The sequence below is a fragment of the Tenacibaculum caenipelagi genome, from assembly GCF_004363005.1.
Lineage (GTDB): Bacteria > Bacteroidota > Bacteroidia > Flavobacteriales > Flavobacteriaceae > Polaribacter > Polaribacter caenipelagi.
Map to the genome: position 1 here is coordinate 692,057 of NZ_SNYH01000001.1, position 41,719 is coordinate 733,775.

Consider the following 41,719-nt stretch of genomic DNA (forward strand, 5'->3'; position numbering starts at 1 on the left):
TCGTGATGACAGAAAACCTAGAGAAGATAAAAAAGAGGCTTAATATTCTTTTTATTATACAACAAAAAAGCAACCAAATTGGTTGCTTTTTTGTTTCATATAAGTAAGCTTCAAAAATATTTTAAAAAAGTAAGGCTGCTAAAAATAGCAGCCTTATACTTAGAGTTGTTGTTTCAGATCATTCCCCAATAATCATATAAAAAATCTTACTCTATAAAGAAATCCAATACTATAACAGCTTAAAAATAAAATACCCTACCTTTTTTTTAGAAATTATTTAAATAAAAATATCTTTTTTTAGCTTTTCTTTTTTTAGTTTTAGTTTTCTTTGCATCCCATTCATGAAAATACAACGAATCACATATATTTCAATAGGAACCAATCAAGGTGATAAGCTTGCCAATATTCAACAAGCAATCAACTTAATTGCCGATAAAGTAGGAGCTGTATTAAAGGTAGCATCCGTTTATGAAACTGCCTCATGGGGATTCGATAGCAACAATTTTTACAATACTTGTATTAAGGTTTCAACATATCTACCTCCTGAACAATTAATAGTTAGGCTTCTTTCTATTGAAAAAGAATTAGGAAGAACTCGAAAAAGTACTGATGGATATTCAGACAGATTAATTGATTTAGATATTTTATTATTTGATGATGAAATTATCTTCTCAAAAACGTTAATTATTCCACACCCTAGAATGCTTGAACGCAAATTTGCGTTAGTTCCCTTAGTTGAAATTGCTCGTAATGTTATTCATCCTATAGAGAAAAAGCATTTATATATCTGTTTAGAGAACTGTTCTGATACTTCAGATATTACTAAACTTAATGTTACATTAAAAAGACCTATTCCTATTACTGAGAAGTATAATTATATTGCTATTGAGGGAAATATTGGTGCTGGAAAAACATCATTAGCCAACATGATGTCTGATGAGTTTAATGCTAAGATTGTATTAGAACGTTTTGCTGATAATCCTTTTTTACCAAAGTTTTATAACGACAACGAACGTTATGCTTTCCCTTTAGAAATGAGCTTTTTGGCAGATCGTTACCAACAATTGTCTGATGATTTAGCTCAATTTGATTTGTTTAAAAACTTCATTGTTTCTGATTACTATATTTTTAAATCACTAATTTTTGCCCAAGTAACCTTACATAGTGATGAATATAAACTATACAGAAAAATGTTTGATTTGATGTACAAAGAAATTACGAAACCCGATTTGTATGTGTATTTATATCAAAATACTGACCGCTTATTAGAAAACATTAAAAAACGCGGACGTGATTACGAACAAAATATAGAAGCAAGTTACTTACAAAAAATTCATGATGGTTACAGCAATTTTATTAAAACACAACCTGATTTAAATATTTTAATTATTGATGTTTCTGAATTAGATTTTGTAAACAACTCTAATGACTACGAAACAATTATTAATAAAATAAAAAACTACAACGCATAAAAAAAGCAGCTTTAAAGCTGCTTTTTTTATTTTTGAATTAACTCTAGTTTCTCTGCAAAGTAGTCACAAAAATCGCGCATGGTAGCACTCATTTTTTCATCATTTGTGGCTCTTTCAAACGAATTTGCCATAGACACCAAGGTTTGATGAAAAAATTGCTTCATTTCATCTACAGGCATGTCTTTGGTCCATAAATCCATACGTAATGTATCTTTTTGTTTATGATCCCAAACAGATAGCATAATTGCTTTTGATGCTTCATCTTTTATACCTCCATCTTCTGCATTCCAAGAAATTTCTTCTGGAATCTTGTTTTCGTCTAATCCTACTTTAAATGTGATTTTCGATGTATGTTTAACCGCCATTATCTCTTTGGTTTGTATCCTGAATTTTTGAAGATTTCCTCTTCACTTGTTTGTAATAATTGATGCAAAGATACGTCATTCTTTTGCATATATGAACGTACAATTTGCCAGCCTATCCACTCTCCTATTCTTCCAGGAGATTGATTATCTTCTTCCAAATAAAACTTAGAAAAAGGTGCCAAATCTAAAAAACGTTTATCTACATCTTTACTTGTGCTATACAACAAATCTTTTTCTATAAAATACTTCCAAATTTGCTCTTCATTATTTTTAGCCCAATCTAGTTTTGTTTGTGAATACCCTATCTTAATAGCATCAGGAATAGCTGGTAGATAAGCATCTAATAAGTACATCTTTTTTCCACGATAAATCATTTTGTCAATAAAACTTCTCGCCCTACTAGGTAACATTTGTTTACCTACAATAGATTTTGCAACATCTACCACAATATGCTTTTTTGTATTGTTCTGCTTTACATACTCTGGGTAGTCATTATAAAACTCATGCTGGTTTCCTAAATATGCATCTAAAGAAATTAACAACAAACTATCGGTATACACAATTCTGTTATTATAATCAATATTAGTTAACATCGTAACTACCTTCGGACTCACAAACCTCGGATTGTAGTATTTTACATGTTTGAATAATGATGTTAACTGCTCTTTTTCTTCTGTGATATCAGAAAAAACTTTTTGTGTTTCTGCAAACAACTCTTGTTCATCTTTGCTATTTATTTTATTTATCCAAACACTGTCGGGTTGTGGAGGAAACAACATTGGATACTTTTCTTTTATCTTAAAAAGATTATTGGGTTTAGTGTTGTAAAAATCAATATCAAAACGTTCTAAATCTATAGTAACTTTAATAGTTGATACATCAACATCTAATTTATTGCTTTCTTCTTTTTTACATGAAAAGCAGACAATAACTAAGGCAAACAACGCTAAAAATTTTCTCATGAACTTTAGTATATTTACATTCTAAATTACAACGTCGAAATTACTAAATTAGTTTTTATCACTTTATGATAAACTCTTAAAATATCTCAAATAATGAATACACCTAAAGTTGCTGAACATATTGTAAATTGGTTGAAAGAATATGCTACTAATGCCAAAGTTAATGGTTTTGTTGTAGGTATTTCAGGCGGAATAGATAGCGCAGTTACCTCAACTTTATGTGCAAAAACAGGATTACCAACTTTATGTGTTGAGTTACCTATTCATCAAGCTAAAAACCAAGTAAGTAGAGCTAATGAACATATTAAGCAATTAAAAAATCGCTTTGACAATGTAAGCGAAGCTGAAGTTAATTTAACCTCTACTTTTGAAAATTTCAAAACTGTAGTTCCTAGCTTTGAATCTACTGCAAAGCTCGATTTAGCTTTGGCTAATACTCGTGCTCGATTGCGTATGACAACTTTATACTATTTTGCTGGCTTACATGGTTTATTAGTTGCTGGCACTGGGAATAAAGTGGAAGATTTTGGAGTAGGTTTTTTCACTAAATATGGAGATGGTGGTGTAGATTTAAGTCCGATTGCCGATTTAGTAAAGTCAGAAGTATATGAATTAGCTACTTATTTAGAAGTACCTACTTCTATACAAAAAGCACAACCAACCGATGGTTTGTTTGGAGACAGCAGAACAGACGAAGATCAAATTGGAGCATCATATGATGAGTTGGAATGGGCAATGCAAATGAAAGATGCCGGAAAAACAGTAGAAGACTTCTCTGGTAGAGATTTAGAAGTATATAAAATATACACTCGTCTCAACCGAATTAATCAGCATAAGATGGTTCCAATTCCTATTTGTAAAATTCCTAATAATTTAAAGTAAGTTAACTGACATCATTTGACGCTTAATTCTTTGGTAAGCACGTTTTTTATGTCCGTTAGATATATTAAAAGGTAGTAATACAAGCAGCCTTAGCAGCTCTAAAATCTGTAGCAACTTTCTCATTTTTCTTTGATTTCTAATTCTTTTCGCGAGTAAAGTTACAAAAAAAACGTTAATAACCTTAAATTATTAAGATTTTGTCAATTTATTAATCTTAAATAACACGGTTTAACTTTTCAAAAAGACGCTTTTTTAACCCCGTATAGTTGGCTATTTCTTCCAAATTAGGTACTGTACTTTGTTCTTGGCTTTCTTGTAGCATTTCTTTAATCTTTTCTTCAATTAAAACTCTACGCAAATTTAAAACCGCGTCTGAAACCAACTTCGGAAGTATTTTTATTGTTTCTGTTACAAAAACTTCTTTACGTTCCCAATCACTTAAATTGTACTTTTCTTCATCCATCAAAATATTAGTTACCAAACTAGATATTTGTGGATTTTCGTGCATTACCAATTGATCTATAGATATTTTTTCATCTTGATTTAACTGGTGAATCAATTCGTAATACGTTAATTTAAATATTTCATTGGTAAACTCAATTTCATCTTCTTGCAAATTTAAATACAACTCATTAGAAACACTATTTTGATATTCTTCTTTTTCCAAAAACGAACGTCCTCTTTCATCAACAGCTTCCACCCAGTTTACAAAATCAACTATCTCATTACCGTACAACAATAATATTCTTATGATTTCCTTTTCAAGAATATTTAATTGATTGATACTTTGTTGCAATTTTCCTTTCCCTCCTTTTACAAGTCCCATTACGGCTTGTTCTTGCTCGTGGAAGTACTCAGGTGGTGGTTGATTAGAATCTTGTCCTACGTTACTTCTCTTGGTAGCTACTGCTCCTTTTTTTAATAACTGAGCAAGTTCACTAAACAAAACTCGTTCAGAAATATCCATAATACGTGCACACTCTTGCACGTATACCTCTCGTTGAATTCCATCGGGGATTTTAGAAATACTGGTAACTATATCACGAATTAAACCTGCTTTTTTCACAGGATCATTCGCTGCTTCTTTCATTAATAATGAAACTTTAAACTCAATAAAGTCTTGCGATTTCTCTTGTAAATATTGCTTTAATTCAGTAGTAGAATGTGCTTTGGCAAAACTATCAGGATCTTCTCCTTCAGGAAAAGTAACCACCTTCACATTCATTCCTTGTTCAAGAATTAAATCAATTCCGCGTAACGATGCTCTAATTCCTGCTGCATCACCATCAAAAAGTACTGTAATATTTTGTGTTAACCTGTTTATTAATCGTATTTGATCAGGTGTTAATGCTGTACCAGAAGAGGCAACCACATTTTCAATTCCTGATTGGTGAAATGAGATGACATCGGTATATCCTTCTACTAAAAAACAATTATCTTCTTTCGCTATTTCTTTTTTAGCTTGGTATAATCCATATAAGATTTTGCTTTTATGATAGATATCACTCTCAGGTGAGTTTAAATATTTTGCTGCTTTTTTATCATTAGTAAGTATCCTTCCTCCAAATCCCAAAATACGCCCTGACATACTATGAATAGGAAACATCACACGACCTTTAAAACGATCAAACTTCTTATCTTCTGCTCCTCCTTCTTTTACAATAGTAAGCCCTGTAGATTTTAAGTATTTTAAATCAAACCCTTTGGCTAAAGCTGCCTTGGTAAAGTTATCCCATTCGTCTTTACAGTATCCTAAATCGAATTTTTCAATCGTATCTTCTCTAAATCCACGCTCTTTAAAATAAGACAACCCAATAGCTCTTCCGTTTTGCGTGTTCATCAACACATCGTGAAAGTAATCTTTGGCAAATTTTGAAACCAAAAACATACTTTCTCGTTCATTCATCTGCTGTTTTTGCTCATCAGACTGTTCGGTTTCTTCAATTTCAATATTGTACTTTTCTGCCAACCAACGTATTGCTTCCGGATACGTATAATGCTCGTGTTCCATTAAAAAAGAAATTGCATTTCCTCCTTTTCCTGTACTAAAATCTTTCCAGATTTGTTTTACAGGTGACACCATAAATGAAGGAGTACGTTCATCAGTAAAAGGACTTAACCCTTTAAAGTTACTTCCAGATTTTTTTAACTGTACAAACTCTCCTATCACCTCCTCTACACGGACGCTCTCAAAAACTTTATCAATGGTTTGTTGGGTAATCATATACTATGCAAATACAGCAAACAAATATACTAGTTTTAAAAGTTCTCTTGTAAATAAAGAAAACTCTTAGCGAAATTAATTTGCTAAAAACATTAAAATATATAATTTTGGCAAAAATTCCCCTTTTTATGAAAGCAATTACCCCTTTTTATTTCGCATTGTTATTTTCATTCAATGCTTTTTCTCAAGAAACCATTAGAATTCCTGACATTGGTTTGGAAGAATGTTTGGTAAATTTAAAAATTGATTCAAACGGTTTAAACGGAAATATCACTATTAGTGATGCCGAATATGTTACTAATTTGAACGTTGACGATCCTGTTACCAATAAGAATTTACCTAATGTTTATTCAAAAATTAAGGATTTAACTGGTTTAGAAAGCTTCCCTAACTTAAAACGTTTGGATTGCTACGATAATGAAATTACAAAAATGGATTTGTCTCAAAGCTCATCAATAAGCTTTTTAAATTGTAGTAAGAACAAAATTGGACGTTTAGACGTTAGCAAAAATCCCAACTTAACTTATATTAGTTGTGACAGTAACAAAATGAGTTCATTAATTCTTGGAGAAAACACAAACCTAGAAAGTTTATACGCTAGTTTTAACAAACTTACTACGTTAGATGTGTCGAACTGCCCAAACCTTGTAAGCATGGATGTTACTGGCAATAATATTAAAACGATTATTGTTAGTGAAGAACAACTAGCTAACATTCCTCAAGGATGGTATAAAGACGAAAAAACCACATATGCTACTAGTAGTGGTGCTGTAACTGACAAAAAGGTAGTAGTAGAAAAAACTACGGCAAAAGTTGAGGAAAAACCTGCTAAGGTTGAAAGTCCAGTAGAAAAGTATACTGAAAGTTTTAAACAATTGATTGTTTCTGAGTATGAAAAAAGTGTGTTAAACGAAACATATTTAAAACAGATTAAGGAAGAGCTTACCAATAAATACAAAATTGACAACACTGAACTTACTGATTGGATACAACGATACAGTAAACTCCCTAAAGCTGAGTAAAAATAATATTTAAAACAAAAAGCCATCAAATTTTATTTGATGGCTTTTTTAGTTTATTAAACATCTTAAATTAAGAAGCTGCTCTTAATTTTTTTAATGCTGATTTTGTCAATTTAGCCTCAGCGTACTCTTTTGTTACCCTGAATTTTTTTTCATCAGAACTTGGTATCTCAAACATTGCATCGGTTAATATCGCCTCACATAATGAACGTAATCCACGCGCTCCTAACTTATACTCTACAGCTTTACCTACGATAAATTCTAATGTTTCTTCAGTCATTGAAAATTCAACATCATCCATCGAAAACAATTTGGTATACTGTTTAATAATAGAATTTTTAGGCTCTGTTAAAATAGCACGTAATGTTTCTGCATCTAGCGGGTTCATATAACTCAAGACAGGTAAACGACCTATGATTTCAGGAATTAGTCCGAACGATTTTAAATCAGAAGGAATAATATACTGTAATAAGTTTTCTTGATCTATTTTGTCTTCTTCTACAGAGGCTCCATACCCAACAGCTTGCATATTTAAACGCTTGCTAATAATTCTATCAATTCCTGAAAAAGCACCTCCAGCAATGAATAAAATATCTTTAGTATTTACCTCAATAAATTTTTGCTCTGGGTGTTTTCTTCCTCCTTTAGGAGCTACATTTACTACTGCACCTTCTAATAACTTAAGTAAAGCTTGCTGTACTCCTTCACCAGATACATCACGAGTTATTGACGGATTATCACCTTTGCGAGCGATTTTATCTATTTCATCAATAAATACAATTCCTCTTTCTGCCTTTTCAACATCATAATCAGCAGCTTGAAGCAAACGACTTAAAATACTTTCAACATCTTCACCTACATAACCTGCTTGTGTTAAAACAGTAGCATCAACAATTGAAAACGGTACATTTAACATTTTTGCAATGGTACGTGCTACCAATGTTTTACCTGTACCTGTTTCTCCAACTAAAACAATATTCGACTTTTCTATTTCTACCTCGTCTGCATCGCCTCTGGTTTGCAACAATCTTTTATAGTGATTGTATACTGCTACCGACATTGCTTTTTTGGTTTCATCTTGACCAATAATATACTGATCTAAAAAAGCTTTAATTTCTTTTGGTTTTTTTAGGGTAAGATCTTTTGATAAATCACTTGTTCTAGCTTCTGCTATTTCCTCTTCTACAATTCCATGTGCCTGCTCAATACATTTATCACATATATGAGCATCTAAACCTGCGATTAACAAATCGGTTTCAGGTTTTTTACGACCACAAAAGGAACATTGTAAATTTTCTTCTTTCGACATCTTATCAGCTTATTGCTAATAGCTATAATAGCTATTAGCTGTTAATTTATTTTCTAGTTAAAATTTCATCTACCATTCCGTAAACTTTCGCTTCTTCTGCTTTCATCCAATAATCTCTATCAGAATCTTTGTTTACTTTTTCTACAGCTTGACCAGAATGCTTTGCAATGATTTGATATAACTCGTCTTTTAACTTTAAGATTTCACGAGCTGTAATTTCAATATCAGATGCTTGTCCTTGTGCTCCTCCTAATGGTTGATGAATCATGATACGAGAATGTGGTAGCGCTGAACGTTTTCCTTTCTCTCCAGCACACATTAACACTGCTCCCATAGAAGCTGCCATACCTGTACAAATAGTTGCTACATCTGGCTTAATGAACTGCATTGTATCATAAATACCTAAACCAGCATATACACCACCTCCTGGTGAATTGATATAAATTGAAATATCTTTTGAAGCATCTACACTTTCTAAAAACAATAATTGTGCTTGAATTATATTAGCTACTTGATCGTTAATACCTGTACCTAAAAAGATAATTCTATCCATCATTAAACGAGAAAAAACATCCATTTGTGTAATGTTCATTTGACGTTCTTCCATAATGTATGGCGTTAAGCTACTAGTAATTTTTCCGTAGTAGTTACTATTTATTCCGTGGTGCTTTGTTGCGTATTTCTCGAACTCTTTTCCGTAATCCATTTAAAAATGTTTTTGGTTTATTACAGATGTAAATATAAGAACTATTTCGTTAGTATTTTGTTACCGTTTATGGCTAAAAAAACCTGAATGTACATTCAGGTTTTTTTATTACATCAGTATTTAACTGTTACTTGTATACTTCTTTAATGAAGTCTTCGTAAGAAACTTCTTTTGTATCAAAGCTCATATTTTCTTTATAAAAAGCTAATAATTTTTGAGAAATTAATTGCTCTTGTAAACGACGAGCTTCGTCTTGGTTTTGTAAGATTCTTCCTGCGATATCTTCTAACTCTTTTTCTTCTGGATTCATGTTACCAAACTGTGCCATTTGGGCTCTTATGAAACCTTTAGCATAATCTACTAACTCTGCATAGTCTAATTTGATATCGTTATCTTTCATAATCTTTCCTTCGATTAATTGGTAACGTAATCCTTTTTCAGACTTACTGTATTCTTCTGCAGCTTGGTCAGCAGTTAATTCTTTTTCTCCAGCAGTTTGTAACCACTTTTGTAAAAACTCAGCTGGTAAATCAAACTTGGTGCTTTCAACTAAGTTCTCAGTAATTGCATTCAACAATTGTTGATCTGCTTGTTGTTGGAATTGCTTTTCTGCATCTTCTTTAATTTTATCTTTTAAATCTGTTACAGTTTTTACACTTCCGTCAGCAAATAACTTGTCGAATAATTCTTGGTCTAATTCTGCTAATTCTATTTCAGTAATTTCTTCGATAGTGAAAGTTACAGGAATGTCTAATCCGTGAACCTCTTCATGAGATACACCTAACGCTCCTTGTAACTTGTGCTCATCTTCAAATAAATTTTTAGTTTCTAACTCTAAAACATCACCTACTTTAGCACCTACAAACTTTTTTAAGTTTGTTTTTCCTTTAATATCTTTTACAGAAATGGTAGATTTTTTGTTGATTTCTTTCTCTTCGTTAACAAACGTACCAGTTACATTAGCTACCTCAGTAACTTCGTCTTTAGCTGACATTTTACCGTAACGAGATTGAATATTTTCAACTTCTTTCTCGATTAACTCATCAGTAGCTACAATGTTATATTGAGTAACTTTGTTTTTTGGTTGTAAGTTTACATCGAACTCAGGAGCTAACCCTAATTCGAATTCAAAAGAGAATTTATCAGCATCCCAATTGAAATCTTCTTGTACTCTAGGTAACGGGTTACCTAAAATATCTAATTTCTCTTCAACTAAGAATTTGTTTAACGATTCTTGCAAAAGCTTATTTACCTCATCAATCATTACTGATTTTCCGTATTGCTTCTTTACCATTCCCATTGGTACATGACCTTTTCTAAATCCAGGAATGTTCGCTGTTTTACGGTAATCGTTTAATACTTTTGTTACTTTATCTTGATAATCTTCTGCAACAATATCAACTTTTACAACTGCATTTAATGCATCTACGTTTTCTTTCGTTATATTCATCTTAAAAATCTGTTTCTTAAAAAATCGGGTGCAAAATTACTACTTTATTTATTGATAACCAAGACTTTTAAGTACAAGAATATCATCTTTTTTATCGACCTTATTTTCTAATTTTTAATATTTTATGTTAATTATTCTTTTCTTCTTTTAACAACGAAAACATTAGCGATCTAAAAATAGACAGCAATACACTGAATAAGAGCGCTGTAAAAAACCCATTCACTGCAAAACCTGACACCAATTTATCTGCCAACAATATAATAATCGCATTGATTACAAACAGAAATAGCCCTAAAGTAACTATCGTTGCTGGTAATGTAAAAAACACCAATAATGGTCGCACAAACAAGTTTAGCAAAGCAATAACTACAGCTACTATTATAGCAGTAGTATAGTTAGCCACTGCAACTCCAGGTAAAATGTTTGCCAATACTATTACCGCTAAAGCAGTTAACAAGATTTTTAAAAATGTTTTCATTTGTTATTGTGTTTAATAAGTTAAGATTTATAAAGTTACTTTTTTAATCAAGACTCTACAAATCATAACCTGAGCTTACAACTTACCACAACCATACCAAAAAATAAAACCTGCTGTTTTGGCAGTAAAAAATGAAATTTTATATTTGACATCATTAAAAATCAGTTATGAAATCTAGAATTAAAAGAATTGAAATTGGTTTAATTATCTTAGTAATATTAACAATAATTAATACAACCTATAACTTTTTAAACTACAAAAGCAAGACAACTACTGAAAAAGAAAAAGTAGCATTACCAAAACAATTAAACAGAGAGCTTTTAAACAAAACCACTTTTAAAATAAAAGACTACTACAACAATTCAAACTGGAGTAACTTATACAACATTTTTGGAGAGTTTGCCAAAGCTCAAATAAACACAGAAGATGTCATCAAAGAATTTAAAAAGCTATCTTCTTTAACTGGTTATATCGGTACTTATGCTTATTCTCACTACACTTACTTAGGTAATGAAAATGATGCTGATTGGTTTGACGTATATTACAAATGTAGCTTTAGCAACGGTAATGGAACCATTAAAATTAGGTATAGAGTTGTTGAACCAGAAGATTTTGAAATTGTAGGTCTTAACATCAATTTAGATGAGATTTAAGTACAACCTAGAAGCACTCAAAAAACACTTAGCTTCCTATAACATTCTTACCGAAGAAGAAATAAACAACTTTGTTAGTTTAGTCAGTTATAAAAAACTTAACAAAGGAGATTTTTTTATTCAAGAAGGTAACACTTGTAAAGAAGTAGCTTTTATTGCTTCGGGAATTTTTAGGTCGTTTTATCATTCTTCAGACGAGAAAGAAGCTACTTATTGTTTTTTATCAGAAAACTCATTTGTTACTGCATATTCATCTTTTATTTCTCAAACAAAAACCAACGAAAACATTCAAGCGTTAACAGATGTAGAACTATACAGTATTACCAAAGAACAATTTGTAGCGCTAGAAAACTCAAGCACCAACTGGCTGCGTCTTTTTAAACTATTAGCAGAACAAGAATACATAAATTTAGAAAACAGAATTTTTGTTCTGCAAAATGAAAGTGCTGAAAACCGCTACAAAAAATTATTAGAGACGCACCCTAGCTATTTACAAACCATCCCGCTACAATACATTGCTTCTTATTTAGGAATAACACAACGACATTTAAGTCGAATTAGAAAATCGGTTTTTTATTAGACAATTGTCCTTTTTAAGCTTGTAAAACCAACCGTATTTTGCTTCAAAATAACAAATACATTATGAAGCATATTTTATTAATAAACGGACATCCTGATAAAGAAAGTTTTAATCATGCACTAGCCAGTTCCTATAAAAAAGGTGCTTTGGAAACCGATGCTATAATTGAAGAAATTACCATTACTGATCTAAACTTTAATCCTAACCTAAAATTTGGTTACCGAAAAAGAACTGAGCTTGAACCAGATTTACAAGAATCTTTAGCTAAAATTAAAAAAGCGAATCATATTGTTTGGGTCTTTCCAATTTGGTGGGCGGGCTACCCTGCAGTGATGAAAGGTTTTATCGACAGAACTTTTTTACCAGGAATTACTTTTCAACCTATTGAAGGAAAACCATTTCCCGAAAAGCTTTTAAAAGACAAAACTGCTCGACTTATCATAACTTCTGACACCCCTAGTTGGTATGATTATTTATTTATGAAAAGACCTGCTATTAATCAATTTAAAAAAGGAACCTTAGAATTTTGTGGTATCAAGCCTGTTAAAACTACTTTTTTATCAGTAATAAAAGACTCTACCCCACAACAAAGAAACTTATGGTTACAAAAAGCGTATACTTTAGGCAAAAACCTACAGTAACACTCTATACTACAGGCTAAACTTTTTAGCCTGTAGACTTTTTAACCTCAATACTTTTTTAAATATTTTTGCTTAAACTCATTACAACATGAATCCCAGCAAAATTGTCACATCTATAAAAGTTACCGACTTTGAGAATAATGAAGTAGATTTATTAGAAAAATACGCTAACAAACCCCTTCTTCTTTTGTTTTACAATAATACTTGTTTAGGGTGCACTGGTAGAGCTATTCCACTTGCTTATCAATTTAAACAAACCTATAAAGAGATTAAGGTTATAGGTATTCATAGTAATTTCACAAACAATAATGTTTCCAAGAAAGATATCCTAAGTATTTTTACTATAAATGAGCTTCCGTTCCCTATTTACATAGATAAAAACCATAAAATATACGATTTCTTTAACTCGGAAGGAACTCCACAGTGGATACTATTAACCCCAAAAGACGAAGTGTATCGTTCTATTTTTGGCTCACAAGACAACGCACAAAACAGATTATATTATGCTTTAGAAAACCTAAGTAAACAATAATTATTTAGCAAGAAACTGAATCGCTTCTTTATAAAAACCTATTGGATTTTCAGCATGCAACCAATGCCCTGCATTTGCTACAGTTTTAATTTCTGAATTTGGAAAATGTGCTTGAATTAACGGTTCATCTTCTTTTGAAACATATCCTGAATTTTCACCTCGTAAAAACAGCGTTTCTCCTTCAAAAACAGTAAACGAAGGTAACGCTACTCCCACTTCATCATTATTTTCTGTCAACGATTTCAAATTAAAACGAAACGCTAACTCATCTTTTGTTTTTCTATATACGTTCTTTAACAAAAACTGACGAATACCTTCTTCTGAAATTAACTCTGCTAACTTTTCATCTACCAACTTACGAGAAGTTTGCACCGAAAAATCTACAGAATTTAATGCAGCAATAATATCGTGATGATGTGGTGGATACATTCTTGGAGAAATATCTACCACTACTAACTTATCAACCAACTCAGGATATTCAGTAGCAAACAACATGACGGTTTTTCCTCCCATTGAATGCCCTAACATATTTACTTTCTCTAAATTATGCTGTTGGATATAGTTATACAAATCACCCACCATCAACTCATAATCAAACATATCGGAATGAAAACTACGTCCGTGATTACGTTGATCTATCAAATGCACTTCAAAGCCATCTTCGGCAAACTTATTAGCATGAGATTTCCAATTATCTCCCATACCAAAATACCCGTGCAAAATCAGTAGAGGTTTTCCTGCTCCAATTATTCTAGAATGTAAAACTTCCATACTTATTGTAAACGATGTAAATACATATTCACTACATTCTCTAACCCTAAATATAAACTTTCAGAAATTAGTGCATGTCCAATAGATACTTCCGCTAAATGTGGAATATTTTGTTTAAAAAACTGAATATTGTCCAAACTTAAATCATGTCCTGCATTGATTCCTAAACCTAACTCATGAGCTAAAATTGCCGCTTGTGTATATGGTTTTACAGCTTCTTTATTTCCTTTTTCATATTGAGTAGCAAACTCTTCTGTATATAATTCGACCCTATCAGCACCTGTTGTTGCTGCGGCTTCTATTAATTTTAAATCTGTATCAATAAAAATAGAGGTTCTAATACCTGCATTTTTAAACTCAGCGATTACTTCTTGTAAATATGATTGATGTTTTACCGTATCCCAACCTGCATTTGATGTTAATTGATCTACACTATCAGGAACCAAAGTTACTTGTGTAGGTTTAATTTCTAACACCATTTGCATAAAGTTATCAATAGGATTTCCTTCAATATTGTATTCTGTAATAACAATAGGCTTTAAATCGTATGCGTCTTGATAACGAATATGACGTTCATCAGGCCTTGGGTGAATAGTAATCCCTTCCGCTCCGAATTCTTGTATATCGGTTGCTACTTTTAATAAATTAGGTACATTTCCACCTCTAGAATTGCGAAGTGTGGCAATTTTATTAATATTTACACTTAATTTTGTCATGCTGTAAAATTAGACTGCAAAGGTAACGCATTCCAACATTTTAAACTATATTCGTAATAATGAAAATCAATGATTTTATACTTAAAGAGATAAAAGCACTGACGTTAAGTAGTACTGTAAAAAGCGCTCAAGATTTGTGCAAAGATTTACCTATAACTCATGTTCCTGTAGTTGAAAAAGGTAAGTTATTAGGATGTTTACCTGAAAGAGATATTCAAACTATTGAAAACAAAAACCGAATACTTAGTGAATACACTTATCTGCTAGATCATTTTTACACAGACGAACATGCTACCTTACTCGATTTAATTACTTTATTCGCCGACAATGACTCTAACTTGATTCCTGTTTTAAATAAAAACATGAATTATATTGGATATTATGAATTAAGCGATATTTTAGACGCCTTTGCTGACAGTCCTTTTTTACATCATGAAAGTGACACATTAATCATAGACAAAAACAAAAATGATTATTCTATGAGTCAAGTTGCCCAAATAGTTGAAACTAATAATGGTAAATTATTGGGAGTCTATATTTCATCAGAAACTATAGAAAGCATAGAACTTACTTTAAAAATTGTTTCAGAAGAAATAAATGAAATTATTCAAACATTTCGCAGGTACGATTATAACGTTATCACCCAGCATAAAAACGATTTTTATTTAGAAGAACTTAAAGATAGAGCTGCTTATTTAAGAAAGTATTTAAACATGTAATCTTAAAAAAAGCAGAATTAAACATTTGTACAAGTGAAAAAAGTAGCTATTTACGGACAAGCTTATACTGCATTAGCTGAAAAAGAAGTCAAAATTCTATTATCTGTATTAGAAAGACACAACATTGTTGTTTTTTTTGAGCAACAGTTTTACGATTTGTTTATTGAGAACAAATCACTAAGCAAAAAATACCCGACTTATTCCCATTTTGAAGATCTATCCAACTCTTTTGATGTGATGTTCACCATTGGTGGTGATGGTACTATTTTAAGAGCTGTCACTTATGTACGTGATTTAAACATACCCATCCTAGGAATTAATACAGGGCGTCTGGGGTTTTTAGCAACCATCCAAAAAGATCAAATTGAAGAAGCTATTGATTTAATTCTTAAAAAAGAATACACTTTACAAGAACGATCTTTATTACAAATAGAAACAACACCTGACACCAAAGAATTCTCTGAACTTAATTTTGCTTTAAATGAAGTAACCATTGCTAGAAGAAATACTACTTCTATGATTGGTATTAAAACTTTTTTAAACACAGAATACCTGACTAATTATTGGGCAGATGGTTTAATTATAGCAACCCCAACAGGCTCTACTGGGTATTCATTAAGTTGCGATGGGCCTGTAATTTTACCAGACTCTAAAAGTTTTGTAATCACACCTATTGCCCCACACAACTTAAATGCACGCCCTATGGTTATACCAGATGAGACTAATATTTTTTTAGAAGTTAGTGCTCGTGAAAAAGATTTTTTAATCTCATTAGACTCGCGTATCACAACTGTTCCGCAAGAAACTAAGATAAAAATACAAAAAGCATCTTTTACCATAAAAAGCATTCTGCCTAAAAATCAATCCCACTTAAAAACTTTACGTGGAAAACTTTTATGGGGTGAAGACACACGAAATGAAGCTTTATAACTAATGGCATTACAATAAAATCGTAAAAAAAAAGTTAATCAAAAAGACGGATTATTAACTTTTTAAAGCAAATTCATTTCCCTATATTTGCACGCTATTTTACAATGAGAGGACTTATTTTATTTATATTATTTGCTTGTGTAGTAACACCATTACAATCACAAATCCATGAAATCGGGCTATTTGCCGGAGGATCTAACTATGTGGGAGATATTGGTAGAACAAACTACATATACCCTAATGAATTTTCAGGAGGTCTTGTATATAAATACAACCTTAACCCTAGAATAGCCTTAAGAGGAAGTTATACTTATATTCCTATCTCGGGTAACGATATAGATGCCGACAATCCATTTCGCCAAAGTAGAGGTTACAGTTTCTCTAATACTATTCATGAATTTGCCGCTGGAGTCGAATTTAATTTTTTTGATTATAACATTAGTGATTATAGAACAACATTCACTCCATACATCTTAGCAGAAATAGCTGCCTTTAACTACAAAAGTCCAGAATCTGTTACCGCTAGCAACACCATTTTACTAAAAAATAAATTCTCTTATTCCTTACCTGTGGGAGTAGGTATTAAAGGACGATTAGCAGACAACTTTGCCATTGCTTTTGAAACAGGTGTACGATTTGCACTTGTAGATGATATCGATTTTACTACAAATAAAATAAACTCTTTAGATTTTGGAGGTGATGGAAACGACTGGTATGTATTTTCTGGTGTTTCTATTGTATATACCTTTGGAAGACCACCTTGTTTTGGTGGAATAGCTGAATAACTATGGAAAAAAAATTACAACGCATTAATTTACAAAACATACCAAATCATATTGCCATTATTATGGATGGTAATGGTAGATGGGCTAAAAGTAAAGGAATGCAACGTATTTTTGGTCATAGAAATGCCTTAACTGCTATTAGAGAAACTGCCGATACGGCTTCTGATTTAGGAGTTAAATTCTTAACTCTATATGCTTTTTCTACCGAAAACTGGAACAGACCTAAACTAGAAGTAGATGCTTTAATGAGCTTACTAGTTACCACTTTAAAAAAAGAACTCCCAGAATTTCAACGCAAAAATGTAAGAATTAATGCCATTGGTAATTTGAGCAGCCTACCTAAAAATGCTCAAAAAGTATTGGCTAACGTTATTGATGCAACTAAAAACAACACTAAAATTACGTTAAGCTTTGCTTTAAGTTATGGATCTAGAGAAGAAATTGTTAATGCAATCAAAAACATATCCAAAAAAGTTGTTAATAACGAGATAAAAATCGAAAATATTAACGATAAAATTATAAATAATCATTTATATACATTTAATTTGCCCGACGTTGATTTAATGATACGTACAAGTGGGGAACAAAGAATCAGTAATTTTTTACTTTGGCAAATAGCTTATGCTGAACTATATTTTACAGATGTACTATGGCCAGATTATAGAAAAAAACATCTTTACGACGCTATAATTGATTATCAAAACAGAGAAAGAAGATTTGGAAAAACCAGTGAACAGATTGAAACCAATGAATAAATATTCGTATTTACTAGTATTATTTATCGCTTTTTTAACAGCGAGTACACAAGCACAAAACACAACTCCTAGCGACAGCACAGCTGTCATTTCATATGAAAAAGGAAAACAATATATTCTAGGGGGAATATCAGTAACTGGTTTACAGAAATTTAGCGAACAAACAGTTAGAGTTTATACTGGTTTAGTTGAAGGACAACCAATAAAACTTCCTGGTGATAAACTTACTAGTGCAATTAAAAAATTGTATGAGAGTAAGCAATTTAGTGATGTAGACGTATATTTATCAAAACGTGATGGCGAAACAGTATACCTTCAATTTGATGTTACTGAATTACCACAACTTACAACTGTTTCGATCTCTGGAATTAGCAATTCTAAAGCTAAAGAGTTAAAGAAAGAAACAGAGCTTAAAAAAGGCACCATGGTTACAGATAACCTTATTGTAACCACTCGTAATTATATAAAAAAGAAGTTTACTGACAAAGGTTTCTTAAAAACAAAGGTTTCTTTAAATACTCAAAAAGACACAACAGATACAAATACTGTTAGCATGGCTGTTTTTATTGATAAAGGTAACCGTATAAAGATTAAAGACATCAACTTTATTGGCAATAAGGCTATGTCTGATGCTACTTTACGCGGAGCTATGAAAAACACTAAGCGTAAATTCTTTGGGCGTTTTTGGAAATCATCAAAATACATTCTAGACGATTATAAAGAAGATTTAGAAAGTATTCTTGATAAGTACAGCGAGAATGGATATAGAGATGCTAGAATTTTATCAGACAAAGTTATTTGGAATAATGATAATACAATTAATCTTGAAATTGAATTAGAAGAAGGTCGCCAATACCGATTTGATGAAATTCTTTTTGTAGGTAATCAAAAATATACTGACGAACAATTGAGTCGTTTATTACGAATCGACAAAGGAGATATATATAATGGAAAAGTTTTAAAAGAACGTATTTCTGGTGATGGCACTCCCACTTCACAAGATATTCAGACTTTATACCACAACAACGGATATTTATTCTCTCAGGTAAATGCTGTTGAAACTAAGGTAAAAAATGATTCAATAACTGTTGAAGTTCGTATTAGAGAAGATGACCCTGCAACGATTAAAAAAGTAACTGTAGTAGGTAACGACAAAACAAATGACCACGTTATTTATAGAGAGTTGCGTGTAAAACCAGGAGATTTATTTAGTCGTGAAAACATAATCCGTTCTATTCGAGAAATTGGACAATTAGGATTCTTTGACTCAAACGTTACTCCTGATGTTAAACCAGATTATCAAAACAAAACAGCTGATATTGAATTTTCTGTTGTTGAAAAAGGAGGTAGTCAAGTTGAACTACAAGGTGGTTATGGTGGAGGATCATTCATTGGGACTTTGGGACTTTCATTTAATAATTTCTCAGTAAGAAATCTTTTTAAGAAAGAAGCCTATAAACCATTACCTATGGGAGATGGACAAAGCCTATCGTTACGTTTACAAGCAAGTAGGACTTATAACACATATAGTTTTTCTTTTACCGAACCATGGTTAGGAGGAAAAACACCTCAATCGTTATCATTCTCAGTATATTTATCAAATCAATATCGATATGATTATACAACAAACAGCGTAGATAAAAACCAAAGTTTAAGTATCATAGGTGCTTCAATTGGTTTGGGTAAACGTTTAAAGTGGCCAGATGATTATTTTACACTTTCACAAAACATAAGCTATCAAAGAATTGAATTACAGAACTATGGTTACCGTGTTGGATCTTCAAATGATGTGCTTAGCCAAGGAGATTTAAACAACTTAGCTTATACCGTAGCATTAAGTCGAAATTCTGCTGGACCTAGTTTAATTTTCCCTACTTATGGTTCAGAGTTCACAATAAAAGCCAAAGCTACTTTCCCGTATTCACTTGTAAACGGAAAAGATTATACTGAGCCAGATAATCCTACTACAGATGAAAGACAAACTTATTTAGCAGACAAATACAAATGGTTAGAATACTATAAATTATCTGCTAAAGGTAAATGGTATACAGCATTAGCTGATAAGTTAGTTTTAATGTCTAACTTCGAAATGGGATATTTAGGTAAATACAATAACAAACTTGGTTTAACTCCTGTTGAACGATATTTTGTAGGAGGTGACGGTATTGCTCAAGGACAATTAGATGGACGTGAAACTATTGGGTTAAGAGGTTATGAAAATAACAGAATCTCTTCTATTGATGGAGGATCAATTTATAACAAATTTCAATTAGAATTACGTTATTCTATTACAGATAAGCCTTCGGCATCTATTTATACTTTAGGGTTTTTAGAAGCGGGTAATTCTTACGACAATTTTAGCGATTTTAATCCGTTTAAACTAAAACGTTCAGCTGGATTAGGAATCCGTATATTTATGCCTGCATTTGGGTTATTAGGTATCGATTTCGCACATGGTTTCGATCCTTTACCTGGATTAACCGAAAAATCAGGTTGGCAAACGCATTTTATAATTGGAAGACAGTTCTAAAACCTTAAATTTGTAATGTGTCTAGGTTTTGGCACGGTTTTTTCTAAACACATTATACATGATGAAGAAAAACATTTTATCAATCGTTCTTTTACTTATTACAAGTATAACTGTTGCACAAAAAAATCAACGTATTGCATATATTGACATGGAATACATACTTCAAAATATTCCTGAATATTTAGAAGCTCAAAACTCATTAGATGCTAAAGTTGAAAAGTGGAAAACAAGGCTAGACAAAGAAGCTCGTGCCATAGAGGTTTTAAAAACAGATTTAACCAATGAAAAAGCAATTCTAACAAAAGAGCTAATTGAAGAACGCGAAGAAGACATTAAAATAAAACAAGAGTCTTTACGCAGGTTAGAGTCATTATATTTTGGACCAAATGGTGACATGTACAATTTAAGAAAACGATTAGTTAAACCTGTACAAGATCAAGTATATAATGCTGTACAGACTATAGCATCACGAAAAAAATATGATTTTGTTTTCGACAAATCTAGCGATTTGGTTATGTTATATTCCAACAAAAAACACGATATTAGCGACCTTGTCGTACAAATGATTAACATTGATCAAAGAAGACAAGATAAGAAAGATAAAATTGAAGAAAAAAAAGCATTACTTAAAAATGACAATTTAAGTGATGAACAAAAAGAAAAAATAGCTAAAAGAGAAGAAATACAAAAAAAGAAGGAAGAAGATAGGCTTGCAAAAATTAAGCAAATAGAAGAAAAAAGGAAGCAACGCTTAAAGGAAAGAGCTGATAAAAGAAAGTTATTACAAGAAAAAAGAGATGCTTTAAGAAAAGCACAAGAAGAACAAAAAAAGAAAGAAGACGATAACGATAACAAATAAATCAAGAATAAAAGGACATTAATTAAATTTAAAACAAAGATGAAACATTTAAAGACGTTATTATTAGTTGCAATTTTTACGATTGGATTAGGTGGGGTGGCAAATGCACAAAAAACTGCACATATTAACACTGATAAATTATTAGCTGAAATGCCTGCAACAAAGACTATGAAAGCAGAGTTAGAAAAGCTAAACAAAACATACCGTGATGATATTGAAGCTATGTACAAAAAATTAGAAGCAAAAATTAAAAAGTACGAAGCTGAAGGTAAAAGTCAAACTCAAGAAGTAAATCAAAAAAGAGCAATTGAAGTTCAACAAGATAGACAAAAAATAGCTCAAGCTGAACAAGCTGCAGGTCAAGAAATGCAAAAAAAATACCAAGAAAAAACACTTCCTATTTTAAAGAGAGCTGAAGAAGCTATTAAAGCAGTAGCTGCTGAAAAAGGAATTATTTATGTATTTGATGCTGCTCCTGGTAAAGGTTTAATTGTTTATGACAAAGGAGAAGATATTTACGGTGCTGTGAAAGCTAAATTAGGTTTCTAAAAAACAACAAAATATTTTTATAAAAAATCCTGCTGTTTACAGCAGGATTTTTATTTTTGTTAATCTATGAATATGAAACAACAACCTATAGGAATTTTTGATTCTGGCATTGGCGGAACTTCAATTTGGAAAGAGATTCATCAACTTTTACCAAATGAAAACACTATTTACCTATCCGACAATAAAAATGCTCCTTACGGTCAAAAATCAACACAAGAAATAGTCGATTTATCAGTAAAAAATACGGAGTTTTTAATTGATAAAGGTGCTAAAATTATTGTTGTTGCTTGTAATACTGCCACAACTAATGCTATTCAATATTTAAGAAACAATTACAACATTCCTTTTATTGGAATTGAACCTGCTATAAGACCTGCATCTTTAAAAACAAAAACAGGTACTGTGGGTATATTAGCTACCAAAGGCACTCTTAATAGTGCTTTATTTGAAAAAACAACGTCTAGCTTAAGTGATGAAATTACTATTATTGAGCAAGTTGGAGAAGGCTTAGTTGAGCTCATTGAAAATGGCAAGATTTATTCTGATGAAATGACTTCATTATTGAAGAAATACATCGATCCGATGTTAGAAAAAAAATGCGACTATATTGTTTTAGGATGTACACACTATCCTTATTTATTACCACAAATTCAAGAAATAACAGGCCCCGATGTACAAATCATTGATTCTGGTGAGGCCGTGGCTAAACAAGTAAAAAATATATTGTCTCAACAAAATCTCATTAATGAAAGTACTGCTGCTCCTTCTAATGTGTTTTACATTAACAAAGAAAAAGCTGTTTTAGAAAACATGTTAAAAGACTATAATCAAAGTAAAATTGACTATTTAGACTTTTAATATGTAAAACTTCCATTGATATTAGGGCAAGCTGCTGCTCTTCTTTTTATGCAGAAAAGGTTAACTCCTAAAGACAATTGGTGAAATCCACCGTTAGAGAAAACAATATCTCCACTTTGTTGTGTATACGTATAAGAAAACATCCATTTTTTATAATTAACTCCTACAATTGGTGTTATGTATTGAGAATCACCAAAAACACTACTATCAAAACTTCTTCTGTAAGATAATGCTGCCCATAATTGAGCATTTTCAAGAGTTTTATACACTTTAAAGTTTATGTCTGCAATTTTTTCTTCTGTTTGCTCTTTATATTGAAACATAAATGATGGTTCAAATTGTAACTTTATTTTATCACCGAAAAAATACCCTCCTCCTAAAATGTAATTTCTAAGATTATACGATTCAAAATTTGAGTTCAAATTGTTCTTAGCAGATAAGAACATATTTTTTATTGTAAAATATGATGACAATCCATTTTTATGATATGCCATACCAAAATCGGCATTAAAGTAAAAATCACTTTCAATAACCTGACTAACAGCTGGGTCGTTAACAAAGGTTCGTTGATCTCTTTCATTTTGAACCATAGAAAAAGATAATCCAAACGACACTTGGTTAAACATATTCTCATTTCCTAAATTTATGTGATACGCATAAGTACCTTGAATCCCTTTTTGCGAATGATATCCATTCTTATCATTAAAAAGAATAACTCCTAAACCTGTATTAGAATACTCACCTAGTTTTGCGTGAAAACTTGCTGTTTGTAACGAAGGAGCATCATCAACTCCCAACCATTGTTGACGAGCTGTTAATCGTATTTTTCCACAATCACCAATACCTGCAGCCGCAGGATGTAGTAAATACACATTGTCAGATAAATAATCTGCATAAATCGGTAAAGTTTCTTGAGCTGAAACTTTAACCGTTACACATAATATTAAAAAGGCTAAATAAGCAATTCTTTTTCCCATGAACATATTAAACAATAAAGGAGCCAAATATAGCTAAGAGATTAAGTATTTTACGTTAATTTTTAAGAAATTATACCGCTTTTGATTTAAAAACGCTATTTTTTTCTAATTATGCTTTCTAAAAGTTGAAGGACTCATATTTTTTACTTCTTTAAATTTTCTATTAAAATTTGAAAGATTATTAAAACCACATTGATATGCAATATCGCTAATAGGCTTGCTTTTATCAGATCCTAATAGCTTGCACGCATTTTCAACTCGTAATTCATTTAGAAAAGTAAAATATGTTTTATTTGTACGCTGCTTAAAATACCTACAAAATGCATTTGGTGTCATATTTGCTTTTTCTGCAATTTTATATAAATCAATATCTTTATTAAAGTGATTAATAGTGAAATCCATTACATCTCTCATCCGTTTACCTTCATTATCAGTATATTTTTTAGGGTAAATAAAACTTGCCAATTCTTTAGTTTTTGAGTTGATAATTATTCTCATAATTTTAAGCAACCCAATAAAACGCTCAAGATTAGTAGCATTTTGCAAACTCAAAAATAAATCGGTTACTTCACTTCTATTTTCTAAAAGCTTAAAACCTGTTATTGATTTTTCAAAAAAAGGAACTAATTCTAAAAAATCATCCAACAGAAAAAAGTTACTCCCAAATGAATCTTTCGTAAAAAACAACGAAATCATAAAGGATTCCTTTATTAAAGATGCATCACTTTTGAAAACATGTGGCAAATTGCTACCTATTACTAAAACATCTCCTGATATATACTTATTAATTGTATCACCAACAATTAAAGTCCCTTCACCTTTAACAATAACACATAGTTGTATCTCTTCATGTTGATGCAATTTATCATAAAAATACTGCTCTCTATCTTCCTGATAAATTAATCCAATATTTTGAGTCTTAGGTATTTTAAACGGTAGAACTTTCATAGATAAATATTACTATTTTATCAAAAATATGCAAATACTATCAATTAATACAACAAATAAATTAACAAAGGATAATATAATATCACTATAAGGTAATTTGGAGTTAAAACACACTTCTTCTTCCTTATAACTTTGCAAAAAAAAACAGTATTACAATGAGTATAAATTGGAAAGGTGTAATGCCAGCAGTAACTACAAAGTTTACAGACAATGATACTTTAGACTTAAAAATGTTTGAAGTAAATATAAAAGCGCAATTAGAGGCTGGTGTACATGGAATTGTATTAGGAGGTACTTTAGGAGAAGCCAGTACATTATCTGATGACGAAAAAAGAGTCCTCACAAAAACTACGGTTCAGCTTGTTAATGACCAAGTTCCCGTATTAATGAATATTGCAGAACAAACCACTAAAGGAGCTATTGAAGCGGCACAAAAAGCAGAAGAAGATGGTGCTAGAGGTTTAATGATGTTGCCTCCTATGCGTTATAAATCAGGAGAGAGAGAAACCGTTGAATATTTTAAAGCTGTAGCCAATAACACATCGCTTCCAATTATGGTATACAACAATCCTGTAGATTACAAAATTGAAGTTACGTTGGATATGTTTGATGAACTATTAAAGTGTAATAATATTCAAGCAGTAAAAGAATCTACCAGAGATATTTCTAATGTAACCAGAATTAAAAATCGTTTTGGCGATCGCTTAAAAATAATGACTGGTGTAGATACACTAGCTTTAGAAAGTTTACTAATGGGGGCTGATGGATGGATAGCTGGTTTAGTTTGTGCATTTCCTAATGAAACAGTAGCTATTTACGAATTACAAAAAGCAGGTCGCATACAAGAAGCTTTAGAAATTTATCGCTGGTTTTTACCATTGTTAGAGTTAGATATAAATCCTAAATTAGTACAAAATATTAAGTTAGCAGAAGTAGCTACAGGTATTGGAACTGAAAACGTACGAGCTCCTCGATTACCTTTGATTGGTGAAGAACGCAAACACGTTTTAAATGTAATAGAAACTGGATTAAAAAACAGACCTGCATTACCTGATTATAAAGCTTTAGCTACTCACTAATTAACCCATTTTCTCATTACAATATGATTACAGGAAAAAACTATATAGGAAATCAATTATCTAACTCAGGAACTATAACTTACAAAACATTCAACCCTGAATTAAATCAGGAAAATGAAACTATTTTTACCGAAGCTACTTCGGATGAAATTAATAACGCTGTTAATTTAGCTTCTGAAGCATTTAAAACTTACAAAACTATTTCTGGAAAGAAAAAAGCTGAGTTTTTAAATGCTATTGCTGATGAGATTTTAGCTTTAGATGATGAGCTAATTAAAACCTATTGCTCTGAATCTGGTTTACCAGAAGGACGCGCTAAAGGAGAGCGAGGAAGAACTGTATTTCAACTACGTTCTTTTGCCGATTTAGTTTCAGAAGGTTCATGGGTAGATGCTACAATTGACACTGCTATTCCAGATAGAGAACCACTACCTAAATCAGATATTCGCAAACTAAATATTCCATTAGGTCCTGTAGTTGTATTTGGTGCGAGTAATTTCCCTTTAGCCTATTCAACTGCTGGTGGTGATACTGCTGCAGCTTTAGCAGCTGGTTGTCCTGTCATTGTAAAATCTCATCCTATGCATGCTGGTACAGGTGAACTTATTGCTTCTGCCATAATCAAAGCAGCTGAAAAAACTGGAATGCCAAATGGTGTTTTTTCTAATTTAAATTCAAGTGGTATAGAAGTTGGTCAACAATTAGTTTCTCATCCAAAAGTAAAAGCTGTTGGTTTTACTGGAAGTATTCGTGGTGGTAGAGCTTTATTAGATTTAGCTGCTAAACGTGAAGAACCTATTCCTGTCTTTGCTGAAATGGGAAGTATCAACCCTGTTATAATGTTACCTAAAGCTCTAAAAAACAGAGCTGATAATTTGACTACCATCTATGCTAATTCTATTACTTTAGGTACAGGGCAATTTTGCACGAACCCTGGCTTAATTTTAGGCCTAAAAGGAGAAAGCTTAACAAATTTCATCAATTCCTTGGGTCATAAAATTGTAGAAATAAACCCTTCTTGTATGCTACATCCTAATATTATAGGAGCTTACGAGAACAACAAAGCCAAAGCAGTTTCGCAACAAGGAATTACCATTGTTGCAAACTACGCTAAAGAAGTACAAGCTAATTATGCCTCTCAAATAGTAACTACTGTTGAAGGAAAAACATTTTTAGAAAATCCAACATTACATCAAGAGGTTTTTGGACCTTATTCCATAGTAGTACAATGTGAAAATAAGGAACAATTAGAAGAAATTATTTCTAGCTTGGAAGGGCAACTTACAGGGACAGTAATAGCTGACGAAAATGAAGCTGCTAATTATCCAACTGTAATTGCTGCTTTACAAAACAGAGTTGGAAGAATTATTTTTAATGGAGTTCCTACGGGTGTAGAAGTTTGCCCATCTATGGTACATGGAGGGCCTTATCCAGCATCAACAGACAGTCGATTTACTGCTGTTGGAGTTAACTCAATTAAACGTTGGGTACGTCCATTTAGTTATCAAGATTGGCCTAACAATTTATTACCCGATGAATTGAAAAATGAAAACCCTTTACAAATTTTACGCTCTGTTAACAATGCGTTTACAAAAGAACAAATAACACATTAAAAATTTAATAATTTCTTTAGAAAACTACTGTATCAAAAACCTTATTTTTGAAGTGGCTAAAGAAATTGAAAAAGCCAGCTTTGTTTTTACTTATAAAAGAAAAATTTGAAGGGGTTTTTCTATAAAGAAATTCAAGCTGGCACTTCAATTTAGCATGAGAAAAACTTTTTTTTGCGTTGATGCACATACATGTGGAAATCCTGTAAGAGTTGTTGCAGGTGGTGGTCCTAACTTAGTAGGAGCCAACATGAGCGAAAAACGTCAACATTTTTTAAAAGAATACGACTGGATTCGGAAAGGTTTAATGTTTGAACCTCGAGGGCATGATATGATGAGTGGTTCTATCTTGTTCCCACCACATAGTCCTGAAAACGATTTCGCAATCTTATTTATCGAAACTTCTGGTTGTTTACCTATGTGCGGTCATGGAACTATTGGAACTATTACCATAGCTATTGAAGAGGGCTTAATAATACCCAAAACCTCAGGAAAAATAAAAATGGAAGCCCCAGCTGGTTTGGTAGAAATAGAATATCAACAAACTGGTAAAAAAGTAGATTGGGTTCGTTTAACCAATGTTAAAAGTTATTTAGCAGCAGAAGGTTTAACAGTAGACTGTCCTGAATTAGGCGAAATAACTTTTGATGTTTCATATGGCGGAAACTATTATGCTATTGTAGATCCTCAAAAGAATTTTAGTGGGGTTCATAATTTTACCGCTTCCAAAATTGTGCAATATTCTCAGGTTGTTAGGGATAGAATCAATGAAAAATACCCAGATATGTTTATTCATCCAGAAAATGATACCATCAAAGATGTAACGCATATGTTATGGACAGGTAATCCTATTCACCCAACCTCATCAGGGAGAAATGCCGTATTTTACGGTGATAAGGCTATTGATAGAAGCCCATGTGGAACAGGAACCTCAGCTCGTTTAGCGCAATTATATGCTAAAGGAAAATTAAAACTTGGTGAAGAGTTTATTCATGAGAGTTTTATTGGAAGTAAATTTATTGGAAGGGTAGAAAAAGAAACCACATTAAATGGTGAACTAGCTATTATTCCGAGTATTCAAGGATGGGCAAAAGTGTATGGATATAACACCATTGTTATTGATGATGAAGATGATCCATACGCACATGGATTTCAAGTAATTTAATAATTTATAAGCTACGATATGTCATCTCGAGCGAAGTCGAGAGATCATTTATGAATAAAGAAGTTGTTATTATTGGCGGTGGAATTATCGGTTTATGTTCCGCATATTATTTATACAAAGAAGGACACAAAGTTACTGTTATTGATAAATCTGATTTTTCATCAGGCGCTTCGTATGTAAATGCTGGGATTATCACTCCTAGTCATATTATTTCATTGGCTGCTCCAGGAATGATTAATAAAGGTATTAAATGGATGTTGAGTTCTACCAGTCCATTATCTATCAAACCTCGATTGGATTATGATTTTTTACAGTGGACATGGTTATTTAAAAAATCTTCAACACAAAACAAAGTAGCAGCCTCAATTCCTGTTATTAAAAATATCAATCTGTTTAGTAGAGATTTGTATGAAGAACTAAAAGCTTCAAAAGATTTCGATTTTCATTACCAACACAAAGGTTTAATGATGTATTATAAAACTGATAAAATGGGAGAAGAAGAATGGAATGTTGGGAAACTTGCTATAAAAGAAGGATTAAAAGTTGAACACCTTACAAAAGAAGAAACTCAAAGACTAGAACCTAATGTAGATTTGAACATTAAAGGTTCTGTATATTATCATTCTGATGCACATATGACTCCGAATGAGTTTATGTTAAAAATGAAATCCTATTTAGAACGCAATAATGTGACTTTCATAGCAAACGAAGAAGTAATAGATTTTCAAATTTCTGATGGAAAAATAAAATCAATCAACACAAAAAACAATACTATTACTGCTGGTGAGTTCGTACTTACAACAGGGAGTTGGACACAAAAACTAGCAAAAAAAATAGGAATAACTATTCCCGTGCAGGCAGGAAAAGGCTATCGAATTAATGTAAAAAGAGAAACAGGCATTCACATTCCTGCTATTTTAACAGAAGCTAAAGTTGCTGTCACTCCTATGAATGGTTTTACTCGTTTTGGGGGAACTATGGAAATTGCTGGTATTAACAGTCAAATCAATACTAAAAGAGTCAATGCTATTGCAAATGCTGCCGAAAGTTATTATAGCGGGCTACAAATTAGTCAACAAGAAAGAAAAGATATTGAAAGTGGTTTACGCCCTTGTTCTCCTGATGGTTTACCATACATTGGTAAACTTTCAAAAATTAAAAATGTTACTGTAGCAGCTGGTCATGCAATGATGGGATGGAGTTTAGGACCTGCAACAGGTAAATTAGTTTCTGAAATTATAACTGATAAAAAAACAAGTGTCGACCTCACTCCTTTTCACGTTGAACGCTTTACATAAAAAAACTCAAGAGCTACAAACTCTTGAGTTTTTAAAACAACAAAATAGCAGACATTTACATGTCCTTCACATATACTTTATCTATAAATTTAGAACTTAACAATCTGGCAACTCCCATATAACTAGGTTTAAATTTAATTTTATCCCCTACTTTATATTTTACATTTCCCGATTTGTCTTTATTAGAACCTACATCAATCACTAACATATCAGAAGTTATTCCTACAAAAGAAATATCTTTATCATCTGTCTCAATATCATCTTTATCTACATCTAACAAACCAACATCTAAAATTGCTTTATAGGACGTTTCTTGTACATTATTCTCATCATAATCTGTTGTATGTCCAATATTTGCTTCATTTATAATACCATCTGGTACTAACTTTTTTTCTTTTAACTCTATGATATTAGCATAAAACTCAAAAGTTTCGGTATGTAAATTTTTAAACTGCTTATTTTCTAACGGACTTACTCCAAAAAATGCTGCTTCACCAATTCTAAAATGATTAATTTCTTTAGGTACCACTTTATTTTCTATTAAAGGTAAGGTGATAGACGTTCCTCCTGAAACATACTTTAGTTCTTTGTTGAATTTTGCTGAGATTAGTTCTTTATACAGTGACAACTGCATTAATTTATCATAGGTAGGTTCTACCCCATACATGCATCCTAAATTTGAACCAATTCCAATTACATCAATATTTGACAAATTGAATACTTTCTCATAAAAATCTAAAATATCATCTCTTCTTACACCTTCTCGCAATTCTCCTAATTCAATCATAATAATAATTTGATGAACTTTCTTTTTCTTTTTTGCAGCTTCATTTAGTGATTCTATAGTTGATAACGAACTATTCAAAGAAATATCAGCATATTCTACCACCTCATCTGCATATATTTCAGCCGGAGGTTTTATATAAATAGTTCTTAAATCTGGATTTACTGCTCGTAAGTTTCTCAAACTTGTTAATCTTGAATCACCTACAGAGTTAATATTTTTAATTACATCTTTAGTTAAAATTGTTTTCAAAAACATTTTATCTCCTGAAAATACTTTTGTCACTAAACTCCATTCTATATCATTCGATTTGAAAAAATCGCTTAACTCTTTTATATTCTGTTTTATTCTTTCAGAATGTATTATTAATTCTGCCATATTATTTTGTTATAACTCTTGGTAAGTTATCTGGTAATTTTGTTAGTAACTCGTAATTAATTATTTGTATATAGTCATTAAAAGATGACACTGTAATTTCTCGATCTCCTTGATCTCCTATTAACACAACCTCATCTCCTTTTTCAACATGTTCTGCATAAGTTACATCAACTGCCATCATATTCATATTCACTGTTCCAACAATACTATGTCTCTTTCCTCTAATTAAAACTTTACCTCTATTACTTAACGATCTGCTATATCCAGATGAGTATCCTACAGGTATAATTGCAATTTTTGTTTCATGATTTGTAAAAAAAGAAGTCCCATAACCAATAAACTGTCCTGCTTTTACAGTTTTTACATCCATTACCATAGTTTTCCATGAAATTACTCTTTGCAATGGTGATTCAAAAATTTTATGTTTATTTAAATAGTGAACCAAAATTTCTTTTGTTGGGAAAAAACCAAACTGTAAAATTCCTATTCTAACTAAATCAAATCTAGTTTTAGGATATCGAATACTTGCTGCTGAACTTGCTAAATGAAAATCAGGGTTTAAAAAATCATACTGATTAATTTTCTTTATTGCATTTCTAAACTTTTTTTGTTGATCAGTAATTCTCTTATAATTCGAAATACTTTCTGCTCCAGCTAAATGAGAGCAAACTCCTTTTACTACAAGATACTGTAAATTTTCTTGAATGTACTTAATTACATTAGGAATGTTTTTTACGACAAATCCTGTTCTATTCATCCCTGTCTCAATCTCTAAATGAACTTTTGCTGGAATTTGAAGTCTTTTTGCTGCCTGAACTGTTGCTTGTAGTCTATCTATCTCAAAAACATAAAACTCAATATTGTTTTCAACAGCCCATTCTAATTGACTATTATCAATCATTCCCATAATCATTATAGAAATGTCTTTTTGAGGTAAAGCCTTTTTTAATTCATAAGCTTCGTTAGCATCAGAAACACTAAAATGTCTAACCCCATGTTTATAAGCTAATGTACAATAGGTTCTAATTCCATGACCGTAAGCATTTCCTTTAACCACGGAAGAAAACAACACGTCTTCACCTAAATGATTTTTTATAAAACGGATATTATTCTCAATAGCCGATTCTGAAATTTCTATAAAAGATGTATGCATCATGATTTTAAAACCTCTTTTACTATACTGTGAAATAGTTGTACTCCTGTCATGATAATATCATTGGGAAAATCATAATCTGGATTGTGTAATGCTGGAATGCTTTCTCCGGCTCCTAATCCAAACATTGCTCCTTTATATTTTTGGGTAAACAGTCCGAAATCTTCTCCCCATTTAAATGGAGTTTTAATATTATTTACTGATAATTTATTCTGTTCTGCAGATTTTTTAATAATTGACACAGCCTCTTCATCATTTTTATTTGAATAAAACTCTTCAAACCAAGAAGTTTTGATAACTAAAGAATGCTTTTTCTCTAACTGATTAATTAACTCCTCTAGCTTCTCTCTTTTCTCTTCCATCAAATTAGTATCCCAACCTCTAAGAGTGAGGTGTACTTCACCATACCCTGCTGATATTCCGTAGGCTTTTTCTCCCATCGTTATATAAATTGGAGTTACTAATAAAAAATCTTGTGATTCTGGAAAGTTTTTACTCTCTAATTCTGCAAAAATTAAAATTTCTGCAATTGCATTGGAAGGATTGTACCCTTTTTCGGGTTCAGCAGCATGTGCTGTTTTTCCACTAAGCTGAATTACGACACTCTTTACATTACTTGTAAATGTTTTGTTTTTTACCACAATTTCATGCTTTGCAAAACCAGGTAAATTATGCAATGCAAAAACAAAATCTATTTTTATCTTTTTAAAAAAAGGATCTTTTAAAACAGCTGCAGCACCTTTTCCGTTTTCTTCTGAAGGTTGAAAAAGCAGCAATACTTTTCCTTCCTCAATAGGATGCTTGGTTAACATATTTGCCACTCCTATCATGATAGTTGTATGTCCATCATGACCACATTTATGAGAAATTTTTTTGTTTATAGATTGATGCTGAAACGTATTTTTTTCTTGAATTGGTAATGCATCAATATCTGCGCGTAGCATAACTGTTTTTCCTGCTTTTTTTCCTTCAAAAATTGCAATAACACCTGTGCTAGCCACCTCAACAACTTTACATGAAGTGTTTTTTGTTAAATATGCTTTTATTCTTTTTTGAGTTTCATACTCCTTTCCAGAAACTTCTGGATATTGATGTAACTCTTTTCTAAATTCTTCTAAACTGTTTTTTAATGTTTCCACTACCTTACTTTTTTGCATACTGTATTATAGAGAATACTAAGGCTGATAATGTAATACCAAAGAAATTAGCATCTAACCCTAATGGTAATTTCACCTCTAAAACAATTAATACTAACGTGGTGAGCCCACCAGAAATCATAGCATAAAATGCGGCTACAGATGATGGCTTTTTAAGAAATAATGTTCCTAAAACGGGTACTAACAATCCTGATACCATAAAAGCATATGAATACAGCATTAGCTCTAACACATTTTGCATCATGGTTGCTAAAATTATTGCCAATCCACCTATTAAAAATGTAATAATCTGTGAATTTTTTATACTGATGGTCTTTTTAAAATACCCAAAAATATCAGTAGTTAAATTTCCTGATGCAGCCATCAAACAACTATCAGCTGTTGACATAATTGCTGAAAAGTATGCAGACATCATTAAGCCCATTAATCCTACGGGTAGAATACTTCTTAATAATAACGGTAACCCTAACTCTGCATCCATTTCTGAACCAGGTGTATACCCTATTGAGCTAAACATTCCTTGTTCGTAAGCCACTCGCGAAAATAATCCTAAAGCAACTCCCATAAATGCCATTACTGGATACTCAAAAAGTCCTGCTATTGTCCATGCTTTTTTGGCTGTTTTCTCATCTTTACATGCATAAATTCTTTGGTATAATGTCATTCCTACAAACCAAATAGGTACTATTGTAATAATCCAGTTAAACATGGTAATAAATGAAATATTTGAAAGCGATAAAAAACTAGCTGGTAAAACTTCTTTAATTGCATTCCAACCTCCTATTTCAATATAACCAATAGGAATACCTATACCTATCAATCCTACCATAAGAATAATCCACTGTATGGTATCTGTATAAATTACAGCTTTAATTCCGCCAATAACGGTATAAACCACAGCGATAACTCCCATAATTAAGACTGCATCTGTTATCGATATAGAAGGGAATGTTGCTGAGGCTAATTTTGCTCCTGCTAAAATTTGTGAACTTGTAAAACCTATATACCCTATCAAAGATATGATTCCAGCAATCAAAGCTACTTTTGTATTATAGTGAAAAGCTAAAGATTGTGGAAAGGTTAAAAAATGATGCTTCTTCGCTATGGGATATATTTTCGGGATTAAAAAAACGGCACTTATCCAAGCACCTAATAACCCTGTGAAAAGCATCCAACTACCCGAGAGTCCCATTAGAAAACCTAAACCTCCTAATCCTATAGAAAATCCGCCCCCTACATCGGTTGCTACCACTGATAACCCTATATGTCCTGCTGACATATTTCTTCCTCCTACATAATAATCTTCTTGTGATTTATTTTTATTCATGAAGTAAACCCCTACTCCAAGCATAAAAACCAAATATGTTATAAAAATAACGAGATCGATAAAATGTATATCCATATTTTATTTTTCTTTTTCTAACAAAAATTGTTCTCTGTATTGCGCCTTTTTTAATTGCTCTCTTTTACTTGCTGATGGTTTTGTATATTCTTTTCTCTCTCTTATTTCTCGCAATACTTTTGTGTTTCTATATTTTCTTCTGTAGCGTTTAATCGCTCTATCTATATTTTCGTCTTTTTTTACTTTTATTATTAACATATACTTTAATTTACTTACCCTAAGTATGTTTGTAACACACTGGTTCTTGATTTTTGTTTGAGTCTTCGAATTCCTTTTTCTTTAATTTGACGCACACGTTCTCTTGTTAAATCAAACGTTTCTCCTATTTCTGTCAAACTCATTGGTCGATAATTTTCTAAACCGTAAAACAGCTTTATAATATCTGACTCTCTCGGAGAAAGAGTTTCTAAACTTCTGCTTATTTCTAATCGTAAAGATTCCTGTATTAGCTCTTTATCTGGTTTAGGAGCTTCAGATGCTTTCATAACATCATACAGATTAGATGTTTCTCCTTCTCTCAAAGGCGCATCCATAGAAATATGTCTTCCAGAATTTTTCATTGACTGTCTTACGTCAGAAACCGTCATATCTAAAACCTTCGCTATCTCTTCAGCTGTTGGCATACGTTCATTACTTTGCTCTAGCTTAGATACTGCTTTGTTAATTTTGCTGATACTTCCTATTTTGTTTAGTGGTAATCGAACTACACGAGATTGTTCTGCCAAGGCTTGTAAAATTGACTGACGTATCCACCAAACTGCATATGATATAAATTTAAATCCACGTGTTTCATCAAATCGTCTTGCTGCTTTTACCAAACCGATATTTCCTTCATTAATTAAATCTGAAAGTCGTAACCCTTGGTTTTGGTATTGCTTAGCTACCGAAACAACAAATCGTAAATTAGCGTTTACTAATGTTTCCAAAGCTCTTTGGTCTCCTGTTTTAATTTTTTGAGCCAATTCAACTTCTTCATCAGCAGTAATCAAATCAATTTTCCCAATTTCTTGTAGGTATTTTTCAATAGATTTTGATTCTCTATTGGTAACTTGTTTTACTATTTTTAACTGTCTCATGTTATCGTTTTAGTCTCATTTCTAAATATGGAGTAGTGAATCCCAGTTTTTCATACAAAAATTTAGCTGGATTGTCTTTCTCTACATGTAAAGCAATATCGCCTTGGCAATTTTCTATAGCATATTTCATAATTTTTTTACCAAGACCTTTTCCTCTGTACTCTTTATGGGTAGCGATGTATACTAAAATATTCTCAGGAATATACTCATCCATCCCTGTTTTATTAATTACTACAGCTCCTACAATTTCTTTATTATCTTCTATAGTAAAAATAGCACCTCCCAATCCTGTTCTTTCTTTAGCAGCATACTCAATTGCTTTGCGTATTGCTGATTTTTCATCCCCGTAATTTTCGAGATGTGTATATAAGAAATTTGCTACTCTTTCTATTTCAAGTGGTGTTATACGATTAAAAGCATCGTAAGTGTGTAATGTCATAATTTGATTTTTATAAATAAAGCTATGCTTAACAACAAACAACTTCAATTAAACATTTTGCTTTATTGAAGGTTTATAAGCATTAATACAAAGCCTATTTGGGGTTTAATTTCTGTTAGCGCAGAATATACTTTTGCGAAAAGTGTACAAATATTTTAATTCAATATTCGTAAGGTCCAAAAACAATTTATAATCCTATCAATTCAAATAGAATATAAAGTGATTCAAATACGTTTGAAATCTTTTCCTTTTAAGAAAAGCAATTATAATTTAGAATCCTGGTGGAATAAACTTGTCCGATTGATTTCGGAACACAAGGTAGTTGAATGTGAAAACTCGTTGATTTTTTTTCTCGTGTGTAGTATCTACCATATCGTGCAAAGGTACAAATTATATAAGTAATTTCAAAATACCCTCTATAAAAGAGCCTTTTACACCATCTTATAACAAATTAAGGAGCTATTTTCAATAAAAAAGCATCTTAGTAATCTAAGATGCTTTGCTGTAGTATTTATTTTTTAAAATTGGCTATTCCTTCTTGAAGCCAACTGTGATATTCATCAACATTGGGTGTATAAGCTACAGGATCAATTAAATTAGATTCGTCATGATTCATCAACACATAAAATGGTTGTGAATTAGCTTTATACTTAATCGTTTGTAATTCGCTCCATTTTTGCCCTATATACTTTAACTTCTTTCCTGGGGTTAGTTTTGATTCAACTACCTCATCATCTTTCAATGGTCGTTTATCATCTACATATAAAGAAATCAGAACTACTTTGTTCTTTAAAACATCTAAAACTTTTGGTTTAACCCACACATTTTGTTCCATCTTTCTACAGTTTACACAAGCATGTCCTGTAAAATCAATCATCACTGGTTTCCCTACTTTTTTGGCATAAGCCAACCCTTTGTCATAATCATGAAAAGCTACAATATCGTGTGGTGGCATTAAATGCGCTCCCTCAGGTAAAGCTTCATGGTTATTTTCTTGGGTACTTGTCGTTCCTTGTTTGGTAAACCCTACTCCGTAAGGTGATTCACTATAACCTTGTGGCGGTGGAAAAGCACTGATTAAGTTCAACGGTGCTCCCCATAATCCCGGAATCATATATATAGTAAATGATAATACTATCAATCCTAAACTCAACCTTCCTACCGAAATGTGAGTAACAGGACTATCGTGTGGTAATTGTATTTTTCCGAATAAATAAAAAGCTAAAGCTCCAAAAATTGCAATCCAGATAGCTATAAACACTTCTCTTTCTAACAAGTGTAATTGCAATACTAAATCGGCATTTGATAAAAATTTAAACGCTAATGCTAATTCTAAGAATCCTAAAACTACTTTTACTGTGTTTAACCATCCTCCAGATTTTGGTAACGAATTTAACCATCCTGGGAATGCCGCAAATAATGCAAATGGTAAAGCTATTGCTGAAGAGAATCCTAACATCCCTACAATAGGAGCTATTCCTCCTTTAGAAGCAGCTTCAACTAATAAAGTCCCAACAATAGGTCCAGTACATGAAAACGAAACTATTGCCAAGGCTAATGCCATAAAGAAAATTCCTATTAAACCTCCTTTATCTGCTTGTGAATCTACTTTGGTTGCCCAAGAACTTGGTAAAGTAATCTCAAAAGCTCCTAAGAAAGAAACTGCAAAAATTACTAAGATTAAAAAGAAAATTATATTAAACCATACGTTGGTTGATAGTGCATTTAAGGCATCAGCTCCGAATGCCGCAGTTACCACAGACCCTAACAACACATAAATTGCTATGATAGATATTCCATAAATAATCGCATTACGTATTCCTGCTGATTTACTTTTACTTTGTTTGGTAAAGAAGCTTACTGTCATCGGTATCATTGGAAACACACATGGAGTTAGCAAAGCAGCAAATCCTGATAAAAAGGCTATGAAGAAAATTCCCAATAAACCTCTTTTTCCTTCTTTTTTAGTTTCTTTTACTTTTTCTACTGACTTAACTTTAGTTTCTTTTTTATCACCTGCTGTAGTCTTAACAGCTATTGCTTTTGTTAAATCAAAACTTAAATCTATTTCTTTTGGAGGCAAACATTGTTCGTCTGTACAAGCAATAAACTCTACAAAAGCGTTAACCTGTGTTACCCCTACATCTGCTAATTCTATTGTTTGTTTAAAAACTGCTTTATTAGCAAATGATTTAATATTCATTCCTTCATCGCTAAAAAGCGTGGTAAACTTAATTTTCCCCTCAGGTTCCGAAGTGTTTCCTACAATCTTAATTTTACCTCCTTCATCATCATACGTAAACGTTGTAGGAATTGGCCCGCCTTTCGGCACTTCCTGTGCGTACAAATGCCAACCCTCTTTAATTGTTGCTGTACTTACTAAACTATAGGTGTTTTCTGAAACCTTCTCTACACTTGTTTTCCATGTTATGGGGTTGTAAATTTGACTTACAGCCGTAAAACTAATGGCTAAACAAAAGAGAAATGCTACTATTTTTTTCATTATATTAAGGGAAAAAGGGATTAATTTACGTTAAAACTTAAAATTACTTCTTTAGGTGGTAAACAATTTTCACCTGTGCAAACCATATATTCTACCGCTCCTTTAACCGTAAATTTATCTGCAGTTTTTAATCGAATTTTTTGTTTAAATACTGCTTTAGTATCGAAGTATTTAATTTTCATCTCAAAGATAGGGTCATCAACTACATGACCTTCTCCTTCACTTGTATTTCCTTTCTTTAGATATCTTGCATCTCCCTCAAACGTAAATAAGGTTGGAATTGGTCCCCCTTGTGGGATTTCTTGCGAGTATAAATGCCAGTCTTTTTGTATAGTAGCTACAGCTATTAATTCGGCCTCCTTATCAGATATCTTTTTTACTGAAGTAGTCCATTTTACTGGGTCGTGTACTTGTGCAAATGAAGCACTTCCAAAAGCCAACAGCAGGAAAAAAAGTATTTTTTTCATCGTTTTTATTAGTTGTATTAATGTTTAATCTGTAAATGTAATGTCTTTATTCACTAAAACACAAAAGATTAAAAAAAGTTTAACATTAACAAAACTACAACCCAAAAACATAGTTCTAAATTTCCAAGTAAAAAAACAACAAGTTCAATTTCGCTGAACCACACTACAAATCAATTAATTATTCCCATTTTTTTTTATCTTTGATAAAAAACTTCCTCTATACCTAGAAAACATATTATAAAATACAAACCACACTTTTATTTATTGGCTTATGAAAAAAATTTTACTCAACTTTTATTCTTCTTTTGGAAATTCTTACTCCAAAACTTTAAAGTCTAACAATTTCAATAGTAAACAAAACTTTATACGAAACTGTATTGTTGTTTTATCGTTACTACTATTCTCTGGCACCTTAAATGCCCAAACCACAGTAACCAAGTATTTTACTGGTCCAACTCAAGAAATTGATGGCTGTGGATCTGACTACTGTGCTACAGTAGGTAGCGTTAATTTTACTTCTGGCGATTTTCCAGCTGGAGCTGTAATAACAGATGTTAAGGTAACCATCACTTGGCAAAAAACAGGTGGAACCTGTTCTGCTCCGACCTCTGACCTCCCGAATAACGCAGAAATAAGCTTTCGAATTGATGCGCCGGATCTTAACATAGGTCTGCCTTTAGCTCCAGAGCTTACATGGTCCGGCGAAACCCAAGGCGGCGTGGTGACTACAGTATTTGATGATGCTGGTACAACTGCTCCTTCTGGCACTCCAACATCCGGGACTTTTAAACCTGCTGGGGTTGTTACTTTTGCTAACAACTTTAATGGGCTAGCTCCTTTTGGCATTTGGCAACTAATGGCTGGGGATACATTTTCAAATAATAATGCCCTTTGTGTCTATAACTTTTCCGTTACCATAACAGCCAATGTGCCACCCACTGCGGTATGTAAAACAAATCAGCTTACAGAAATATTTTTAGATGAAAACGGACAGGCTACCCTTACACCTCAGGATTTAGATGGAGGATCAAGCGATGCAGAAGGCCCAGTGACTTTATCTTTAAGTAAAGACACCTTTGATTGTAGTGAAGTGGGGCAGAATTTTCCAGTGACACTTACGGTAACAGATTTTGCCGGAGAAACCGATTCTTGTGTAACACCTATTTGGGTTAGAGATACTATGCAGCCTGTGGTAAGTTGTAAAGATGCTACAGTGATTTTAGATGCTAATGGTAGTTACCAATTAACTAAAAATGATTTAGATAATGGTAGTACAGATAATTGTTCAGCAGACAATAATTTAACTTATACTTTTTCGCCGGCGTGGTTTTATTGTAAAGATGTTGGGGTGCATACAGTAACTATGACTGTGGAAGACGAGCATGGTAATAGTGCTAGTTGTGATGCAACCGTTACAGTAAGCAAAGGAGAAGATTTGGCTATTACCGATGCATATCCGGTAGATATTTGTTATGGAGCAGCAGCCAATACTGGTAAAATTGTTTTAAAATGGGCGGGTATAGCTCAAGAAGTAATATTAAAACCAGATGGAGGGATTGCTACGACCTATAATTCAGGTTTAGAAAATGGAGAGTTAGATATTACTGGTTTAGTAGCAGGAAATTATACTTTGGAGATTAATGGAATCTGCGGACAAATGGTTTCTTCAACCGTGGAAATTAAACAACTAGAGGAACTGGCTATTGCCAATGCTGTACCTATTGATATTTGCTTTGGAGCAGGTGGTAGCACTGGAAAAATTGATCTAGAATGGAACGGTAGTGTTAACTTCATAGGCATTCAATCTACCTATCCTAATGGAGGAACAGGGTCTAGATCGATCGACCAAGGTCTTGATAATGGGTATACTACTATAGATAACTTTCCTGCAGGTATACATGAAATCACTCTTTACGGTACCTGTAGTAAAACTGTCTCTACAACCGTGGAAATTAAACAACTAGAGGAACTCGCTATTGCCAATGCTGTACCTATTGATATCTGCTTTGGAGCAGGTAGTAGCACTGGAAAAATTGATCTAGAATGGGACGGTAGTGTTAACTTCATAGGTATTCAATCTACCTATCCTAATGGAGGAACAGGGTCTAGATCAATCGACCAAGGTCTTGATAATGGGTATACTACTATAGAAAACTTTCCTGCAGGTATACATGAAATCACTCTTTACGGTACCTGTAGTGAAACTGTCTCTACAACCGTGGAAATTAAACAACTAGAGGAACTCGCTATTGCCAATGCTGAACCAATTGATATTTGCTTTGGAGCAGGTAGTAGCACTGGAAAAATTGATCTAGAATGGGACGGTAGTGTTAACTTCATAGGTATTCAATCTACCTATCCTAATGGAGGAACAGGGTCTAGATCAATCGACTAAGGTCTTGATAATGGGTATACTACTATAGATAACTTTCCTGCAGGTATACATGAAATCACTCTTTACGGTACCTGTAGTGAAACTGTCTCTACAACCGTGGAAATTAAACAACTAGAGGAACTCGCTATTGCCAATGCTGT

The 41,719-nt window shown here is 32.2% G+C and carries 41 protein-coding genes (1 of these 41 only partly in view); 21 read left to right on the forward strand and 20 right to left on the reverse strand.

What is annotated here, in order from left to right; translation table 11 throughout:
• Both DFQ07_RS03145 and folK read left to right on the forward strand, forming a co-directional pair.
• On the forward strand, nucleotides 1-43 hold the final stretch of the coding sequence (locus tag DFQ07_RS03145) for a polyribonucleotide nucleotidyltransferase (RefSeq protein WP_133534816.1). The gene continues 2,195 nt to the left of window position 1, outside the view; the window shows 43 of its 2,238 coding nt (coding positions 2,196-2,238); its start codon lies beyond the left edge, outside the window; it ends in the stop codon at nucleotides 41-43.
• Between the two features lie 298 nt (nucleotides 44-341).
• The gene (gene folK / locus DFQ07_RS03150; protein WP_133534817.1) at nucleotides 342-1,472 is read left to right on the forward strand and encodes a 2-amino-4-hydroxy-6-hydroxymethyldihydropteridine diphosphokinase; all 1,131 of its coding nucleotides are present in this window, start codon (nucleotides 342-344) and stop codon (nucleotides 1,470-1,472) included.
• Between the two features lie 26 nt (nucleotides 1,473-1,498).
• On the opposite strand, the gene gldC is transcribed toward folK, so the two are convergent.
• Nucleotides 1,499-1,837 (reverse strand): gliding motility protein GldC, encoded by a 339-nt coding sequence (gldC, locus tag DFQ07_RS03155; protein ID WP_133534818.1) that lies wholly within the window; start codon nucleotides 1,835-1,837, stop codon nucleotides 1,499-1,501.
• Entirely contained in the window at nucleotides 1,837-2,799 is a 963-nt protein-coding gene (gene gldB, locus DFQ07_RS03160; RefSeq protein ID WP_133534819.1) for a gliding motility lipoprotein GldB, read from the reverse strand. The genes gldC and gldB overlap by 1 nt, the downstream gene beginning before the upstream one ends.
• Before the next feature lie 93 nt (nucleotides 2,800-2,892).
• Between gldB and nadE the strand changes: the two genes are divergently transcribed.
• Entirely contained in the window at nucleotides 2,893-3,681 is a 789-nt protein-coding gene (gene nadE, locus DFQ07_RS03165) for an NAD(+) synthase (RefSeq protein ID WP_133534820.1), read from the forward strand.
• Between the two features lie 214 nt (nucleotides 3,682-3,895).
• Here nadE and dnaG read toward each other — a convergent pair whose 3' ends face one another.
• Entirely contained in the window at nucleotides 3,896-5,905 is a 2,010-nt protein-coding gene (dnaG, locus tag DFQ07_RS03170) for a DNA primase (protein ID WP_133534821.1), read from the reverse strand.
• Nucleotides 5,906-6,033: 128 nt separating this feature from the next.
• On the opposite strand from dnaG, the gene DFQ07_RS03175 reads away from it, so the two are divergent.
• Nucleotides 6,034-6,927 (forward strand): leucine-rich repeat domain-containing protein, encoded by an 894-nt coding sequence (locus DFQ07_RS03175; RefSeq protein WP_133534822.1) that lies wholly within the window; start codon nucleotides 6,034-6,036, stop codon nucleotides 6,925-6,927.
• A 70-nt stretch (nucleotides 6,928-6,997) separates the two neighbouring features.
• On the opposite strand, the gene clpX is transcribed toward DFQ07_RS03175, so the two are convergent.
• The 4 genes from clpX to DFQ07_RS03195 all read right to left on the reverse strand — a co-directional run bounded on the left by clpX (nucleotide 6,998) and on the right by DFQ07_RS03195 (nucleotide 10,870).
• Nucleotides 6,998-8,236, reverse strand: a complete 1,239-nt coding sequence (clpX, locus tag DFQ07_RS03180) for an ATP-dependent Clp protease ATP-binding subunit ClpX (RefSeq protein ID WP_133534823.1) — start codon at nucleotides 8,234-8,236, stop codon at nucleotides 6,998-7,000.
• A gap of 46 nt (nucleotides 8,237-8,282) precedes the next feature.
• Nucleotides 8,283-8,942: an ATP-dependent Clp endopeptidase proteolytic subunit ClpP gene (clpP, locus tag DFQ07_RS03185; protein ID WP_133534824.1), complete on the reverse strand. Its 660-nt coding sequence runs from the start codon at nucleotides 8,940-8,942 to the stop codon at nucleotides 8,283-8,285.
• 127 nt (nucleotides 8,943-9,069) lie between these two features.
• Nucleotides 9,070-10,392: a trigger factor gene (gene tig / locus DFQ07_RS03190; protein WP_133534825.1), complete on the reverse strand. Its 1,323-nt coding sequence runs from the start codon at nucleotides 10,390-10,392 to the stop codon at nucleotides 9,070-9,072.
• 127 nt (nucleotides 10,393-10,519) lie between these two features.
• A complete protein-coding gene (locus DFQ07_RS03195) occupies nucleotides 10,520-10,870 on the reverse strand; it encodes a phage holin family protein (RefSeq protein ID WP_133534826.1) in 351 nt (116 codons plus the stop codon).
• A 167-nt stretch (nucleotides 10,871-11,037) separates the two neighbouring features.
• Between DFQ07_RS03195 and DFQ07_RS03200 the strand changes: the two genes are divergently transcribed.
• From DFQ07_RS03200 to DFQ07_RS03215, 4 genes are all read left to right on the forward strand, one after another.
• On the forward strand, nucleotides 11,038-11,523 hold the full coding sequence (locus DFQ07_RS03200) for a hypothetical protein (RefSeq protein WP_133534827.1): 486 nt from the start codon (nucleotides 11,038-11,040) through the stop codon (nucleotides 11,521-11,523).
• Nucleotides 11,513-12,103 (forward strand): Crp/Fnr family transcriptional regulator, encoded by a 591-nt coding sequence (locus tag DFQ07_RS03205; RefSeq protein ID WP_133534828.1) that lies wholly within the window; start codon nucleotides 11,513-11,515, stop codon nucleotides 12,101-12,103. Before DFQ07_RS03200 ends, DFQ07_RS03205 begins: the two co-directional genes overlap by 11 nt.
• 62 nt (nucleotides 12,104-12,165) lie before the next feature.
• Nucleotides 12,166-12,744 carry an NAD(P)H-dependent oxidoreductase gene (locus DFQ07_RS03210; RefSeq protein ID WP_133534829.1) on the forward strand — a complete coding sequence of 193 codons (579 nt, stop codon included), beginning with the start codon at nucleotides 12,166-12,168 and terminating at the stop codon, nucleotides 12,742-12,744.
• An 88-nt stretch (nucleotides 12,745-12,832) separates the two neighbouring features.
• Nucleotides 12,833-13,276, forward strand: a complete 444-nt coding sequence (locus tag DFQ07_RS03215; RefSeq protein WP_133534830.1) for a TlpA family protein disulfide reductase — start codon at nucleotides 12,833-12,835, stop codon at nucleotides 13,274-13,276.
• Here DFQ07_RS03215 and DFQ07_RS03220 read toward each other — a convergent pair whose 3' ends face one another.
• Together DFQ07_RS03220 and DFQ07_RS03225 are read right to left on the reverse strand one after the other, a co-directional pair.
• Nucleotides 13,277-14,047 carry an alpha/beta fold hydrolase gene (locus tag DFQ07_RS03220; protein WP_133534831.1) on the reverse strand — a complete coding sequence of 257 codons (771 nt, stop codon included), beginning with the start codon at nucleotides 14,045-14,047 and terminating at the stop codon, nucleotides 13,277-13,279. It lies immediately after the preceding gene.
• 2 nt (nucleotides 14,048-14,049) lie between these two features.
• Nucleotides 14,050-14,763: a pyridoxine 5'-phosphate synthase gene (locus tag DFQ07_RS03225; RefSeq protein ID WP_133534832.1), complete on the reverse strand. Its 714-nt coding sequence runs from the start codon at nucleotides 14,761-14,763 to the stop codon at nucleotides 14,050-14,052.
• A 59-nt stretch (nucleotides 14,764-14,822) separates the two neighbouring features.
• Between DFQ07_RS03225 and DFQ07_RS03230 the strand changes: the two genes are divergently transcribed.
• The 8 genes from DFQ07_RS03230 to murI all read left to right on the forward strand — a co-directional run bounded on the left by DFQ07_RS03230 (nucleotide 14,823) and on the right by murI (nucleotide 22,748).
• Nucleotides 14,823-15,482, forward strand: a complete 660-nt coding sequence (locus tag DFQ07_RS03230; protein WP_133534833.1) for a CBS domain-containing protein — start codon at nucleotides 14,823-14,825, stop codon at nucleotides 15,480-15,482.
• A gap of 33 nt (nucleotides 15,483-15,515) precedes the next feature.
• Entirely contained in the window at nucleotides 15,516-16,412 is an 897-nt protein-coding gene (locus DFQ07_RS03235) for an NAD kinase (RefSeq protein WP_133534834.1), read from the forward strand.
• A gap of 104 nt (nucleotides 16,413-16,516) precedes the next feature.
• Nucleotides 16,517-17,197: a type IX secretion system protein PorG gene (gene porG / locus DFQ07_RS03240; RefSeq protein ID WP_133534835.1), complete on the forward strand. Its 681-nt coding sequence runs from the start codon at nucleotides 16,517-16,519 to the stop codon at nucleotides 17,195-17,197.
• Between the two features lie 2 nt (nucleotides 17,198-17,199).
• On the forward strand, nucleotides 17,200-17,952 hold the full coding sequence (locus DFQ07_RS03245; RefSeq protein ID WP_133534836.1) for an isoprenyl transferase: 753 nt from the start codon (nucleotides 17,200-17,202) through the stop codon (nucleotides 17,950-17,952).
• Entirely contained in the window at nucleotides 17,945-20,482 is a 2,538-nt protein-coding gene (gene bamA / locus DFQ07_RS03250) for an outer membrane protein assembly factor BamA (RefSeq protein WP_133534837.1), read from the forward strand. Before DFQ07_RS03245 ends, bamA begins: the two co-directional genes overlap by 8 nt.
• Before the next feature lie 58 nt (nucleotides 20,483-20,540).
• On the forward strand, nucleotides 20,541-21,341 hold the full coding sequence (locus DFQ07_RS03255; protein ID WP_243743921.1) for an OmpH family outer membrane protein: 801 nt from the start codon (nucleotides 20,541-20,543) through the stop codon (nucleotides 21,339-21,341).
• A gap of 39 nt (nucleotides 21,342-21,380) precedes the next feature.
• Nucleotides 21,381-21,890 (forward strand): OmpH family outer membrane protein, encoded by a 510-nt coding sequence (locus DFQ07_RS03260; RefSeq protein ID WP_133534838.1) that lies wholly within the window; start codon nucleotides 21,381-21,383, stop codon nucleotides 21,888-21,890.
• Between the two features lie 72 nt (nucleotides 21,891-21,962).
• The gene (gene murI / locus DFQ07_RS03265; protein ID WP_133534839.1) at nucleotides 21,963-22,748 is read left to right on the forward strand and encodes a glutamate racemase; all 786 of its coding nucleotides are present in this window, start codon (nucleotides 21,963-21,965) and stop codon (nucleotides 22,746-22,748) included.
• On the opposite strand, the gene DFQ07_RS03270 is transcribed toward murI, so the two are convergent.
• Entirely contained in the window at nucleotides 22,745-23,725 is a 981-nt protein-coding gene (locus DFQ07_RS03270; protein WP_133534840.1) for a PorP/SprF family type IX secretion system membrane protein, read from the reverse strand. The genes murI and DFQ07_RS03270 overlap by 4 nt on opposite strands.
• A 105-nt stretch (nucleotides 23,726-23,830) precedes the next feature.
• Complete coding sequence (locus DFQ07_RS03275; RefSeq protein ID WP_133534841.1) at nucleotides 23,831-24,673, reverse strand: AraC family transcriptional regulator; 843 nt, start codon at nucleotides 24,671-24,673, stop codon at nucleotides 23,831-23,833.
• Between the two features lie 155 nt (nucleotides 24,674-24,828).
• Here DFQ07_RS03275 and DFQ07_RS03280 point away from each other — a divergent pair, with 155 nt between their 5' ends.
• The 4 genes from DFQ07_RS03280 to DFQ07_RS03295 all read left to right on the forward strand — a co-directional run bounded on the left by DFQ07_RS03280 (nucleotide 24,829) and on the right by DFQ07_RS03295 (nucleotide 29,825).
• The gene (locus DFQ07_RS03280; protein ID WP_133534842.1) at nucleotides 24,829-25,752 is read left to right on the forward strand and encodes a dihydrodipicolinate synthase family protein; all 924 of its coding nucleotides are present in this window, start codon (nucleotides 24,829-24,831) and stop codon (nucleotides 25,750-25,752) included.
• 23 nt (nucleotides 25,753-25,775) lie between these two features.
• Nucleotides 25,776-27,365, forward strand: a complete 1,590-nt coding sequence (locus DFQ07_RS03285; RefSeq protein WP_133534843.1) for an aldehyde dehydrogenase (NADP(+)) — start codon at nucleotides 25,776-25,778, stop codon at nucleotides 27,363-27,365.
• Nucleotides 27,366-27,519: 154 nt separating this feature from the next.
• A complete protein-coding gene (locus DFQ07_RS03290) occupies nucleotides 27,520-28,527 on the forward strand; it encodes a 4-hydroxyproline epimerase (RefSeq protein WP_133534844.1) in 1,008 nt (335 codons plus the stop codon).
• A gap of 50 nt (nucleotides 28,528-28,577) precedes the next feature.
• On the forward strand, nucleotides 28,578-29,825 hold the full coding sequence (locus DFQ07_RS03295; RefSeq protein ID WP_133534845.1) for an NAD(P)/FAD-dependent oxidoreductase: 1,248 nt from the start codon (nucleotides 28,578-28,580) through the stop codon (nucleotides 29,823-29,825).
• A 55-nt stretch (nucleotides 29,826-29,880) separates the two neighbouring features.
• On the opposite strand, the gene DFQ07_RS03300 is transcribed toward DFQ07_RS03295, so the two are convergent.
• The 9 genes from DFQ07_RS03300 to DFQ07_RS03340 all read right to left on the reverse strand — a co-directional run bounded on the left by DFQ07_RS03300 (nucleotide 29,881) and on the right by DFQ07_RS03340 (nucleotide 39,184).
• A complete protein-coding gene (locus tag DFQ07_RS03300) occupies nucleotides 29,881-30,987 on the reverse strand; it encodes an alanine racemase (RefSeq protein ID WP_133534846.1) in 1,107 nt (368 codons plus the stop codon).
• A 1-nt stretch (nucleotide 30,988) separates the two neighbouring features.
• Nucleotides 30,989-32,143 carry an alanine racemase gene (gene alr / locus DFQ07_RS03305; RefSeq protein ID WP_133534847.1) on the reverse strand — a complete coding sequence of 385 codons (1,155 nt, stop codon included), beginning with the start codon at nucleotides 32,141-32,143 and terminating at the stop codon, nucleotides 30,989-30,991.
• Complete coding sequence (locus tag DFQ07_RS03310) at nucleotides 32,140-33,279, reverse strand: amidohydrolase (protein ID WP_243743922.1); 1,140 nt, start codon at nucleotides 33,277-33,279, stop codon at nucleotides 32,140-32,142. The genes alr and DFQ07_RS03310 overlap by 4 nt, the downstream gene beginning before the upstream one ends.
• A 4-nt stretch (nucleotides 33,280-33,283) precedes the next feature.
• Nucleotides 33,284-34,624: a sodium:solute symporter family protein gene (locus DFQ07_RS03315; RefSeq protein WP_243743923.1), complete on the reverse strand. Its 1,341-nt coding sequence runs from the start codon at nucleotides 34,622-34,624 to the stop codon at nucleotides 33,284-33,286.
• A 78-nt stretch (nucleotides 34,625-34,702) separates the two neighbouring features.
• Nucleotides 34,703-34,897, reverse strand: coding sequence for a 30S ribosomal protein S21 (rpsU, locus tag DFQ07_RS03320; protein ID WP_133534849.1), 195 nt, complete (start codon nucleotides 34,895-34,897; stop codon nucleotides 34,703-34,705).
• 14 nt (nucleotides 34,898-34,911) lie between these two features.
• Entirely contained in the window at nucleotides 34,912-35,775 is an 864-nt protein-coding gene (locus tag DFQ07_RS03325; RefSeq protein ID WP_133534850.1) for a sigma-70 family RNA polymerase sigma factor, read from the reverse strand.
• Nucleotide 35,776: 1 nt separating this feature from the next.
• On the reverse strand, nucleotides 35,777-36,214 hold the full coding sequence (locus DFQ07_RS03330) for a GNAT family N-acetyltransferase (RefSeq protein WP_133534851.1): 438 nt from the start codon (nucleotides 36,212-36,214) through the stop codon (nucleotides 35,777-35,779).
• Between the two features lie 511 nt (nucleotides 36,215-36,725).
• Nucleotides 36,726-38,717, reverse strand: a complete 1,992-nt coding sequence (locus DFQ07_RS03335; protein ID WP_133534852.1) for a protein-disulfide reductase DsbD family protein — start codon at nucleotides 38,715-38,717, stop codon at nucleotides 36,726-36,728.
• A gap of 20 nt (nucleotides 38,718-38,737) precedes the next feature.
• Nucleotides 38,738-39,184 carry a protein-disulfide reductase DsbD domain-containing protein gene (locus tag DFQ07_RS03340; protein WP_133534853.1) on the reverse strand — a complete coding sequence of 149 codons (447 nt, stop codon included), beginning with the start codon at nucleotides 39,182-39,184 and terminating at the stop codon, nucleotides 38,738-38,740.
• Between the two features lie 271 nt (nucleotides 39,185-39,455).
• Between DFQ07_RS03340 and DFQ07_RS03345 the strand changes: the two genes are divergently transcribed.
• Nucleotides 39,456-41,579 carry a DUF5011/hyalin repeat domain-containing protein gene (locus tag DFQ07_RS03345; protein ID WP_133534854.1) on the forward strand — a complete coding sequence of 708 codons (2,124 nt, stop codon included), beginning with the start codon at nucleotides 39,456-39,458 and terminating at the stop codon, nucleotides 41,577-41,579.
• The last annotated feature ends 140 nt before the right edge of the window (nucleotides 41,580-41,719 follow it).

Bases quoted from the DNA above. Each gene is read 5' to 3' on its own strand.
- DFQ07_RS03285 (WP_133534843.1), top strand. From the start codon at position 25,776: ATGATTACAGGAAAAAACTATATAGGAAATCAATTATCTAACTCAGGA.
- DFQ07_RS03280 (WP_133534842.1), top strand. From the start codon at position 24,829: ATGAGTATAAATTGGAAAGGTGTAATGCCAGCAGTAACTACAAAGTTT.
- DFQ07_RS03175 (WP_133534822.1), top strand. From the start codon at position 6,034: ATGAAAGCAATTACCCCTTTTTATTTCGCATTGTTATTTTCATTCAAT.
- dnaG (WP_133534821.1), bottom strand. From the start codon at position 5,905: ATGATTACCCAACAAACCATTGATAAAGTTTTTGAGAGCGTCCGTGTA.
- DFQ07_RS03340 (WP_133534853.1), bottom strand. From the start codon at position 39,184: ATGAAAAAAATACTTTTTTTCCTGCTGTTGGCTTTTGGAAGTGCTTCA.
- DFQ07_RS03345 (WP_133534854.1), top strand. From the start codon at position 39,456: ATGAAAAAAATTTTACTCAACTTTTATTCTTCTTTTGGAAATTCTTAC.
- DFQ07_RS03330 (WP_133534851.1), bottom strand. From the start codon at position 36,214: ATGACATTACACACTTACGATGCTTTTAATCGTATAACACCACTTGAA.
- DFQ07_RS03220 (WP_133534831.1), bottom strand. From the start codon at position 14,047: ATGGAAGTTTTACATTCTAGAATAATTGGAGCAGGAAAACCTCTACTG.
- DFQ07_RS03300 (WP_133534846.1), bottom strand. From the start codon at position 30,987: ATGGCAGAATTAATAATACATTCTGAAAGAATAAAACAGAATATAAAA.
- DFQ07_RS03275 (WP_133534841.1), bottom strand. From the start codon at position 24,673: ATGAAAGTTCTACCGTTTAAAATACCTAAGACTCAAAATATTGGATTA.
- DFQ07_RS03225 (WP_133534832.1), bottom strand. From the start codon at position 14,763: ATGACAAAATTAAGTGTAAATATTAATAAAATTGCCACACTTCGCAAT.
- DFQ07_RS03270 (WP_133534840.1), bottom strand. From the start codon at position 23,725: ATGGGAAAAAGAATTGCTTATTTAGCCTTTTTAATATTATGTGTAACG.
- DFQ07_RS03295 (WP_133534845.1), top strand. From the start codon at position 28,578: ATGAATAAAGAAGTTGTTATTATTGGCGGTGGAATTATCGGTTTATGT.
- clpP (WP_133534824.1), bottom strand. From the start codon at position 8,942: ATGGATTACGGAAAAGAGTTCGAGAAATACGCAACAAAGCACCACGGA.
- DFQ07_RS03315 (WP_243743923.1), bottom strand. From the start codon at position 34,624: ATGAATAAAAATAAATCACAAGAAGATTATTATGTAGGAGGAAGAAAT.
- murI (WP_133534839.1), top strand. From the start codon at position 21,963: ATGAAACAACAACCTATAGGAATTTTTGATTCTGGCATTGGCGGAACT.
- gldB (WP_133534819.1), bottom strand. From the start codon at position 2,799: ATGAGAAAATTTTTAGCGTTGTTTGCCTTAGTTATTGTCTGCTTTTCA.
- DFQ07_RS03245 (WP_133534836.1), top strand. From the start codon at position 17,200: ATGGAAAAAAAATTACAACGCATTAATTTACAAAACATACCAAATCAT.
- DFQ07_RS03255 (WP_243743921.1), top strand. From the start codon at position 20,541: ATGATGAAGAAAAACATTTTATCAATCGTTCTTTTACTTATTACAAGT.
- clpX (WP_133534823.1), bottom strand. From the start codon at position 8,236: ATGTCGAAAGAAGAAAATTTACAATGTTCCTTTTGTGGTCGTAAAAAA.
- DFQ07_RS03230 (WP_133534833.1), top strand. From the start codon at position 14,823: ATGAAAATCAATGATTTTATACTTAAAGAGATAAAAGCACTGACGTTA.
- DFQ07_RS03210 (WP_133534829.1), top strand. From the start codon at position 12,166: ATGAAGCATATTTTATTAATAAACGGACATCCTGATAAAGAAAGTTTT.
- DFQ07_RS03215 (WP_133534830.1), top strand. From the start codon at position 12,833: ATGAATCCCAGCAAAATTGTCACATCTATAAAAGTTACCGACTTTGAG.
- gldC (WP_133534818.1), bottom strand. From the start codon at position 1,837: ATGGCGGTTAAACATACATCGAAAATCACATTTAAAGTAGGATTAGAC.
- folK (WP_133534817.1), top strand. From the start codon at position 342: ATGAAAATACAACGAATCACATATATTTCAATAGGAACCAATCAAGGT.
- tig (WP_133534825.1), bottom strand. From the start codon at position 10,392: ATGAATATAACGAAAGAAAACGTAGATGCATTAAATGCAGTTGTAAAA.
- DFQ07_RS03325 (WP_133534850.1), bottom strand. From the start codon at position 35,775: ATGAGACAGTTAAAAATAGTAAAACAAGTTACCAATAGAGAATCAAAA.
- DFQ07_RS03205 (WP_133534828.1), top strand. From the start codon at position 11,513: ATGAGATTTAAGTACAACCTAGAAGCACTCAAAAAACACTTAGCTTCC.
- DFQ07_RS03195 (WP_133534826.1), bottom strand. From the start codon at position 10,870: ATGAAAACATTTTTAAAAATCTTGTTAACTGCTTTAGCGGTAATAGTA.
- DFQ07_RS03200 (WP_133534827.1), top strand. From the start codon at position 11,038: ATGAAATCTAGAATTAAAAGAATTGAAATTGGTTTAATTATCTTAGTA.
- DFQ07_RS03335 (WP_133534852.1), bottom strand. From the start codon at position 38,717: ATGAAAAAAATAGTAGCATTTCTCTTTTGTTTAGCCATTAGTTTTACG.
- alr (WP_133534847.1), bottom strand. From the start codon at position 32,143: ATGATGCATACATCTTTTATAGAAATTTCAGAATCGGCTATTGAGAAT.
- DFQ07_RS03290 (WP_133534844.1), top strand. From the start codon at position 27,520: ATGAGAAAAACTTTTTTTTGCGTTGATGCACATACATGTGGAAATCCT.
- porG (WP_133534835.1), top strand. From the start codon at position 16,517: ATGAGAGGACTTATTTTATTTATATTATTTGCTTGTGTAGTAACACCA.
- DFQ07_RS03260 (WP_133534838.1), top strand. From the start codon at position 21,381: ATGAAACATTTAAAGACGTTATTATTAGTTGCAATTTTTACGATTGGA.
- nadE (WP_133534820.1), top strand. From the start codon at position 2,893: ATGAATACACCTAAAGTTGCTGAACATATTGTAAATTGGTTGAAAGAA.
- bamA (WP_133534837.1), top strand. From the start codon at position 17,945: ATGAATAAATATTCGTATTTACTAGTATTATTTATCGCTTTTTTAACA.
- rpsU (WP_133534849.1), bottom strand. From the start codon at position 34,897: ATGTTAATAATAAAAGTAAAAAAAGACGAAAATATAGATAGAGCGATT.